The sequence below is a fragment of the Streptomyces spinosus genome, from assembly GCF_020400655.1.
In the GTDB taxonomy this organism is placed as follows: domain Bacteria; phylum Actinomycetota; class Actinomycetes; order Streptomycetales; family Streptomycetaceae; genus Streptomyces; species Streptomyces argyrophylli.
Window position 1 is genome coordinate 56382 of record NZ_JAINRC010000011.1, and the last position, 56588, is coordinate 112969.

At 74.2% G+C, this 56588-nt stretch carries 50 protein-coding genes and 3 pseudogenes (2 of these 53 cut by a window edge); 23 read left to right on the forward strand and 30 right to left on the reverse strand.

Translation table 11 applies throughout. The features are described 5' to 3' along the window. The 3 genes from LG395_RS21150 to LG395_RS21160 form a co-directional block, all read right to left on the reverse strand. Nucleotides 1-30, reverse strand: partial view of a response regulator transcription factor gene (locus LG395_RS21150; RefSeq protein ID WP_171158770.1) — the 5' end (the start) only. 636 nt of this gene lie to the left of the window's left edge; the window shows 30 of its 666 coding nt (coding positions 1-30); it begins with the start codon at nt 28-30; its stop codon lies off the left edge, out of view. Further along, nucleotides 27-1256: a sensor histidine kinase gene (locus LG395_RS21155; protein WP_372463454.1), complete on the reverse strand. Its 1230-nt coding sequence runs from the start codon at nt 1254-1256 to the stop codon at nt 27-29. The genes LG395_RS21150 and LG395_RS21155 overlap by 4 nt, the downstream gene beginning before the upstream one ends. A gap of 614 nt (nt 1257-1870) precedes the next feature. After that, nucleotides 1871-2563, reverse strand: coding sequence for a TetR/AcrR family transcriptional regulator (locus LG395_RS21160; RefSeq protein WP_171158768.1), 693 nt, complete (start codon nt 2561-2563; stop codon nt 1871-1873). A gap of 146 nt (nt 2564-2709) precedes the next feature. On the opposite strand from LG395_RS21160, the gene LG395_RS21165 reads away from it, so the two are divergent. Further along, a complete protein-coding gene (locus tag LG395_RS21165) occupies nt 2710-3159 on the forward strand; it encodes a nitroreductase family deazaflavin-dependent oxidoreductase (protein ID WP_225810849.1) in 450 nt (149 codons plus the stop codon). Here the strand turns inward: LG395_RS21165 and LG395_RS21170 are convergent. Further along, nucleotides 3149-4390 (reverse strand): geranylgeranyl reductase family protein, encoded by a 1242-nt coding sequence (locus LG395_RS21170; RefSeq protein WP_171158766.1) that lies wholly within the window; start codon nt 4388-4390, stop codon nt 3149-3151. The genes LG395_RS21165 and LG395_RS21170 overlap by 11 nt on opposite strands. Before the next feature lie 127 nt (nt 4391-4517). Between LG395_RS21170 and LG395_RS21175 the strand changes: the two genes are divergently transcribed. Together LG395_RS21175 and LG395_RS21180 are read left to right on the forward strand one after the other, a co-directional pair. Beyond that, nucleotides 4518-5873, forward strand: coding sequence for a dipeptidase (locus tag LG395_RS21175; protein ID WP_171158765.1), 1356 nt, complete (start codon nt 4518-4520; stop codon nt 5871-5873). A gap of 62 nt (nt 5874-5935) precedes the next feature. Continuing rightward, on the forward strand, nt 5936-6670 hold the full coding sequence (locus tag LG395_RS21180) for an MBL fold metallo-hydrolase (protein WP_225810850.1): 735 nt from the start codon (nt 5936-5938) through the stop codon (nt 6668-6670). On the opposite strand, the gene LG395_RS21185 is transcribed toward LG395_RS21180, so the two are convergent. Continuing rightward, entirely contained in the window at nt 6640-7683 is a 1044-nt protein-coding gene (locus LG395_RS21185) for an NUDIX hydrolase (RefSeq protein ID WP_225810851.1), read from the reverse strand. The genes LG395_RS21180 and LG395_RS21185 overlap by 31 nt on opposite strands. Nucleotides 7684-7836: 153 nt before the next feature. Then, nucleotides 7837-8028: a hypothetical protein gene (locus LG395_RS21190; RefSeq protein WP_171158762.1), complete on the reverse strand. Its 192-nt coding sequence runs from the start codon at nt 8026-8028 to the stop codon at nt 7837-7839. A 195-nt stretch (nt 8029-8223) separates the two neighbouring features. Between LG395_RS21190 and LG395_RS21195 the strand changes: the two genes are divergently transcribed. Beyond that, nucleotides 8224-10254, forward strand: a complete 2031-nt coding sequence (locus LG395_RS21195; protein WP_225810852.1) for an NPCBM/NEW2 domain-containing protein — start codon at nt 8224-8226, stop codon at nt 10252-10254. Nucleotides 10255-10562: 308 nt separating this feature from the next. Here LG395_RS21195 and LG395_RS21200 read toward each other — a convergent pair whose 3' ends face one another. After that, on the reverse strand, nt 10563-11516 hold the full coding sequence (locus LG395_RS21200; RefSeq protein ID WP_171158760.1) for an ROK family protein: 954 nt from the start codon (nt 11514-11516) through the stop codon (nt 10563-10565). Nucleotides 11517-11728: 212 nt separating this feature from the next. Between LG395_RS21200 and LG395_RS21205 the strand changes: the two genes are divergently transcribed. Further along, nucleotides 11729-12778, forward strand: a complete 1050-nt coding sequence (locus tag LG395_RS21205) for a LacI family DNA-binding transcriptional regulator (RefSeq protein ID WP_225810853.1) — start codon at nt 11729-11731, stop codon at nt 12776-12778. A 187-nt stretch (nt 12779-12965) separates the two neighbouring features. Here the strand turns inward: LG395_RS21205 and LG395_RS21210 are convergent, their stop codons facing one another. The 5 genes from LG395_RS21210 to LG395_RS21230 form a co-directional block, all read right to left on the reverse strand. After that, nucleotides 12966-14264, reverse strand: a complete 1299-nt coding sequence (locus LG395_RS21210; protein WP_225810854.1) for a DUF6986 family protein — start codon at nt 14262-14264, stop codon at nt 12966-12968. 174 nt (nt 14265-14438) lie between these two features. Next, the gene (locus LG395_RS21215) at nt 14439-15401 is read right to left on the reverse strand and encodes an electron transfer flavoprotein subunit alpha/FixB family protein (protein WP_171158757.1); all 963 of its coding nucleotides are present in this window, start codon (nt 15399-15401) and stop codon (nt 14439-14441) included. Between the two features lie 52 nt (nt 15402-15453). Further along, nucleotides 15454-16239: an electron transfer flavoprotein subunit beta/FixA family protein gene (locus tag LG395_RS21220; RefSeq protein WP_171158756.1), complete on the reverse strand. Its 786-nt coding sequence runs from the start codon at nt 16237-16239 to the stop codon at nt 15454-15456. A gap of 231 nt (nt 16240-16470) precedes the next feature. Continuing rightward, nucleotides 16471-16980 (reverse strand): flavin reductase family protein, encoded by a 510-nt coding sequence (locus LG395_RS21225; protein ID WP_171158755.1) that lies wholly within the window; start codon nt 16978-16980, stop codon nt 16471-16473. A gap of 208 nt (nt 16981-17188) precedes the next feature. Further along, nucleotides 17189-17590 carry a thioredoxin family protein gene (locus LG395_RS21230; protein ID WP_225811006.1) on the reverse strand — a complete coding sequence of 134 codons (402 nt, stop codon included), beginning with the start codon at nt 17588-17590 and terminating at the stop codon, nt 17189-17191. A 309-nt stretch (nt 17591-17899) separates the two neighbouring features. On the opposite strand from LG395_RS21230, the gene LG395_RS21235 reads away from it, so the two are divergent. Further along, nucleotides 17900-18628: a lysophospholipid acyltransferase family protein gene (locus tag LG395_RS21235; RefSeq protein WP_171158753.1), complete on the forward strand. Its 729-nt coding sequence runs from the start codon at nt 17900-17902 to the stop codon at nt 18626-18628. Nucleotides 18629-18845: 217 nt separating this feature from the next. On the opposite strand, the gene LG395_RS21240 is transcribed toward LG395_RS21235, so the two are convergent. From LG395_RS21240 to LG395_RS21255, 4 genes are all read right to left on the reverse strand, one after another. Next, nucleotides 18846-19436, reverse strand: a complete 591-nt coding sequence (locus LG395_RS21240) for a transglutaminase-like domain-containing protein (protein ID WP_225810855.1) — start codon at nt 19434-19436, stop codon at nt 18846-18848. 92 nt (nt 19437-19528) lie between these two features. Next, nucleotides 19529-20599 (reverse strand): threonine aldolase family protein, encoded by a 1071-nt coding sequence (locus LG395_RS21245; protein ID WP_171158751.1) that lies wholly within the window; start codon nt 20597-20599, stop codon nt 19529-19531. Next, the gene (locus tag LG395_RS21250; RefSeq protein ID WP_171158750.1) at nt 20596-21351 is read right to left on the reverse strand and encodes an SDR family NAD(P)-dependent oxidoreductase; all 756 of its coding nucleotides are present in this window, start codon (nt 21349-21351) and stop codon (nt 20596-20598) included. The genes LG395_RS21245 and LG395_RS21250 overlap by 4 nt, the downstream gene beginning before the upstream one ends. A gap of 41 nt (nt 21352-21392) precedes the next feature. Then, on the reverse strand, nt 21393-22790 hold the full coding sequence (locus tag LG395_RS21255) for a DUF6421 family protein (protein WP_171158749.1): 1398 nt from the start codon (nt 22788-22790) through the stop codon (nt 21393-21395). A 355-nt stretch (nt 22791-23145) separates the two neighbouring features. Here LG395_RS21255 and LG395_RS21260 point away from each other — a divergent pair, with 355 nt between their 5' ends. Next, nucleotides 23146-23829 carry a glycerophosphodiester phosphodiesterase gene (locus LG395_RS21260; protein WP_171158748.1) on the forward strand — a complete coding sequence of 228 codons (684 nt, stop codon included), beginning with the start codon at nt 23146-23148 and terminating at the stop codon, nt 23827-23829. A 39-nt stretch (nt 23830-23868) separates the two neighbouring features. Here LG395_RS21260 and LG395_RS21265 read toward each other — a convergent pair whose 3' ends face one another. Beyond that, nucleotides 23869-24408, reverse strand: a complete 540-nt coding sequence (locus LG395_RS21265; RefSeq protein ID WP_225810856.1) for a GNAT family N-acetyltransferase — start codon at nt 24406-24408, stop codon at nt 23869-23871. Nucleotides 24409-24479: 71 nt separating this feature from the next. Between LG395_RS21265 and LG395_RS21270 the strand changes: the two genes are divergently transcribed. Next, on the forward strand, nt 24480-24872 hold the full coding sequence (locus LG395_RS21270) for a VOC family protein (RefSeq protein WP_171158746.1): 393 nt from the start codon (nt 24480-24482) through the stop codon (nt 24870-24872). A gap of 386 nt (nt 24873-25258) precedes the next feature. Continuing rightward, nucleotides 25259-26572: a cytochrome P450 gene (locus LG395_RS21275; protein ID WP_225810857.1), complete on the forward strand. Its 1314-nt coding sequence runs from the start codon at nt 25259-25261 to the stop codon at nt 26570-26572. Nucleotides 26573-26584: 12 nt separating this feature from the next. On the opposite strand, the gene LG395_RS21280 is transcribed toward LG395_RS21275, so the two are convergent. The 3 genes from LG395_RS21280 to LG395_RS21290 all read right to left on the reverse strand — a co-directional run bounded on the left by LG395_RS21280 (nt 26585) and on the right by LG395_RS21290 (nt 29504). After that, a complete protein-coding gene (locus tag LG395_RS21280; protein WP_225810858.1) occupies nt 26585-27139 on the reverse strand; it encodes a GNAT family N-acetyltransferase in 555 nt (184 codons plus the stop codon). A gap of 74 nt (nt 27140-27213) precedes the next feature. Then, on the reverse strand, nt 27214-27795 hold the full coding sequence (locus tag LG395_RS21285; RefSeq protein ID WP_171158744.1) for a MarR family winged helix-turn-helix transcriptional regulator: 582 nt from the start codon (nt 27793-27795) through the stop codon (nt 27214-27216). Beyond that, on the reverse strand, nt 27792-29504 hold the full coding sequence (locus tag LG395_RS21290; protein WP_225810859.1) for an FUSC family protein: 1713 nt from the start codon (nt 29502-29504) through the stop codon (nt 27792-27794). Before LG395_RS21290 ends, LG395_RS21285 begins: the two co-directional genes overlap by 4 nt. A 174-nt stretch (nt 29505-29678) precedes the next feature. Here LG395_RS21290 and LG395_RS21295 point away from each other — a divergent pair, with 174 nt between their 5' ends. The 4 genes from LG395_RS21295 (at nt 29679) to LG395_RS21310 (ending at nt 32396) form a co-directional block, all read left to right on the forward strand. After that, nucleotides 29679-30248: a DUF5134 domain-containing protein gene (locus LG395_RS21295; protein WP_225810860.1), complete on the forward strand. Its 570-nt coding sequence runs from the start codon at nt 29679-29681 to the stop codon at nt 30246-30248. 321 nt (nt 30249-30569) lie between these two features. Continuing rightward, a complete protein-coding gene (locus LG395_RS21300) occupies nt 30570-31298 on the forward strand; it encodes a phosphatase PAP2 family protein (protein ID WP_372463455.1) in 729 nt (242 codons plus the stop codon). After that, the gene (locus LG395_RS21305; RefSeq protein WP_225810861.1) at nt 31295-31573 is read left to right on the forward strand and encodes a hypothetical protein; all 279 of its coding nucleotides are present in this window, start codon (nt 31295-31297) and stop codon (nt 31571-31573) included. The genes LG395_RS21300 and LG395_RS21305 overlap by 4 nt, the downstream gene beginning before the upstream one ends. A gap of 154 nt (nt 31574-31727) precedes the next feature. Beyond that, nucleotides 31728-32396 carry a TetR/AcrR family transcriptional regulator gene (locus LG395_RS21310; RefSeq protein ID WP_225810862.1) on the forward strand — a complete coding sequence of 223 codons (669 nt, stop codon included), beginning with the start codon at nt 31728-31730 and terminating at the stop codon, nt 32394-32396. An 18-nt stretch (nt 32397-32414) separates the two neighbouring features. Here the strand turns inward: LG395_RS21310 and LG395_RS41900 are convergent. Together LG395_RS41900 and LG395_RS41685 are read right to left on the reverse strand one after the other, a co-directional pair. After that, nucleotides 32415-32615 (reverse strand): annotated as a pseudogene (locus LG395_RS41900) (DUF6214 family protein); the annotation flags it as partial. A gap of 567 nt (nt 32616-33182) precedes the next feature. Next, a pseudogene (locus LG395_RS41685) lies at nt 33183-33437 on the reverse strand (DUF6214 family protein); the annotation flags it as partial. Between the two features lie 198 nt (nt 33438-33635). Here LG395_RS41685 and LG395_RS21320 point away from each other — a divergent pair. Next, on the forward strand, nt 33636-34976 hold the full coding sequence (locus tag LG395_RS21320) for an FAD-dependent oxidoreductase (protein ID WP_225810864.1): 1341 nt from the start codon (nt 33636-33638) through the stop codon (nt 34974-34976). A gap of 122 nt (nt 34977-35098) precedes the next feature. Then, a complete protein-coding gene (locus LG395_RS21325; RefSeq protein WP_225810865.1) occupies nt 35099-36493 on the forward strand; it encodes a nucleobase:cation symporter-2 family protein in 1395 nt (464 codons plus the stop codon). On the opposite strand, the gene LG395_RS21330 is transcribed toward LG395_RS21325, so the two are convergent. Beyond that, entirely contained in the window at nt 36410-36766 is a 357-nt protein-coding gene (locus LG395_RS21330; protein WP_171158738.1) for an ArsR/SmtB family transcription factor, read from the reverse strand. The two genes, LG395_RS21325 and LG395_RS21330, sit on opposite strands and share 84 nt — an antisense overlap. A 129-nt stretch (nt 36767-36895) precedes the next feature. On the opposite strand from LG395_RS21330, the gene LG395_RS21335 reads away from it, so the two are divergent. Beyond that, entirely contained in the window at nt 36896-37975 is a 1080-nt protein-coding gene (locus LG395_RS21335; RefSeq protein ID WP_225810866.1) for an NADH:flavin oxidoreductase/NADH oxidase, read from the forward strand. Nucleotides 37976-38086: 111 nt separating this feature from the next. On the opposite strand, the gene LG395_RS21340 is transcribed toward LG395_RS21335, so the two are convergent. The 4 genes and pseudogenes from LG395_RS21340 to LG395_RS21355 form a co-directional block, all read right to left on the reverse strand. Continuing rightward, nucleotides 38087-42376, reverse strand: a complete 4290-nt coding sequence (locus LG395_RS21340; RefSeq protein ID WP_225810867.1) for a cation-translocating P-type ATPase — start codon at nt 42374-42376, stop codon at nt 38087-38089. Between the two features lie 9 nt (nt 42377-42385). Beyond that, entirely contained in the window at nt 42386-42934 is a 549-nt protein-coding gene (locus tag LG395_RS21345; protein ID WP_171158735.1) for a hypothetical protein, read from the reverse strand. A gap of 135 nt (nt 42935-43069) precedes the next feature. Further along, nucleotides 43070-43435, reverse strand: a pseudogene (locus LG395_RS21350) (GDSL-type esterase/lipase family protein); the annotation flags it as partial. Nucleotides 43436-43995: 560 nt separating this feature from the next. Further along, complete coding sequence (locus LG395_RS21355; protein ID WP_225810868.1) at nt 43996-44766, reverse strand: PaaX family transcriptional regulator C-terminal domain-containing protein; 771 nt, start codon at nt 44764-44766, stop codon at nt 43996-43998. Between the two features lie 71 nt (nt 44767-44837). On the opposite strand from LG395_RS21355, the gene LG395_RS21360 reads away from it, so the two are divergent. Both LG395_RS21360 and LG395_RS21365 read left to right on the forward strand, forming a co-directional pair. Next, nucleotides 44838-46523 carry an acyl-CoA dehydrogenase family protein gene (locus tag LG395_RS21360; RefSeq protein WP_225810869.1) on the forward strand — a complete coding sequence of 562 codons (1686 nt, stop codon included), beginning with the start codon at nt 44838-44840 and terminating at the stop codon, nt 46521-46523. A gap of 154 nt (nt 46524-46677) precedes the next feature. Then, complete coding sequence (locus LG395_RS21365) at nt 46678-48669, forward strand: HEAT repeat domain-containing protein (protein ID WP_225810870.1); 1992 nt, start codon at nt 46678-46680, stop codon at nt 48667-48669. A 168-nt stretch (nt 48670-48837) separates the two neighbouring features. On the opposite strand, the gene LG395_RS21370 is transcribed toward LG395_RS21365, so the two are convergent. Beyond that, entirely contained in the window at nt 48838-49431 is a 594-nt protein-coding gene (locus LG395_RS21370) for an Rv1733c family protein (RefSeq protein WP_225810871.1), read from the reverse strand. A gap of 272 nt (nt 49432-49703) precedes the next feature. On the opposite strand from LG395_RS21370, the gene LG395_RS21375 reads away from it, so the two are divergent. The 3 genes from LG395_RS21375 to LG395_RS21385 all read left to right on the forward strand — a co-directional run bounded on the left by LG395_RS21375 (nt 49704) and on the right by LG395_RS21385 (nt 52704). Then, nucleotides 49704-50792 (forward strand): WD40/YVTN/BNR-like repeat-containing protein, encoded by a 1089-nt coding sequence (locus LG395_RS21375; protein ID WP_225810872.1) that lies wholly within the window; start codon nt 49704-49706, stop codon nt 50790-50792. A gap of 110 nt (nt 50793-50902) precedes the next feature. Next, nucleotides 50903-51580 carry a uracil-DNA glycosylase gene (locus tag LG395_RS21380; RefSeq protein WP_171158729.1) on the forward strand — a complete coding sequence of 226 codons (678 nt, stop codon included), beginning with the start codon at nt 50903-50905 and terminating at the stop codon, nt 51578-51580. A gap of 197 nt (nt 51581-51777) precedes the next feature. Continuing rightward, a complete protein-coding gene (locus tag LG395_RS21385) occupies nt 51778-52704 on the forward strand; it encodes a sirohydrochlorin chelatase (RefSeq protein WP_171158728.1) in 927 nt (308 codons plus the stop codon). A 154-nt stretch (nt 52705-52858) separates the two neighbouring features. Here LG395_RS21385 and LG395_RS21390 read toward each other — a convergent pair whose 3' ends face one another. Next, nucleotides 52859-53896, reverse strand: coding sequence for a lactonase family protein (locus LG395_RS21390; protein ID WP_225810873.1), 1038 nt, complete (start codon nt 53894-53896; stop codon nt 52859-52861). Between the two features lie 167 nt (nt 53897-54063). Next, complete coding sequence (locus LG395_RS21395) at nt 54064-55554, reverse strand: FUSC family protein (protein ID WP_225810874.1); 1491 nt, start codon at nt 55552-55554, stop codon at nt 54064-54066. A gap of 238 nt (nt 55555-55792) precedes the next feature. Between LG395_RS21395 and LG395_RS21400 the strand changes: the two genes are divergently transcribed. Then, entirely contained in the window at nt 55793-56269 is a 477-nt protein-coding gene (locus tag LG395_RS21400) for an Lrp/AsnC family transcriptional regulator (RefSeq protein ID WP_171158725.1), read from the forward strand. A gap of 20 nt (nt 56270-56289) precedes the next feature. After that, nucleotides 56290-56588, forward strand: the 5' portion of a protein-coding gene (locus LG395_RS21405; protein ID WP_171158724.1) for an HAD family hydrolase. It continues 391 nt past the right edge of the window; 299 of the gene's 690 nt are visible here — the first part of the coding sequence; it begins with the start codon at nt 56290-56292; its stop codon lies beyond the right edge, outside the window.

Here is a 56588-nt window from a genome sequence, read left to right on the forward strand (position 1 = left end):
CTGGTCGTCGGCGAGCAGTACCCGGATCACTCGTCCTCCCCGAGGTGCGACGGCAGGACGGCGAGCACCCGGAAGCCGCCGTCGGGGCGCGTGCCCGCCTCGATGGTGCCACCCAGCGCGGCGGCCCGCTCGCGCATGCCGGCCAGCCCGTTGCCGCCGCCCCCGGCGTCCGCGCCGGTCGCCGGTCCGTCGTCGTCGATCCGCAGCCGCAGGACGCCGTCGGCGTGGGAGAAGCACACGCGCGCGTGCCGCGATCCGGAGTGGCGTACGACGTTGGTGAGGGCCTCCTGCACGATGCGGAAGGCGGCCAGGTCCGCACCGGGCGGCAGCCGGGGCGGGTCGCCCTCGGTCTCGACGGTCAGACCGGCCGCCGCGGCCTGCCCGACCAGTTCCGGCAGCCGGTCCAGGCCGGGAGCGGGAGCGCGCGGCGCGGCGCCCGGGGCGCGCAGCGTGCCGAGGATCTGGCGCACCTCGCCGAGCGCCTCCTTGCTGGTGGCCTTGATGGTGGTGAGCGCGGCCCGCGCCTGCTCGGGATCGCCGTCCAGCAGCGCGAGTCCCGTGCTCGCCTGGACGTTGATGACGGAGATGCTGTGGGCGAGGACGTCGTGCAGTTCGCGGGCGATGCGCAGCCTCTCCTCGTCCGCGCGCCGCCGTGCCGCCTCGGCGCGGTCCGCGCGCTCGCGCGCCCACTGTTCGCGCCGCACCCGGGCCAGTTCGGCGAGGGCGACGACGGCCAGCACCCACGTGGCGACGACGGTCTCCTGGCCGATGCCCGCGCCCCGGTCCCCGGCGGGCGGCAGCCATCGGTACAGCCAGAGCACGACCAGGGCGTGTCCCGCCCACAGCAGGGCCACGGCGGTCCAGGCCGCCCGCCGGTGCCCGGCGACGACCGCGCCGAAGCAGCCGACCGCGACGGTGAGGAGGACCGGCCCGTAGGGGTAGCCGAGGGCCAGATAGGCCAGGGCCGCCGCGGCCGTCCCGTACGCCACCGCCACCGGGTGGCGGTGACGCCACAGCAGCGGGGCCGAGGCGGCGAGCAGCAGCAGGCGCGCGTAACCGTCGAGCGGCACCCGGTCCGGCTGGGCGTGCGCGGCGACGTTGCTGCCGGCCAGCACGAACGCGGTGATGAGCACGGTGGAACGCCAGGGCAGCCGGGAGCGGTGCGCCTCGGCGCGGTCCGGGCGGTTCCACCCCGGCGGCCCGTACCGCCACCGGTGCGGGGGGCCGCCGCCCTGCTGCTCGTCCATACGGGCCACGCTAGACGCCGGCGTGCCGGACGGCGTCGGCCGGGCGAGGTGATCAGGAGTACTCCCCGGGGAGTACGCGGCGCAGGACGCCGGGGCGACGCGGGGCGCGGCCGGACGGAATCCCCCCGGACGCCGGCACGGGGCGAACCCCCGCACCCCCGCCGCCGGCACGAGGCGACCCCCCCGCACCCCCGGCGCCGGCGGACCGCCGCACCGCCGCGCCGCCGCGCCGCCGCGCCGGGCCCCCGTACTCCGCCGGGCCGGGGTGGTACGCGGCGGACGTGGGCCGGCACCGGGCAGCCACACGTCGAGCGTCTCGGCGGTGCGGCCGGACGGCATCCCCCCGGACGCCGGCACGGGTCGAACCTCCGCACCCCCGACGCCGGCACGAGGCGACCCCCGCACCCCGACACCGGCGGACCGCCGCGCCGCCACACCGCCGCACCGCCACGCCGGGCCCCCGTACGTCACCGGGCCGGGGTGGTACGCGGCGGACGCGGGCCGGCACCGGGCAGCCACACGTCGAGCGTCTCGGCGGCAGGGGCAGCCGCAGCCGTAGCCGAACCGTGGCCCGCCCGGCAGGGCATCCCGCTGTGAGCCGTCCCCGGGCAGGCAACGCCCCCTCAGCGCCGCCCCAGTCCCACCCCCTCCGCCAGTCGGCCGGCCGCGTGGCGGAAGAACGTCTCCCGGTCCTCCACCACCCGGTTGAACTGGCCGAACAGCTCGAATCCGATCAGTCCGAACAGCTGGGCCCAGGCCGCCACCAGCGCCACCGCGGCCTCCGGTGGCACGCCGGGGGCGAAGTCGGCGGCCATGCGCGCGCCCTCGGGACGCAGGCCGGCCGGGAGGGAGAGCGGGCCGAGGCCCGCACCTTCGTGGGCGTCCCGCACGATGCCGATGAAGACCATGCCGACGCGGGCCGCGGCCGGGACGGTGGTCTCGGGTGCGGAGTAGCCGGGCACGGGCGAGCCGTAGATCAGCGCGTACTCGTGCGGATGGGCGAGCGCCCAGTCGCGTACCGCCTCGCACACCGCGGTCCAGCGGTCCGGCGGAGGGGCGTCGGCCGCCGCGTCCCGGGCCCGCTCGGCCGCCTCGCCGACGGAGTCGTACGCGTCGATGATCAGGGCGGTCAGCAGCTCGTCCCGGCTGGGGAAGTAGCGGTACAGGGCCGACGAGACCATGCCCAGCTCGCGGGCCACGGCCCGCAGGGAGAGCTTGGCCGCGCCCTCCGCCGCCAGCTGTCTGCGTGCCGCCTCCTTGATGGCCGCGGTGACTTCCTGCCTGGCCCGCGCGCGGGCGCCCTGTGCGGTGGTCATGCCAGCAGTGTGCCATGCGGAGAGAGCGGCGCACACAGACGAGAGCGATGCCCAAAAAGGAGAGCACTGCTCTTGCTCTGGAGCACCCGTCTCCTCCACACTGGAGTCAGCCGAGAGCACCGCTCTCTCAAACCGTGGGGGTCTCCATGTCGACGCATGTCGTCCAGCCGGGCTGGTTCACCGTCAACGTCTTCAACCGGGCCGTCTCCTGGCTCACCCGGCGAGGCATCAGCATCTGGGGCTCCCGGGTCCTCGCGGTGCGGGGGCGCAAGAGCGGGCAGTGGCGCACCACGCCGGTCAACCTGCTGACGGTGGACGGGCAGCAGTACCTGCTCGCCCCGCGCGGCCACGTCCAGTGGACCCGGAACATGCGCGCGGCCGGCGGCGGCGAACTGCGGCTCGGCAAGAACGTGGACGTCTTCACCGCGACCGAGGTCGCCGACGACGACAAGGTCCCGCTGCTGCGGGCCTACCTCAAGCGCTGGAAGGCGGAGGTCGGGGTCTTCTTCAACGGCGTCGGCCCCGACTCCTCCGATGCGGAGCTGCGCCGGATCGCCCCCGACCACCCGGTCTTCCGCATCACCGTCACGAACTGACGGGCTCCTCCGCCGGGGCGGCCTGGTTCCGGTCGAACGCGGCCAGCGCGCGCTGGGCGATCGGGTGGGAGCGGACCAGCTCGCCCAGCGAGGTCGAGCCCTGGGTGATGTCCCGGAACGCCCGCCAGGCGGGGCGGAACCCGGTGAGGGCCGCGTGGAAGAGACCGGGGCGCTTCTCGAACACCGCGAGCATCCGCTTGCCGACGCTCATCTCGACGCCGAGCCCCGCCTTGATGGCGAACGCGTAGTTCAGGGCCTGGCGGCGGGCGTCGACGGCGTCGTGCGCCTCGGCGATCCGGACCGCCCACTCCCCCGCCAGCCGGCCCGAGCGCAGCGCGAAGGAGATACCCTCGCGGGTCCACGGCTCCAGCAGACCGGCCGCGTCGCCGCAGACCAGCACCCGGCCACGGGACAGCGGGGAGTCGTCGGCGCGGCAGCGGGTCAGGTGCCCGGAGGAGATGGCGGGCTCGAAGCCGGCGAGGCCCAGCCGGGCGATGAAGTCCTCCAGGTACCGCTTGGTGGCGGCACCCTGACCGCGCGCGGAGATCACGCCGACCGTCAGCGTGTCGCCCTTCGGGAAGACCCAGCCGTAACTGCCCGGCATCGGGCCCCAGTCGATGAGGACCCGGCCCTTCCAGTCCTCGGCGACCGTCTCCGGGACCGGGATCTCCGCCTCCAGGCCGAGGTCGACCTGGTCGAGCTTCACACCGACGTGGGCTCCTATCCGGCTGGCGCTGCCGTCGGCGCCGACGACCGCGCGGGCCAGCACCGTCTCCCCGCCCTGGAGGACGACGGCGACCGTGCGCCGGTCCGGCACCGCCGAGCCGTGCTGCTCGACCCGCTGCACGGTGACGCCCGTACGCAGCTCGGCGCCCGCCTTCTGGGCGTGTTCGACCAGCTGCTGGTCGAACTCCGGGCGGTTGATCAGCCCGAACAGCATCTGCTTGGAGCGCCGGGTGCGGGTGAAGCGGCCGTTGTTGGAGAAGGTGACCGCGTGCACCCTGTCCTGGAAGGGCAGCTCGAAGCCGGGCGGCAGCGCGTCGCGCGAGGGGCCGATGATGCCGCCGCCGCACGTCTTGTAGCGGGGCAACTCGGCCTTCTCCAGCAACAGCACGCGCCGTCCCGCGACCGCCGCCGCGTAGGCGGCCGAGGCGCCCGCGGGGCCCGCGCCCACCACGACGACGTCCCAGACCCGCTGCACGTCGTCCGCCGAAGAGTTCTCGCCGCTCACGATGGTCTACCGCTCCGATCAAGCCGTTGCCGAGTGTCCTGTCGCATCCTACGGCGGCCGTCCGCGCAGGCCACTGTGGGAGGATCGCTCCATCCCGTACAACGTCGCACCTACGAGGAGCGTGCCCATGCCGTCGAATCCGGTCGCCGAGACCGTTGCCTCGCTGCTGCCCCGGGCGAAGGCGGAGCTGGCCGAACTGGTCGCCTTCAGGTCGGTGGCGGACTTCACGCAGTTCCCGAAGAGCGAGAGCGACGCCGCCGCGGGCTGGATAGCCGACGCCCTGCGCGCCGAGGGCTTCACGGACGTGGCCCTGCTCGACACCCCGGACGGCACGCGGTCCGTCTACGGCCACCTGCCGGGCCCGGAGGGTGCGAAAACGGTTCTTCTGTACGCGCACTACGACGTGCAGCCCCCGCTGGACGAGACCGGCTGGGCCACCCCGCCGTTCGAGCTGACCGAGCGGGACGGCCGCTGGTACGGCCGCGGGACCGCCGACTGCAAGGGCGGCTTCATCATGCACCTGCTCGCGCTGCGCGCCCTCAAGGCGAACGGCGGCGTCCCGGTGCACGTGAAGGTGATCGTGGAGGGCTCGGAGGAGCAGGGCACGGGCGGCCTGGAGCGGTACGCCGAGCAGCACCCCGAGCTGCTCAAGGCGGACACGATCGTCATCGGCGACGCGGGGAACTTCCGGGCCGGCCTGCCGACCGTGACCACCACGCTGCGCGGTATGACCCTGGTCCGGGTGCGGATCGACACCCTGGCCGGCAACCTGCACTCGGGCCAGTTCGGCGGCGCCGCCCCGGACGCGCTGGCCGCGCTGATCCGGGTACTGGACTCGCTGCGCGCCGAGGACGGCTCCACCACCGTGGACGGCCTGGACGCCACGGCCGGGTGGGACGGCCTGGAGTACGCCGAGGAGCAGTTCCGCACGGACGCCAAGGTGCTGGACGGGGTCGAGCTGATCGGTGACGGTTCGGTCGCCGACCGCATCTGGGCTCGCCCGGCGGTCACCGTCCTCGGCATCGACTGCCCGCCGGTCGTGGGCGCCACCCCGTCGGTGCAGTCGAGCGCCCGCGCCCTGGTCAGCCTGCGGGTGCCGCCGGGCGTGGACGCGGCGGAGGCCGGCAAGCTGCTCCAGGCGCACATCGAGGCGCACACCCCGTGGGGCGCCCGGGTCGCCATCGAGCAGATCGGCCAGGGCCAGCCGTTCCGCGCCGACACCTCCAGCCCCGCCTACCAGGCGATGGCCGACGCGATGGCGGTGGCCTACCCCGGCGAGACCATGAGTTACGCGGGCCAGGGCGGCTCCATCCCGCTGTGCAACACGCTCGCCGGTCTCTACCCGGAGGCGGAGATCCTGCTCATCGGGCTGAGCGAGCCGGAGGCGCAGATCCACGCGGTCAACGAGAGCGTGTCCCCCGAGGAGCTGGAGCGGCTGTCGGTCGCGGAGGCGCTGTTCCTGCGCAACTACGCGGCGGGCTGAACCGTTCTGCCCGTGGCAGAGGGCCCTCGCCGGCCGGCGGAGGCCCTCCCTACGGTCGGCGCATGGACGTCGTCGAACTGCTGCCCCGCCTGCACCTGTTGCGCTTTCCGGTCGGTCAGGCCTATCTCTGGCGCGACGGCGGCGACCTGACCCTGATCGACGCGGGCCCGATCGGCTCCGGCCGGACGATCACCGGCGCGATCACCGCTCTGGGGCGCGCCCCGGAGGACGTACGCCGCGTCGTCCTGACCCACTTCCACGAGGACCACGCGGGCGGGGCGGGCGAGTTCGCCGCGCTCAGCGGCGCCGAGGTGCTGGCGCACCTGCTGGACGCCCCCTTCGTGCGGGGCGAGCGGCCCGGTCCGCCACCGCGTTTCGAGGAGTGGGAGCTGCCGGTGCACGCGGAGGCGGCCCGGCACCTGCCCGAGGGCCCGCCGGTGCCCCCGGCCGCCCTCACCGAGGTGACGGACGGAGACGTCCTCGGCTTCGGGGGCGGGGCGCGGGTGGTGCACGTCCCGGGGCACACCGACGGCAGCATCGCGCTGTTCCTGCCCGCGCACGGTGTGCTCTTCACCGGGGACACGGTGGCGGCGGCATCGGACGACGGGACGCCGATGGCGGGGGTGTTCAACCTGGACCGGGCCCGGCTGCTCGCCTCGATCGGGCGCTTGGCGGACCTCGGGGCGGAGGTGGCCTGCTTCGGCCACGGCGATCCGGTGCTGAGCGGCGCCGGCGCCGCGCTCCGCTCGATCGTCGCGGCGCCGGATCAGCCGACCGGTACGCCCGCCTCCAGGTAGAGCGCGCTGCCCCGCTCCCGGGCGCGCAGCGCCCAGCGCAGCCGCTCGTAACGGACGGGTGGCAGCATCAAGGCGGCCTCCTGTTCCGTGGCGAACCGCCAGGCGCGCAGTTCCGGGCCGGGCAGCAGCACCCGGGACGCCTCCCCGGACGCCAGCCGGCCCCCGTCGAACAGCAGCCGCAGCCCGCCGAACCCGGGCGGCACAGGCCGCTCCCAGTCCACGACGAGCAGCCGGGGCACTTCGCGCAGGTGTATCCCGGTCTCCTCGGCGACCTCGCGCATCCCGGCGCGGGCCGGGGCCTCGCCGCGCTCCACCACGCCGCCGGGGAACTCCCAGCCGGGCTTGTACGTGGGGTCGACCAGCAGTACCCGGTCGTGCTCGTCGAAGAGCAGCACGCCGGCGGCGAGCGTCTCGGCGGTCGGCTCGGGGGTCTGGACGATGTCACAGGCGGGCACGGTGCCGCTGCCGACGGCGTCGGCGATGCGGACGGCGGTCTCGTACGGGGTGAGGCCGCTGGTGTCGACCGGGTGGGCGTCGGCGGTGAGCCAGGAGGCGAGGGCGGCGCGGTACGGCTCGATGTGGTCGTGGGACCACTGCCGTACGCGTATCTGGCCGTCGGGCGGGTCGGGCGGGATCTCCCGCCCGGCCATCCGCTCGCGCAGGATCGTTTCGGCCGGGGCCAGCAGCAGATGGTGCACGGTGATCCGGCGGGCGGCGAGACCACCGAAGATCTCGTCCCGGTACTCCTGGCGGAGCAGGGTCATGGGCACGACGAGGGTGCCCCCCAGCTCGGCGAGCATCGCGGCGGCGGTGTCGACCACCAGCCGGCGCCAGATCGGCAGGTCCTGGAAGTCGCCGGCCTCGGCGAGGCGCTTGGGCGGCAGCAGGTGCGTGAGCGCCCCGCCGATGACCTCGGGGTCGAAGAGCGCGCTGTTCGGGATCAGTTCGATCAGTTCGCGTGCCGTGGTGGTCTTCCCCGCACCGAACGCGCCGTTGATCCAGACGACGGTCACGGACTCCCCCTCCTGTGTCGGCCCCCTGAGGCTTGCCCGCTCCACCCTGCCACGGAAACCCCCTCCCGTTGAGGGCGCCTGTCCGCGCGCACACGGGAGTGCCGGCGCCCCCTGCGGCGGGGACGCCGGCACGCACGCCGTAGGCCGTCGGGGTTACTCGTGCCCGAGCGCCCCGTGGTCGACGTCCAGGCTGTCCTGGGCGACGACGTGGCCGGCCGAGTCGAGGGTGTCCGAGACGCCGAGGTTGCCGAGGGGGGCCTCGTCCGCCGCGTGGGACGGGGTGACGGCGGCCACGACGAATCCGGTGGCGAGGGTGGCGAGGGCGAGCATGCTGCGCTTCTTCATGCGCTGATCAACTGCGCGGAGGGGGCGGGAGTCACGCTTCGGCTCGCGCACGCCCCGCCTGGGCTTCGCCAAACAAACAGAGACGAACATCTGACAGCCCCCTTCCAACACAGTCAGACACGTCCTACCGTAAACGCGCACTGATGACGCGTACATGCAGTCATCCCGTTCCCGCGAGTCGGAGGAACGTCAACGATGCGTCACCCTCACACCCGCACGACCCGCACCACACGCCGAAGAGTGGCCGGAGCGCTCACCGCCGGCCTGCTGTGCGCGGCGGGCCTCGCCGCCCCCGCCCTGGCGGCCCCCGCCCGGACCCCCGCCGCGCCCGCCCTCGCCGGCGGGCTCGCCCTCACCCCGCCGATGGGCTTCAACAACTGGAACTCCACCCACTGCCGCGCCGACTTCAACGCGTCCATGGTCGAGGGGATCGCGGACCTCTTCGTGGAGAAGGGCCTGAAGGACGCGGGCTACCAGTACGTCAACCTGGACGACTGCTGGGCCCTGCCGGACCGTGACGCGAACGGCAAGCTGGTGCCCGACCCCGCCCGCTTCCCCGACGGGATCAAGGCGGTCGCCGACTACGTCCACGCCAAGGGCCTCAAACTCGGCATCTACACCAGTGCCGGCACCAAGACCTGCGACAGCACCGGCTTCCCGGGCGCCCTGGGCCACGAGTACAGCGACGCGCGGCAGTTCGCCGACTGGGGCGTGGACTACCTCAAGTACGACAACTGCAACAACCAGGGCGTGGACGCCCAGCAGCGCTACCGGACCATGCGGGACGCGCTGAAGGCGACCGGGCGGCCCATCGTCTACAGTATCTGCGAGTGGGGGCAGAACAAGCCCTGGGAGTGGGCCTCGGACGTCGGCCACCTGTGGCGGACCACCGGCGACATCAGCGACAACTGGGGCTCGATGCTGTCGATCCTGAAGCAGAACCTCCCGCTCGCCCCCTACGCCGGCCCCGGTCACTGGAACGACCCCGACATGCTGGAGGTCGGCAACGGCGGCATGACGGACACCGAGTACCGCTCGCACTTCTCGCTCTGGTCGGTCATGGCCGCGCCCCTGCTCATCGGCACCGACCTGCGCAAGGCGACCCCGGCGACCTACGACATCCTGGGCAACAAGGAGGTCATCGCCGTCGACCAGGACCCGCTCGGCAAGCAGGGCACCGTCGTCTCCTCCGGGGGCGGGCGCTGGGTCGTCGCCAAGGAGATGAAGGACGGCAGCCGCGCGGTGGCCCTCTTCAACGAGTCCGGCACCGCCCAGCGGATCGCCACCAGCGCGCGTGCCGTCGGCCTGCCGGACGCCGACGCCTACGCCCTGCGCGACCTGTGGCAGCACCGCACGTACAACACCGCCGGCACCATCGCCGCCACCGTCCCGGCCCACGGCACGGTCCTGGTGCGCGTCTCGGCCGACCCCCGCTGGGCCGTCCATCCGCCCGCCGTCGAACTCGGCCTGGACGGCGGCACACTGCTGGAGGCGGCCTCCCCCGCCACGTTCACCAGCACCGTCGCCGACCTCGGCCGGACACCCGCGCGGCAGGTCTCCGTGTCGCTGACCGGCCCCGCCGGCTGGACGGTACGGCCCACCTCGGCGACCTCGGCCTCCGCGCTCGCCCCCGGTGGCGCGCTGCGCACCGGCTGGCGGGTGACCGCGCCGTCCGGCACACCGGCCGGCTCCTACGGCCTCACGCTCACGGCGCGGTACCGCTCGCCGTCCGGCACACCGGTCACCAGCGCCCTTCCGCTGACCGCGTCCGTCGTCGTGCCGCCGCCCGCCGGGACGTCGTACCTCGGCGATCTGCCGTGGCTGTCGGCGACCAACGGCTGGGGGCCGGTGGAGCGGAACACCAGCAACGGGGAGAGCGCCGCCGGTGACGGCAATCCGCTCACCATCGGCGGGACGGTGTACGCCAAGGGGCTCGGCGTCCACGCGTCCAGCGACATCTCCTTCTACACCGGCAGGGCCTGCGAGAAGGTCACGGCGGAGGTCGGCGTGGACGACGAGAAGGGCACGAAGGGCACCGTCGCCTTCGAGATCTGGGCGGACGGCACGAAGGCCGCCTCCACCGGCGTCCTCACCAACGCGATGCCCGCCCAGCCGCTGACCGCCGACGTCACCGGCGCCCAGGTGGTACGGCTGGTCGTCACGGACGGGGACGACGGCGTCGACTCGGACCACGCGGACTGGGCGAACGCCCGGCTCACCTGCTGACCCCGCGATCCCCGCTCCGGGACGTGCCGGGCGCCGTCCCGGGAACCGGGCCGGGCCTCCCGAGAAAGCTCGGGGGGCCGGGTTCGGGCCTCCGCCGAAGGCTCGGGGGGGCGGGTCCGGGCCTCCACCGAAGGCTCGGCGGCCGGGCCCCCGGTTCGCCGGAAGCCGGGCCCGGGGCTCGCCGGAAGCCGGGGCCCGGGCTCGTCCGAAGCCGGGCCCGGGGCTCGTCGGAAGCCAGGCCCGCCGAGCCGTCGCCCGGCGACCCCCCGATGCCTCGCCGCCGTGCCGCTGCCGCCAAGCGGCGGCGCCTAGCGGCTCGCCGTCGCCGGGTCCGGGGTGCGGGTCAGGGCCGCCGCGGCCGCCCCGACCAGGCCCGCGTCGGTGCCCATCTGCGCGGGGACGACGGTGAGGCGCCGGACGAAGGACAGGGTCGCGTAGTCGGTCAGGGCCTTGCGCAGGGGCGTGAACAGGACGTCGCCCGCCTTGCCGACGCCACCGCCGATGACCGCGATGTCGATCTCGACCAGGGTCGCGGTGGCCGCGATGCCGGCGGCCAGCGCCTGCGCCGCCCGCTCGAAGGAGGCCACGGCCACCGGGTCGCCCGCGCGGGCGGCGGCGGCCACCGCGGCGGCCGAGGTGTCACCGTCGGGCCCCGGGCGCCAGCCCTGCTCGACGGCCCGGCGGGCGATGTTGGGGCCGCTTGCGATCCGCTCCACGCAGCCGCGCGAGCCGCACGGGCAGAGATCACCGTCGAGGTCCACGCTGATGTGGCCGATGTGCCCGGCGTTGCCGGTCGGACCGGGATGCAGGCGTCCGCCCAGCACCAGGCCACCGCCGACCCCCGTGGAGACCACCATGCACAGCGCGTTGTCGTGGCCGCGTGCGGCGCCCTGCCAGTGCTCGGCCGCGGTGATCGCGACACCGTCGCCGATCAGCTCCACCGGCAGGCCCCCGGTGACCGTACGCACCCGGTCCACCAGCGGGAAGTCGCGCCAGCCCGGCACGTTCACCGGGCTGACGGTGCCCGCGGAGGCGTCGACCGGCCCGGCACTGCCGATGCCGACCGTGCCCGCACGTTCCCACAGGGGGGACCCGGCGAGGTCGCCGAGCACCTCCGTCACGGCCCGCATGACCGTTTCGCCGTCCTGCTGGGCGGGCGTGGCGCGCTGGGTCCTGGCCAGGATCCGGCCGCCGCCGTCCACCAGCGCGCCGGCGATCTTGGTGCCGCCGATGTCCAGGGCCGCCACGAGGTCGGTGTGCATCAGAGTCAGATCTCCCCGTTCAAGCTTGAAAACCAAAGAGAGGCAGGCCGGTCGAGCGGTGGGGGCGCGGGCCGGAGACAGCGGTGGACAGTCTCTCGCGCATCTGACAACGTTGTCCAGGCTCTATGCTCGACGCCACATCCTCATACAAGCCCACGGATCGCGCACCACCCCCCGTGGACGAGTCGGACGAGAGACAGGACAGACGCATCGTGCCCGAGACCACCCGCCGAGCAGACCGACTTCCCGGTAACCGGTACGGCAACCGTCCGACGATGAAGGACGTGGCGGCGCGCGCCGGGGTCGGGCTGAAGACGGTCTCCCGGGTGGTCAACGGCGAGCCCGGGGTCACCCCGGACACCGAGCGCCGGGTACAGGAGGCGATCGAGGCGCTCGGCTTCCGCCGCAACGACAGCGCCCGGGTGCTGCGCAAGGGCCGCACGGCGAGCATCGGCCTGGTGCTGGAGGACCTCGCGGACCCGTTCTACGGTCCGCTCAGCCGCGCCGTCGAGGAGGTGGCCCGCGCGCACGGCGCGCTGTTGATCAACGGTTCCAGCGCCGAGGACCCGGAGCGCGAGCAGGAGCTGGCGCTGGCACTGTGCGCGCGCCGGGTGGACGGTCTGGTGGTGATCCCGGCCGGGGACGACCACCGCTATCTGGAGCCGGAGATCAGGGCGGGCGTGGCGACCGTGTTCGTGGACCGCCCGGCCGGACGGATCGACGCGGACGTCGTGCTGTCCGACAACTACGGCGGCGCCCGCGACGGGGTGGCCCACCTCCTCGCGCACGGACACCGCCGGATCGGGTTCATCGGCGACATGCCCCGCATCCACACCGCGGCGGAGCGGCTGCGCGGCTACCGGGCGGCCATGGAGGACGCGGGCATAACCGTCGACGAGCGCTGGATGTCCCTCGGCGCGACGAACCCGCAGCGGGTGCGCCGGGCCGCGGAGGAGATGCTGTCCGGGACCGACCCGGTCACCGCGATCTTCGCCGGCAACAACCGGGTGACGGTCACCGTGATCCGGGTCCTCGCCGAGCACTCCCGCCCGGTCGCGCTCGTCGGCTTCGACGACATCGAGCTGGCCGATCTGCTCCAGCCCGGCGTCACGGTCGTCGCCCAGGACGCGGCGGCCCTCGGCCGCACCGCCGCCGAACGCCTCTTCCGTCAGCTGGAGGGCACCCTGCTCGCCCCGGAACGCATCGAACTGCCGACCCGCCTGATCACCCGCGGCTCGGGCGAACTGCCCCCGGCGGTGTGAGGGGCCCGCGGCGGGTCTCGCGGGCGCGGGCCGGGCCCCGCACGCCGGCGACGCGGATGGCGCCGCCCTCGTCACCCCGGAGACTTCGGCCCGTGCCGCCGCCCGGCGTCGTGGCCCGGACGCAGGGGCCCGGCCGGCGGACGCGCTCCCGCCGCCGGACGGCCCGTGTCCTCACCAGTGCCCGCGATCACTGCCCGGACGCCGTCAGGCCGCCGCGGCGGGGGGACGCGAAGCCCTCCAGGTCGGTGCGGGTCAGGCCGGTGAGGCGGGCGACCTCGGGGAGGTCGAGGGCGCCGCAGTCGAGGCCGCGGAGCAGGTAGCCGCTGAGGGCCTTGGCGGTGGCGGGCTCGTCCATGACGTCACCGCCGGCCCGGTTGGCGTACCGCGCGAGGCGGGCCGCCGCCTGCTCGAACCCCTCGCGGTAGAAGGCGAAGACCGCCGCGTAGCGGGTGGGGAGGTGACCGGGGTGCATGTCCCAGCCCTGGTAGTAGGCGCGGGCGAGGGCGCGGCGGGTGAGGCCGTAGTGCAGGCGCCAGGCTTCGTGGACCTTGGCCGTCGGGCCGACGGGCAGGACGTTGGTGGAGCCGTCGGACACGCGGACGCCGGTGCCGGCCGCCGCCACCTGCATGACCGCCTTGGCGTGGTCGGCGGCCGGGTGGTCGCTGGCCTGGTGGGCGGCGGAGACGCCGAGGCAGGCGCTGTAGTCGAAGGTGCCGTAGTGCAGTCCGGTGGCGCGGCCCTCGGCGGCCTGGATCATGCGGGCGACGGTGGCGGTGCCGTCGGTGGCGAGGATGGCCTGGCTGGTCTCGATCTGGATCTCGAAGCCCAGGCGGCCGGCGTCCAGGCCGTGCGCCTTCTCGAAGGCCTCCAGGAGCCGGACGAAGGCGCCGACCTGCTCGGGGTAGGTGACCTTGGGCAGGGTGAGCACCAGCCCCTCGGGCAGGCCCCCGGCCGCCATGAGGCCGGTGAGGAAGACGTCGAGGGTGCGGATGCCCCGGTCGCGTACGGCGGCCTCCATGCACTTCACGCGGATGCCCATGTACGGCGCCGCCGTGCCGTTCGCGTACGCCTCGGCGATCAGGCGGGCGGCGCGGGCGGCCGTCTCGTCCTCCTCGGCGTCGGGCCGGGGGCCGTAGCCGTCCTCGAAGTCGACACGCAGGTCCTCGACGGGCTCGCGCTCCAGCTTGGCGCGGACGCGGGAGTGGACCGGCTCGGCCAGTTCGCCGGGCAGACCGAGGACCGCGGCGAAGGAGGCGGCGTCCGGGGCGTGTTCGTCGAGCAGGGCGAGCGCCTGGTCGCCCCAGGAGCGCAGGGTGTCCGCGGTGAAGGCGTCCCCGGGGACGTACACGGTGTGGACGGGCTGCCGGGTGCCGGGGTCCCCGGGGTAGCGGCGCTCCAGCTCCGCGTCGACCGGTGCGAGGGAGGCGCTGATCTGCTCGCTGACGGCACCCGCGAGGCTCGTCGCCACCTTCTCCTGCTGACCCATCCCACACCCTCCAGTTTTCCGCTGTACGGAATCAACAATCCGTAGAACGAAGTTATCTGGGTGATTCCCCCTGGTCAACACCCCGTCCGGACCCCGGCCTGCTGTCACCAGGATGCGGCGAGGCCCCGGTGACCGATCCGGTCACCGGGGCCTCGCCGCGCGCCCTGGGAAGACTCAGCCCTTGCGGGTCTTGATCTCCTCGGTCAGCTGCGGGACGACGTCGAACAGGTCGCCGACCACGCCGAAGTCGACCAGCTCGAAGATCGGGGCCTCGGCGTCCTTGTTGACGGCCACGATCGTCTTCGAGGTCTGCATGCCGGCACGGTGCTGGATCGCACCGGAGATGCCGTTGGCGATGTAGAGCTGGGGCGAGACCGACTTGCCGGTCTGGCCGACCTGGTTGGTGTGCGGGTACCAGCCGGCGTCCACGGCGGCACGCGAGGCGCCGACGGCCGCGCCGAGCTGGTCGGCGAGGGCCTCGATGATCGAGAAGTTCTCGGCGCCGTTGACACCGCGGCCACCGGAGACCACGATCGCGGCCTCGGTCAGCTCCGGGCGGCCCGTCGACTCACGCGGCGTACGGCCGGTGATCTTCGTGCCGGTCGCCTTGTCCGAGAAGGTCACGGACAGGGCCTCGACCGCGCCCGCGGCCGGGGCGGCCTCGACGGTGGCCGAGTTCGGCTTGACCGTGATGACCGGGGTGCCCTTGATGACGCGCGACTTGGTGGTGAAGGACGCGGCGAACACCGACTGGGTGGCCACCGGACCCTCGTCGCCGGCCTCGAGGTCGACGGCGTCGGTGATGATGCCGGAGCCGATGCGCAGCGCGAGGCGGGCGGCGATCTCCTTGCCGTCGGCGGAGGACGGGACCAGCACGGCGGCCGGGGAGACGGCCTCGTAGGCGGCCTGGAGCGCGTCCACCTTCGGCACGACCAGGTACTCGGCGTACTCGGACGCGTCGTGGGTGAGGACCTTCACCGCGCCGTGCTCGGCGAGCGTGGCGGCGGTGTCGGCGGCGCCGTTGCCGAGCGCGACGGCGACGGGCTCGCCGAGGCGGCGGGCCAGGGTCAGCAGCTCCAGGGTGGGCTTGCGGACGGCACCGTCCACGTGGTCGACGTAGACGAGGACTTCAGCCATGGGATTGCTCTCCTGCGAAACGAAGTTGAGGGGCGGTCAGCGGGGGCGAGCCTCAGATGAACTTCTGGCTCGCGAGGAACTCAGCGAGCTGCTTGCCGCCCTCGCCCTCGTCCTTGACGATGGTGCCGGCCGTGCGGGCCGGACGCTCGGTCGCGGCCTCGACCTTGGTGAACGCGCCGTCCAGGCCGACCTCCTCGGCCTCGATGTCGAGGTCCGACAGGTCCCAGGACTCCACCGGCTTCTTCTTGGCCGCCATGATGCCCTTGAAGGACGGGTAGCGGGCCTCGCCCGACTGGTCGGTGACGGAGACGACGGCCGGGAGCTGCGCCTGAAGCTGCTCCGAGGCGGCGTCGCCGTCGCGGCGGCCCTTGACCGTGCCGTCCTCGACGGAGACCTCGGACAGCAGGGTGACCTGCGGGACCCCGAGGCGCTCGGCGACCAGCGCCGGTACGACGCCCATGGTGCCGTCGGTGGAGGCCATGCCGGAGACGACCAGGTCGTAGCCGGCCTTCTCGATGGCCTTGGCCAGGACCAGGGAGGTGCCGATGGCGTCGGTGCCGTGCAGGTCGTCGTCCTCGACGTGGATGGCCTTGTCGGCACCCATCGAGAGGGCCTTGCGGAGCGCGTCCTTGGCGTCCTCGGGGCCGATCGTCAGGACGGTGACCTCGGCGTCGTCCGCGTTCTCCGCGATCTGGAGGGCCTGCTCGACCGCGTACTCGTCCAGCTCGGAGAGCAGACCGTCCACGTCGTCGCGGTCGACGGTCAGGTCATCGGCGAAGTGCCGGTCGCCAGTGGCGTCGGGCACGTACTTCACAGTGACAACGATCCTCAAGCTCACGCCGGCTCTCCTACTGCATCGTCATTTCGGGCTGCCTCTTGCAGGCAGCATAGGCGCCTCAAGCGGCCGATCCCGGTCGGGGCGTCCGCGCGCTCCGAACGAAATATTACTCACCAGTACACCTATTGCCTGCCCGCTAAGCAAGCGCTTTGAACTGTGACCTTCGCAACGCAGCGTAACCGGAGCCCGACGGCCTCGCGGAAGGGGGCGGCGCAGCCGGGAGGGACGTGCTCAGTCCCGCAGGCCGTTGAAGCGGCCCTGGTGGTAGAGGAGCGGGCGGCCGGCGCCCGAGGGGTCGCCGAGGACCACCTCGGCGAGCACGATCCGGTGATCGCCGGCCGGCACCCGCCCGACGATCCGGCACACCAGCCAGGCGAGCACGTCGTCCAGCACGGGGACACCCTCCGGGCCCTCCCGCCAGACGGTGGGCGCACCGAAACGGTCCGCGCCGCTGCGGGCGAAGGTGGCGGCCAGCTCGCTCTGGTGCTCGCCGAGTATGTGCACGCCCACGTGGTCGGCCTCGGCCACCGCGGGCCAGCTGGAGGCGCCGGCGCCGATGCCGAAGGAGACCAGGGGCGGGTCGGCGGAGACGGAGGTCAGGGAGGTGGCGGTGAAGCCGACCGGGCCGGACGCGCCGCGCGCGGTGATCACCGCCACGCCGGCGGCGTGCCGGCGGAAGGTGGAGCGCAGCAGGTCGGAGGAGGCGAGCTGGGCGGTGCCGAGGTCGGGCGTGGCCGTCATGGAACTGTCCTTCTGCGGGAGTCGGGGCGTGGGTCCGTGGCAGCTCAACGGCCCGGACAGCGCGCGCTCGCGGTGCGGGCCAGGTCGACGTGGACCCGGCCGTGGAGAAGGAGTTCGGTCGGCATACGGTCAGGCTGGCGATGGATGGCACGTGCAGTCAAGCCGGCTCCGGGATGTGGAAGCCGCCTCACCGTTCCCTGACACCCGCTCACACGGCCTCCCCCAGTGCGGCGATGACGTCCGCTCTGCGCGGCTGTCCGGTGGCGCGCCGCACCACACGCCCCCCGGCGTCGAGGACGAGGACGGTCGGCGTCTTGAGGATCTCCAGCTCGCGTACGAGGTCCAGGTGCGCCTCGGCGTCGACCTCGACGTGGGTGACACCCGGGACCATTCCGGCGACCTCGGCGAGGACGCGCCGGGTGGCCCGGCAGGGCGCGCAGAAGGCACTGGAGAACTGTACGAGCGTGGCGCGCTCCCCCAGTTCGCCGCCGAGTTCGGCCGCACCGAGCCGCCTGCCGTCGTCGTGCCCGCGCACCCGCGTTCTCCCCTTCCGCCGTCCGTACGGCCCTTCATCGGCGCCCGCCGCCGCGAGCACCGCCCGGCACACCACCGGTCCTTTCCCATACAAGCGTTCCCGCGCCCGCGATGATTCCCGGGGGCCCTGACGCGGCCGCAGCCGTCACGGTCCGGCATGTTCCCCCCTTCACGGGGAACCACGACACGAGTGGAGTAAAGGAACGTGAGGATCCACGGTGGGTTGTAGGCCGACGTGACGAGGATCTCGCCGCCGCGGGGCACCAGGACTGGCTCCCCGTCCGTTCTTCGGGCACGATCTGCGAGACGCCGTAAACCTACGGCTGCGTAACTTTCCCGCCGGGAGCCCCTTTCCCGAGCAGAGCAGAAAGGGTCCACCCCGCCCATGGCAGAGCTGGTCTACCGTCCCGTCATCGGTTTCGCCAAGACGATGTTCAAGGTCTGGGACCTGAAGATCGACTGCAAGGGGTCGGAGAACATCCCGCGCGCGGGCGGCGCGGTTCTGGTGAGCAATCACATCAGCTACCTGGACTTCATCTTCAACGGTCTGGCCGCGCTGCCGCAGAAGCGCCTGGTGCGGTTCATGGCGAAGGAGTCGGTCTTCCGGCACAAGGTCTCCGGGCCGCTGATGCGGGGCATGAAGCACATCCCGGTGGACCGCACGCAGGGCGAGACGGCGTACGCGCACGCGCTGGACTCGCTGCGCTCCGGCGAGGTCATCGGGGTGTTCCCGGAGGCGACGATCTCGGAGTCGTTCACGCTGAAGAGCTTCAAGTCGGGCGCGGCCCGGCTCGCCCAGGAGGCGGGCGTCCCGCTGGTCCCGATGGCGGTGTGGGGCACGCAGCGGCTGTGGACGAAGGGCCACCCCCGCAACTTCAAGCGCGACCACCTGCCCGTCACCGTCCGCGTCGGCGAGCCGGTGGAGGCACCGCGCGACCAGTACGCCGGCGCGATCACCCGCCGCCTGCGCGAACGCGTCCAGGAACTCCTGGACGCCGCCCAGCGCGCTTACCCGGGCCGCCCCAAGGGCCCGGAGGACACCTGGTGGCTCCCCACCCACCTGGGCGGCACCGCGCCGACCACCGAGGAACTGCGCACAGCCGCCGCCCACTGAGCCTGCGGCACGGGCAGGTCGCCGGGTCGGTTCCCGTCACCGATCGTCCGGGCGATGTGTCCGTCCCGGTACAGGGTTGCGCATCTTCAGGAACGACGACGCCAGAGCCCTGAGTTCCGCGGGAGTCCGCTCGCACCAGCCTCGCGCCCAGTCCGGGTCGAGCCGTTCGATGGACACGTTCGTCCTTCCGGGCACGCGCTCAGCTCAACAACTGCGCTCACAGCCTGGCAGGCAGCGTCCTGCCCAGGTGCGGGCGGTCCGGTGCGGCGCGCAGGGCGGCGAGGACGACCGGGTGTGGTGCGGCGTACAGGAGCGGATAGTCCACCTCGTGCGACGAGGGGTCCGGGATCCAGGCCAGCCGCTCGCCGTCCAGCGAGAACCGGGCGTCGACACCCGGCTTGTTGCCGCGGGGGTCCTGCCGGTGCCAGGCGCCACGGAAACGGACGGCGACCAGGCCGTGGACCGCGTGCCCGCCCTCACCGTCCCCCAGCCGCTGGTAGCACAGGGCGGCGGGGATGTCCTCGGCCCGCAACAGGGCGGCCAGGGCATGGGACTTGGCGTAGCAGATGCCCGTACCGAGGGCCAGCACGTCGGAGGCGCGCCAGGTGACGCGGAGGTCGCCCGAGTCCTGGGAGTGCGCGATGGCGTCCCGGACGAACTCATAGGCGACCCGCGCATATTCATACGAGTCGGAGACCTCCGCCGCCAGGCGGGCGGCGGTCTGCCGGACCACCGGATGGTGATGGTCGATGACGTCATCGGCGGCCAGATACGCGGACAGGTCGGCGGTGTCCTGGATGAGCTCCATGCCCGCAGAGCATAGGAACACGGTCACCCGGAGTCAATCATTTTTCAGGTGACCGCATACCTATGCATAACGAGAGGGGGGAGAGCCGGCGGCTAGCGCGCCATCTCCTCCTTCAGCGCCGCCACGAACGTGTCGACGTCGTCCTCCGTGGTGTCGAAGGAGCACATCCAGCGCACCACCCCGGCACCCTCGTCCCAGAAGTAGAACCGGAACCGCTTCTGGAGCCGCTCGCTCACGTCGTGCGGCAGCTTGGCGAAGACACCGTTGGCCTGCACCGGGTAGAGGATCTCCACGCCGTGCACCGCGCGGACGCCCTCGGCGAGCCGCTGGGCCATCTCGTTGGCGTGCCGGGCGTTGCGCAGCCACAGGTCCTTGGCGAGGAGCGCCTCCAACTGCACGGAGACGAAACGCATCTTGGAGGCCAGCTGCATCGACATCTTCCGCAGGTGCTTCATCTGCCGCACCGCGTCCTGGTTGAGCACGACGACCGCCTCGCCGAACACGGCGCCGTTCTTCGTGCCGCCCAGGGAGAGGATGTCGACGCCGACCGCGTTGGTGAACGTCCGCATGGGCACGTCCAGGGAGGCGGCCGCGTTGGCTATCCGGGAGCCGTCCAGGTGCACCTTCATGCCGTGCGCGTGGGCGTGCTCGCAGATCGCGCGGATCTCCTCGGGCGTGTAGAGGGTGCCCAGCTCGGTGCTCTGGGTGATCGACACCACCTGGGGCATCGCCCGGTGCTCGTCCTCCCAGCCCCAGGCCTGCCGGTCGATCAGCTCGGGCGTGAGCTTGCCGTCCGGTGTCGGCACGGTGAGCAGCTTGAGCCCGCCCATGCGCTCGGGCGCACCGCCCTCGTCCACGTTGATGTGCGCGCTCTCGGCACAGATCACCGCGCCCCAGCGGTCCGTGACCGCCTGGAGCGCGACCACGTTCGCGCCCGTGCCGTTGAAGACCGGGAAGGCCTGCGCGGTGGCCCCGAAGTGGCTCCGGATGATCCGCTGCAGGTTCTCGGTGTAGTCGTCCTCGCCGTACGCCACCTGGTGGCCGCCGTTCGCCAGGGCCAGGGCGGCCAGCACCTCGGGGTGCGCTCCGGCGTAGTTGTCACTGGCGAAACCGCGGACCTGCGGGTCGTGGTGGCGACGCGCGTCGGTCTTCGGAGGGTTCACGGCTTCTCGGTCAGCCACAGACGGTTTCCGTTCACTTCCGCGGCGGGCTTGCTCCAGACACCCTCGATGGCCTCGGCCAGGTCCTTGACGTCCGTGAAGCCCGCGAACTTCGCGTTGGGGCGTTCGGCGCGCATGGCGTCGTGCACCAGCGCCTTCACCACCAGGATGGTAGCCGCGGACGTCGGCCCCTCGGCGCCGCCCGCCTTGCGGAAGTAGTCGGCCATGGCGAGCGTCCACGCCTCGGCGGCGGCCTTGGCCGCGGAGTACGCGGCGTTGCCGGCGGTCGGCTTCGACGCACCGGCCGCGCTGATCAGCACGTACCGGCCGCGCTCGCTGCGCTGCAGCGCCTCGTGGAAGGCGAGGGAGGTGTGCTGCACGGTCTTGACGAGCAGCAGCTCCAGGAAGTCCCAGTCGTCCAGGCTGGTCTTGGTGAACGTCTCGCTGCCCCGCCAGCCGCCCACCAGGTGCACGAGCCCGTCGACCCGGCCGAAGTCCTTCTCGATGTGCGCGGCCCAGTCCCGGGTGGACTGCAGGTCGAGCAGGTCCACCGTGTCACCGGTGACGGTCGCGCCACCGGAGGCGTACCGGGCCGCGTCGACGGCCTCGGAGAGCCGCTGCGGGTCGTTGTCCGCCCCGACGACGGTCGCCCCGGCCTCGGCGAGCCGCAGCAGCGCCGCGCGCCCGGCGGGACCGCCCGCACCGGCCACCGCGATCACCGCGCCGCTGAGCGGTCCGTTCGTCCCGTTCCCCATGTTCTTCCCCTCTGAAGCAGTGTTCCGGACGACGCGGTCGCTCACGCGGCGATCCGCTCGGCGGTGTCCGCCGTGATGCCCTTGGTGGAGGCGATCACATTCTTCAGCTTCTTGGACAGGGCCTCATAGAACATGCTCAGCGGAAACTCGTCGGCAAGCACGTCGTCCACGAGCTTGCGCGGGGGCTGGGTCAGGTCCAGGGCGTCCGGGCCCTTGGCCCACTTGGACCCGGGGTGCGGGGCGAGGTAGGTGGACACCAGCTGGTAGCCGGCGAACCAGTGCACCAGCTTCGGGCGGTCGATGCCGTCCCGGTAGAGCTTCTCTATCTCGGCGCACAGCTGGTTGGTGACCTGCGGGGCGCGCTCCCAGTCGATGGAGAGCTTGTTGTCGGTCCAGCGGACGACGTCGTGCTTGTGCAGGTAGGCGAAGAGCAGCTGGCCGCCGAGCCCGTCGTAGTTGCGGTTGCGGTCGCCGGTGACGGGGAAGCGGAACATGCGGTCGAAGAGGACCGCGTACTGCACGTCACGCGCCTGCGGGACGCCGTCCGCCTGGAGCTTCACGGCCTCCTTGAAGGCGGTGAGGTCACAGCGCAGCTCCTCCAGGCCGTACATCCAGAACGGCTGGCGCTGCTTGATCATGAACGGGTCGAACGGCAGGTCGCCGTGGCTGTGGGTGCGGTCGTGGACCATGTCCCAGAGCACGAAGGCCTCTTCGCAGCGCTTCTGGTCGTGGACCATGGCGGCGATGTCCTCGGGCAGTTCGAGGCCCAGGAGGCCGACGGCGGCCTCGGTCACGCGACGGAAGCGGGCGGCCTCGCGGTCACAGAAGATGCCACCCCAGGAGAAACGTTCCGGCGCCTCGCGCACGGCGATCGTCTCCGGGAAGAGCACGGCGGAGTTGGTGTCGTAGCCCGAGGTGAAGTCCTCGAAGGTGATGCCGCAGAAGAGCGGGTTGTCGTACCGGGTGCGCTCCAGCTCGGCCAGCCAGTCCGGCCAGACCATGCGCAGCACGACCGCCTCCAGGTTGCGGTCCGGGTTGCCGTTCTGCGTGTACATCGGGAAGACGACCAGGTGCTGAAGGCCGTCGGCGCGGTTCGCGGCCGGGTTGAAGGCCAGCAGGGAGTCCAGGAAGTCCGGGACCTTAAAGCCGCCCCCGGCCCAGCGGCGCAGGTCCCTCACCAGCGCCTCGTGGTAGGCGGCGTCGTGCGGCAGGAACGGGGAGAGCCGCTCGACCGCGTCGGCGACACGCTCGACGGCCGCCATGGCGTCGGCCCGCTCCGGGGCGCCCTCGGCGTCGAAGTCGATCGATCCGTCCTTCGACTGCCATGGCCGAATCTGCTCCACGGCATCCTTGAGCACGGGCCAGGCCGGGTGCTCCACCACCCTGGTCAGCGGAGAAACCTGATCCTCCACACCCGACTGCACAAGAATTTCCGTCATGTCCCATCCTCCACAGGAGAACCTCGCGTAGAGACACCGTATGCATACCCGGTTTCTCTCAGCAAGAGCAGAATCGGGAGATTATTCTGTCGGACCCCTTGGTCACCGACATTTTTCCTGCGGTAAACCGTGACGACGCTCACTTCCGCGACAACATGCGAGCCGGGGGCGGCCGTGGTCCGATGGGTACCGGCCGGCGGGCGGCCGTCCGGGAGCCGGAAGCCCCGGTGCAGCCACGGGTCCAACGCGCGGCCCGGCCACTAGGCTGCGAGCCTGCCGCGTGGACGACGACGTCCGGTACGGGGGCCGTCGGTCCGCGCGTCGCCGAGCCGCCGTCGACGGAAGCGAGTTGACCTTGAACTTCCTTACCATCGGACATCGCGGTGTCATGGGCGTCGAGCCCGAGAACACCCTCCGTTCCTTCGTCGCCGCGCAGCAGGCCGGCCTGGACCTGATCGCACTCGATCTGCACCTCAGCAAGGACGGCGCCCTGGTCGTCATGCACGACGCGGAGGTGGACCGCACGACCGACGGCTGCGGACCGGTCGCCGAGAAGACCCTCGCGGAGCTGCGCGCCCTGGACGCGGGACGCGGGGAGCGGGTGCCGGTGTTCGAGGAGGTCCTGGAAGCGGTCGGCACCCCGTTGCAGGTCGGGATCGAGGACGTGGCCGCGGCGCGGGCACTGGCCGAGGTGATGCGCGCGCGTGACCTGACCGCGCGGGTCGAGGTGTCGTCGTTCCAGGACGAGGCGGTCGCCGAGATCGCGCGGCTGGTGCCGGGCGTGCGCACCGCGCTGGTCGCGAGCCGGTACGGCACCGACGTGGTGGACCGTGCCGTGGCCGTGGGTGCCGCCACGGTGTGTCTCGACATCCGCCGGCTCACCCTGGAGATCGTCGAGCACGCGCGCGCGTCCGGGCTGCGGATCATCGGCTGGGTGGTCAACACGCAGGACCAGCTGCGGCTGGTCCGTGCCCTGGAGCTGGACGGGGCGACGACCGACTATCCCGAGATCAAGCGAACCGGCAGGTTCACCGCCTGACCAGGCGTACGGGCCCGTGCCCGCACGGCTGCCGTGACCTCACACCAGCGGCTTGACCAGCAGCTCGAACCGCAGGTCGGAGCGGAGCGGGATGCCGAAACGCTCGTCGCCGTACGGGAACGGCTGCGTCCGGCCCGTACGGCGGTAACCGCGGCGCTCGTACCAGGCGATCAGGTCCTCCCGCTGGGAGATCACCGTCATCTGCATCTCGGTGACGCCCCAGGTCTGCCTGGCCAGGCGCTCCGCCTGCGCCATGACGACCTTGCCGAGGCCCGCGCCCTGGAGGGCGGGACTGACCGCGAACATGCCGAAGTAGGCGTGGTCGCCGCGGTGTTCCAGCTGGCAGCAGGCGACGACACGGCCGTCCCGCTCGGCGGTCAGCAGCCGGCTGCCGGGGGCCTTGATCACCTCCTGCACGCCCTGCGGGTCGGTCCGCTGACCCTCCAGCAGGTCCGCCTCGGTGGTCCACCCGGCCCGGCTGTCGTCCCCCCGGTACGCCGACTCGATCAGCGCCACGAGGGCGTCGACGTCGGCGTCGGTGGCGTCCCGGAAGGTGAGTCCGGTGGCGGTGGCGTCCATGGTTGCGGTCTCCGATCTCGGGCGTGGCTGAGCCAGGGACGAGGGTAACCCTGCCGCTAGGCTCCCCCCGCATGGTGCATGTACTCAGCAGCCGGATCCTGCTCCGGCCCACCGACCCCGAGCGCTCCCGCGCCTTCTACGGCGAGCAGCTGGGGTTGTCCGTCTACCGCGAGTTCGGTACCGGCCCCGAGCGCGGCACGGTCTACTTCCTCGGCGGCGGTTTCCTCGAGGTGTCCGGCCGGTCCGAGGGCCCGTCCTCGCCCGCGGCGCGGCTGTGGTTGCAGGTCGGGGACGTCACAGCCGCGGCCGGGGAACTGCGGGCGCGCGGCGTCGAGATCGTCCGGGCCCCGGTGCGGGAGCCGTGGGGCCTGGTCGAGATGTGGATCGCCGACCCGGACGGCACCCCGATCGTGCTGGTGGAGATCCCGCCGGACCACCCCCTGCGGTACCGGCCGGGGATCTAAGGCCTCTCGTTCGGACCAGGCCGGATCCGCACGGGAGGACCCAGCCTCCGGACAGGCCGGGGCACGTGCCGTCCGGATATGACATATACGGCATGTGCTGGAAAGATGGCGATTGCGGCATCTCGTGCTGGTGGGTTCATCGGACTCCCCGGCTGGACGGGCTCAGACAGGCGAGAGGAGCGCATCATGATCGCCAAGTTGCTCGGCAAGCTGTCCTTCACCCGCCGCTACGGTGCGTACGGATCCCACGAATGGGACGCGTACGCCGGCGACTGAGTCTGAGGGCACTCCCGGCGGGCGCCCCGGGCGCCCGCCGGCCGTGAGCCGCGCTGCCGAGGGCGTCGCCCTGGACAGGTACGAAGGTCGGGGACGATCTCATGAGCCGGATGAATGAGCCGCCGCGGCTGCCCGGAGGCGGCTTCGCCGCGTGGAGCCGTGACCGGCTGGCGGAGGCACGGCGTGGCCTGGACGAGTGCGGGGACGTCTGGCAGCTGGAGCCGGGTGTCTACGTGGCCGCCACGGCCGGGCCGTGCGAGGCCGTACTGAGCCGCGCCGAGGACTTCCCCAAGGCACCCTCGCCGCTCTTCCCGCCGTTGAAGGGGTCGAACGGGACGCCGTCGGCTCAGCAGCGTCTGCACGCCCACGCGGCCCGCATGCGCGGACTGCGCGCGCAGGCGGTCGCGGCCCGGGTGGGCGAGATCGCGCCCGGAGCCGCGCTCTTCGCCGACCGGTGGCCCACGGGCCAGGACGTCGAGGTCCTGACCGCGGCCCGGCACGCCCTCGCGGAGATCGGCGTCCGCTACCTCTTCTCCGAGGACGCTCCGGCCCTGCTGCCGTTCGCCGCACGGCTCTTCCTCGCCCGGGAAGTGCTGGTGCGCCCCTCCCGCTGGGAATGGCCGCGGTGGGTCCCCACCCCGGCACGGCGGTTCCGCACCCGGCAACAGGCCGCCTTCACCGACGCCTTGCGGCCCGTCGTCCGCCGGCGCCTCGCGTCGGGCCGGCTCGGCGACGACGTGCTCGGGCAGATGCTCCGGCCCTCCTCGCGCTACGGCCCGCTGCCGGAGGAGGCCGTCCTCGACACCCTCCCCGGAATCACCGTCGCCACCTTCGAGGCACCCACCCGGGCAGCCGGCTGGATCCTGCTCCACCTGGCCCGGCACCCGGGGGCGGCGGACCGTGTCGCGGCCGAGGCCGCCGCGCTGCCCGCCGACCCCGCCGCGACGACCAGCGCCCACCTGGACGAACTGCGCTACACCCAGGCGCTGGTACGCGAGGTGCTCCGGCTCTACCCCCCGAGCTGGCTGCTGACCCGGCGGACCGCACGGCCCACCGAGCTCGCCGGCTACACCCTCGACGCCGGCTCCACCGTTCTCGTCTGCCCCTACACCGCGCACCGGGACGCACGCGAACACGCCGAGCCCGACCGGTTCCGGCCCGAGCGCTGGCTCGACGATCCGGGCTCGCCGGCCGGTCCCGGCGCCTTCCTCTCCTTCGGCACCGGGCCGCACGGCTGCGAGGGAGCCGCCCTGGCCATGGCGATGCTGACCCTCCTGACCGCGCACACGGCCCGCCGCCACCGCTTGAGCGAGCCGCCCGGACCGGAACCCGGCTTCCGGGTCACCACCTTCGAAGGTCTGGCGACCCCCGGCCTGCGCCTGCGGGCCACCTCGCGGGACCCGGTGCGGTCCCGCCCCGGGTGACCGGCTCGCCGGTCACGGTCGGCTCACCGTGTGCCGCCGGCCGAACTCGCCGGCGAGCAGGCCCATCACGACGAGGTCGTGGTGCCGGCCGGCGAAGAAGACGTGCTCCCGCAACCGTCCCTCCTCGGTGAAACCGAGCCGGCGTGTGAGTGCCAGCGACGCCTCGTTGCGGGCGTGGACGACCGCCATGCACTTGTGATAGCGCCGCTCCTCGAACATGAAGCGCAACAGCAGCGTCAGGGCTTCCGCGGCGTAGCCCCTGCGCCGGTGCTCGGCGCCGATCGCGACATCGAACTCGAACCAGCCCGAGTGACGGCCGGTGCGGTGCGAGGCGACCGTGCCGACCACCTCCTGCCCGGCCGTCGTCTCGACCGCCAGCCGGAACCGGTCGCCGTCGCACCCCGCGACGGCCTGCTCCCTCGCCCACGCACGGTGGCTCTCGGCGGACCGGGGCAGGTCCAGCCGGCCCACGCGCCGCCCCTCGTCGGCGAGGCGCGCGAACGCCGTCCAGTCGTCGGGCTCGATGGCGCGCAGGCGTACCCGTTCACCAGTCCAGGACGATGCCATGCCCGATTGGAACACGCCGCGGTACGCCCGGGGCCGCCAGGCACGCCGGGACGGGAACGCGGCGGCAGGTCCCGCTACGCCCCAAGGCTTCCCGTCCGGCCCTCCAAATGGCTGAGCAACTCGCCGAGCAGACCGGCGAGTTCACCCTGCCCGGCCGGGTCGAGCACGGACAGTACGGACGTCTCGTAGGCGAGTTGTCCGGGGAGGATGCCGTCGACCAGGTCACGGCCGGTGTCGGTGAGGCGGACGTGGGCCACGCGGCGGTCGCGGGTGTCACCGCGCCGTTCGACCAGGCCGCGCTCGGTCAGCTGCTTGATCCGCTTGGTGACGGCGGCTCCGGAGGAGAAGGTCTCCCGGGCCAGTTCGCCCGGGGTCAGCTCGTGTCCGGTGCGGCGGAGCGCGCCGAGCAGGTCGAACTCGGCGCGGCTCAGGCCGGCCCGGCGCAGCGGGGCGTCCTCGGCCTGCTGGAGCAGGGCGGCGCAGCGGTTGATCCGGCCGATGATCTGCATCGGCCCGGTGTCCAGCTCGGGGTGGACGGCCCGCCACTGGCGGACGACGGCGGAGACGGTGTCGCCGCGCGCGGGGTCGGTGCCGGTCCGGGGCCGGTTACCGGTCGCGTCGCTCCCGGGCGTCGGTCCGCCGTTCGTCGCCGTCATGGCCGTATGTCCTCCGTCGTCCTGCCCGGGTCCTGGACCCGGTCGCGGTCCTGGTCGGGGCCCGGCGCCTGGTGGCCGTCCGGGTCCTGCGGCACGAGGCCCTGCCGCCGTACCGTCGCCGCGAGCGTACGGTGTCCGGCCTGCTCGGTGAGCACGAGCCGCTCCTCGGGCAGGGCGCGCTGCCACCACTCGCCGGCGGCGGCGTCGGCCGTGGCGCGCAGATCGACGAGGGCGGCGGCGAGGGCACGGCGGGCGGACTCCAGCGCGCGAGGCTCGGCGTGCGGCCCGGAGAGCAGGCGGGCGGCGTGCTCGCGGGCCCGGTCCGCCGCGGTCAGGGCGTGCTCCAGGCGGTCGCCCGCGCGCCGGTTGGTGACGGCGACGGCGGCGAGGAAGCCGACCAGGGCGCCGACGAGGGTGTCCACGATCCGGTCGGTGATCAGCTCGGTCGCGTCCTGGGTGCGGGCGAACTCGGTGATGAGCAGGGCCATCGGGGTGACGCAGACACTGCCCAGCCAGTAGTTGCGGCCGATCAGCGCCTCGGCCCCGAAGTTGAGGGCGAGGCAGCACAGCACCAGGGCGGCGGGGTGCAGATGGGTGAGCGGGGCGAGCGCGGCGAAGAGGAGGACGCCGAGGAGGTTGCCGACGACCCGCTGGACGCCCCGGCTCCAGGTGAGGGTGACGTTGGCCTGGTAGAGCGAGGCCGCGGTGACCAGCGCCCAGTAGGGGCGGCCGACGCCGAGCGCCAGGGCCGCGTATCCGGCGAGGGCGCAGCCGAGCGCGGTGCGCACGGCGAGAGGGGCGAGGGGGGCCAGGCGGTGCCACGGCGAGCGGGCCGGGAGTGCCTGTTCGGCGGCCAGACCGAGGAGTTCGTCGGCGGACTCGCGCGGCGTCTCGACGCGCGGGACGCGGCCGGTGCCGCGCAGGTCGCGGGCCCAGGCGCGCAGCCGGACGGGGTCGGTGTCGGCGGGCGCGGCCAGGGCGACCTCGGCGCGGACGACGAGCTGCTCGAGGGCGCGCCGGGTGCGGTCGGGGTGGGCGCCGGCGGCGAGCAGCGACTGCCAGGCGGCGTGGATCGCGGCGGCGGTCGCGGCACGGGCCCGGGCGTGGCCGTCGGCGGTGCCGCGCGTCTCGGCGTACGCGGCGGCGGCGTTCAGGGCCTGGGCGGTGGCGCGGCGCTCGGGGCCGTGCGGGCGGAGCAGCCCGGGGGCCATGCCGACCAGCCAGGCCCAGGCGCCGGCGGCCAGGGCCAGGCCGACGTGGCCGGGGACCTGGCCGGGGGTCTGCGGAGCGAACAGCGAGGCGGAGCTGATGAAGGTGAGGACCACGTTGCCGGGCGGTCCGATACGGGTGGCGTCGCACACGGTCTTCTGGACCGCCGCGAGGACGGCGCCGACGGTGACGAGGACGACGGCGCTCGTGGTGAGTGCGGCGGCGAGCAGGGAGACGGCGAGGCCGCCGACCATGCCGAGCACGACCCAGAGGAGCGTGCGGGCCCGGGCGGCGTAGGGCCGGTTGTGGCCGTAGAGCGCGCACAGGGAGCCGGCCATCGTGTACATGGCGAGGTCGAGGCGGCCGAGGGCGAGCAGGGTGAGGTTGGGCGGGGCGACCGCGGCCACGACGCTCAGCGCGGGCTTGAACCAGATGTCGGAGGGGCGCCCGAGGCGGAGGGTCGTGGCGAGGGGAAGACGGTGGCGGGTCGCACTGCTCATACCCAACAACTTAGCATGTATTTTACCTGTAAAACAGTTGCGGAGAACCGGGCGGAGAACCTGGTCACCGACCGTGCTCCCCCGCATGCTCCCCGTGTACCCCCTTGCGCTCGCGTGCGCTCCGCCGACGATGGGCATCGCACCCTCGACCGACCGTCGAGCGTGGAGGTGCGCGTGCACGGACCGGTGTCGATCGCCTGGCTGCTGGTCGCGCTGTGCGCGCTGACCGGGGCCTACTGCCTGCTGCGGATGCGCAGCGGTGTCGAGGAGCAGCGCCGGGCCGCGGGCGGCGAGGCGCTGATGGGCTTCGGCATGGCCGCGATGGCCGTCCCGGCGGCGGTGTTCACGCCGCCGAGATGGGCGTGGCCGGTGTACGCGGCCGTGTTCGGCGCGGCGGCCCTGCGCGCGCTGTGGGCCGCGCGCGATGCCCCGCACCATCTGCACCATCTGGTGGGCAGCGCCGCGATGGTCTACATGGCGGTGGCGATGGCCGCGTCCCCGCCCGCCGCCCATCACGGGCACGGCGGCAGCGGCGTGCCGATGCTCACCGGCGCCCTGCTGCTGTACTTCGCGGGCTACGTGCTGTTCTCCGGTGCCCGGCTGGTACCCGCCCCCGCGCCGGCGGGCGGAACAGGCCCCACGGGCGGGGGCGGCCCGGCGCACTGGGGCGACCGCCCCGAACTGGCCCGGGCCTGCCGCCTGTCGATGGGGATCGGCATGATGGCGATGCTGCTGGCGATGTGACGACCGCCGGGCTCCTCGCGGCGGCCTGCGCGCTCCGGCCGTGCCGCCGGGGAGGCCGTACGGGGGCGTCGCGCCGAACCGCTGGTGGGTACACCGCCGCCGCGCACGTCCTTGCCCGTGGCCGGGCAGCCGGGGGCACGCCCAGCCGGGCACCCACCGCACATCGAGTGACGGTCCGTTTCCTCGCCCGGCTGGCGGCTGGCGGCTGGCGGCTGGACGGTGCCGTCCGTCCCGCGGGGCCTACCCTACGGAGACGTGGTCGCGGTGTCCCCGCTCCGCCGGGACTTGGCCACGGCGCCTCGCTTGCACAAGGATCACGGCATGCGCCATCGCCCCTCCGCTCCCCCGTCGCCCCCCGTCGCCGAGCCACCGACGGCGCTCCGCAGAGCCGCCCGCCTGGCCGCCACGCTCGGCGCCTGCTTCCTGGTGCTGCTGGTGCTCGTCGCCCTGCGCTGGCACCCCCTGATCACCGTGGACGGCGGCATCTCCCGCACCACCCACCGCTGGGCGGTCGGCGACCACGCGGTGACGCGGGTCTTCCGGGTCCTGACGGACTGGGTGTGGGACCCGACCACCATGCGTCTGGTCTGCGCGGCGGCTGCGGTGTGGCTCGTCTGGCGGCGCGCGGCCTGGTGGACCGCGCTGTGGCTGGCGATCACCTGCGCGGTGGCCACGCTCGTGCAGCAGGCCGTGAAGTCCGCCGTCGGCCGGCCCCGCCCGGTCTGGCCGGACCCGGTCGACTCCGCGCACTACGCGGCCTTCCCGTCCGGTCACGCGATGACCGCCACCGTCGTCTGCGGCCTGCTGCTGTGGCTGCTGCACCGTCACGGCCCACGCCCCGCCCTGTGGCGGGCCGCGGTGACGGCGGCAGTCGTCTCGGTGCTGGGTGTCGGCGTCACCCGGGTGTGGCTGGGCGTTCACTGGCCCTCGGACGTGCTCGGCGGGTGGCTGGCCGGCGCGGCGCTGGTCGCGGCGGCGGTGACCGTCCACGAGTGGCCGCGCGCCGGCGGGACGCGACCGTCGCGCGGCCGGTGGAGTCCGGGCGCATGACCGCCGTGCGGCGCACCGAGGCGGCCGAGTCGTGGCTGCGCGCGGTGCTGGACGAGACCGGTTACCCGCTGTCCGAGCCCGCACCGACCCGCACCGCGCGGGCTCTGGAGGCGGCCGGCGCACAGCCTGGCGGTGGGGAGCCATTGGAGCTGCCGGCGGACCTCGCGGCGCTGTGGGCGGTGCGGGACGAGACCGCGGAGCTGCAACCTCTTCGGCGTCGGGCGGCGCCTCAGCGCCCCGACGCGATGCTGCCGGTACTGGATCTCGTCGGCTGAGCACCGACCGCGAGCGGACGCACCGCACCGCCCGTCTGAGACGATCCCCCGCGTCGCCCCAGACGGACGGCTGTTCCGGGCGGGCCCCAGGCATGGGGATACCCGCTGCGTTGAGTATAGTTGGCTGGCAGCCAGTCAACGCAGGAGTTACAGGATGTCCCCGCGCAGCGCCTCGGTCAATGAAGAATTGCGGCGGCGTTCCCGGGAACGGCTGCTGCAGGCCGCCGTGGAGCTGGTCGGCGAGCACGGGTTCGAGGCCACGACGCTGGGCGACATCGCGGACCGGGCCGGTTCGGCGCGCGGTCTGGTGTCGTACTACTTCCCCGGCAAGCGCCAGTTGGTGCAGTCCGCCGTGCACCGGCTGATGCACCGGACGCTGGAGGAGGCGCTGGAGCGGGAGCCGCGCACCGAGGACGGCCGGGAACGGCTGGCCCGGGCCATCGACGCGATCCTGGGCCTCGCCCGGGACCGGCCCGTGCTGATGCGGCAGCACATGGCGGGCCTGCTCCAGGCCGAGGGCTTCGTGCAGTGCCCCGAGCAGCGCCGCCTGGCGGAGCTGCTCAGCGACACCGTCGCCCTGTACGGCGCGCAGAACGTCTCGGCCGACTACCCGATGCTGCGGGCCCTGCTGATGGGCGCGGTGTACGCGGCGCTCGTGCCGGGGGTGCCGATGCCCGTGCCGGTGCTGCGGACGGAGCTGTTCCAGCGGTATGGACTCGAGTGGGAGATGGGTGTGCCCCCGGAGAGCGAGGAGGGGCGCGGGGCGGGGCAGGGGGACGTCTCCCGGTTCTTCGCCACGGAGGAGCGGCCCGGCACTGTCTGACGCGGTCCGGCCGCTGTGTCAGCGCCGGGCGTGACGGGGTGCGAGGAGGCCCGCGTCCCGCGCCTGGGCGATCAGCCGCAGGGCGCGCCGGCGACCGCGTCCGGTCGCGTTCATCACAGCGAGCACCGGGTCGGCGCCCGCGTCCTGCGCCGCGCGGTACTCCCGCGCGACGAGTCGGCGGCCCTCGGTGCCACGCGGCCAGGGCGGCCGGGCACGGCCGGCGACCGCCGGGCCGGCGTCCGGCCGGGGTTCCCAGATCCGCGGGCCCCCGGCGTCCGGGTCCACGCCGGCACCCGCTCCGACCACGCCCACCCCGCGTGCCACGCCGGAGGCGGCGCCCACACCCCATGCCACCTCGGCGTCCGCGCCCTCACCGCAGGCCACACCGGCACCGACGTCCACGGCAGACGCCGCACCGTCATCGCCATACGCACCGGACGCGGCACCGTCATCGCCGTACACACCTGAGGCGGCGCCTTCGTCGCGGTACCCACCGGACGCGGCGCCATCATCGCCGTACACACCTGAGGCGGCGCCATCATCGCCATACGCACCGGACGCGGCACCGTCATCGCCGTACACACCTGATGAGGCGGCGCCTTCATCGCGGTACCCACCAGACGCGGCGCCATCATCGCCGTACCCACCAGACGCCGCACCGTCATCGCCGTACCCGCCAGACGCGGCGCCGGCACCGCCGTACCCACCGAACGCCAGGGGGTCATCGGCGTCCCCTTCGCATGCCGCGCCCGTATCCGCGAGCGCGCCGAAGGCCGCGTGAGCCTCAGGCTCCGCGCGGGACGCCGCGCCCGTGCCGGCCTGCACGCCGCACGCCGCGAACAGTGGCCCCTCGATCCAGTCGGCGAGCGCCGTCAGGTCGGCGAGGGACAGGGCAGGCTCGGCCTGGACGTCCTCGATGGAGACCCGCCCCGCGCTCACCACGGCAAGGGCGTCGACCCGGGCCCCGTCGGGGAAGGCCAGCCGGACCTGGAACCAGGACGTGACGCCGTCGTGCTCCCGCACCTGCCACGCGGGCCACACGGAGACCGCGCCATCCTCCGCCTGCCGATCACGAAGATCAAGAAAGGATGCTTCTGGCACCCACGCAACGTAACGTCGTGACCACACCCGTACGCATGGACACGCACCCGGGTCACCCCACCGGCCCCTGCCCCCCGGGCTCCCGCGGTGCGATGCTGGAGCCGTCCGCACACCCTCCTTCGGGCGAGGAGTACCGCTGTGCTGCGTGTCGCCGTCGTCGGTTCCGGGCCGAGTGGGTGTTACACCGCCCAGAGCCTCGTTCAGCGTGATCCGGAGGTCCGGGTCGACGTCCTGGACCGGCTGCCGTGTCCGTACGGCCTGGTCCGCTACGGCGTCGCCCCGGACCACGAGAAGATCAAGTCGCTCCAGGGCAGCCTGCGGACGGTGCTGGAGCACGAACGGGTGCGCTTCCTCGGAGGGGTCCGGGTGGGCGGCCCCGGCGGGCTGCCGCCACAGCGGCTGAGGGAGCTGTACCACGCGGTGGTGTACTGCGTGGGCGCGGCCACCGACCGGCGGCTGGGGATCCCGGGCGAGGACCTGGCGGGCAGCTGGTCGGCGACCGAGTTCGTGTCCTGGTACAGCGCGCACCCGGACGCGGCCGACGCGGGCTTCCTGCGCGGGGTGCGCTCGGCGGTCGTCATCGGGGTGGGCAACGTCGCGGTGGACGTCACCCGGATGCTGGTCAGGGGTGCGGCGGAGCTGCGGCCGACGGACATTCCGCAGGCCGCCCTGGACACGCTGGCGGCGAGTGGGCTCACCGAGGTGCAGATGGTGGGCCGGCGCGGCCCCGCACAGGCCCGTTTCACCACCAAGGAGCTGCGCGAGCTGGGCGGGCTGCCGGACACCGACGTGATCGTGGACAAGGCCGAGCTGGCCCTCGATCCGGCCGATCCCGGCGGGCTGCCGGCGGGGCCGCGCCGCAATGTGGAGGTGCTGCGCGACTGGGCGGCACGGCCTCCCGCGGTGGCCGCCGCGCGGCGGATCCGGCTGCGGTTCTTCCTGCGGCCGGTGGAACTGCTCGCCGACGGCGGCCGGGTGGGTGCCGTGCGCTTCGAGCGGACGGCCCCCGACGGCACGGGCGGCGTGACCGGCACGGGCCGGTACGAGGATGTGCCCGCCCAGTTGGTCCTGCGCTCGGTGGGCTACCGCGGTGTGCCGCTGGAGGGCCTGCCGTTCGACCCGGCGAGCGGCACCGTCCCGCACCAGGAGGGCCGGGTGCTGCGTGACGGCGTCCCCTCCCCCGGCGAGTACGTCGCCGGCTGGATCAAGCGCGGCCCGACCGGGGTCATCGGCACCAACCGGCCCTGCGCCAAGGAGACGGTGACCTCGCTGCTCGCGGACGCTCCCGCGCTCGGCCGCGCGGACCTGCCGCAGGAGCCGGTCGCGGCCCTGCGGGCGGCGGGCGTCGAGCCCGTGCCCTGGGACGGCTGGCTGGCGATCGAGCAGGCGGAGGCCGAGCTCGGGGCGCGGCTGGGGCGGGGCGTGGTCAAGCTCTCCGACTGGGGCGCGCTGCTGGCAGCGGCGCGGGTGCCGTCGTAGCGCGGCTGTCCCCGGGGGCGGACACACAGCGGCAACGCACCGGAAATCAACAAACTGTTCAAGGCGCCTACGGTCTCGTCCTGTCCACATGCCACTCCCCGCCCGCCGCTGATGGAGTTCCCATGGCCACGACCGCAGACGTGCACCCCGTCGACGAGATACCCCCGGTACGACAGCTGGCCGCCTTCGGGCTGCAGCACGTGCTCGCGATGTACGCGGGCGCGGTCGCCGTGCCGTTGATCGTGGGCGGCGCGCTGAAGCTGTCGCCCGCCGACCTGGCGTACCTGATCACCGCCGACCTGCTGGTGTGCGGCGTCGCCACGCTCATCCAGTGCGTCGGCTTCTGGCGGTTCGGGGTCCGGCTGCCGGTCATGCAGGGGTGTACGTTCGCCGCGGTGACACCGATGGTGCTCATCGGGACGACGGGGGGCGGGCTGCCCGCGATCTACGGCTCGGTGATCGTCGCCGGGCTGGCCATCATGCTGCTCGCGCCCCTCTTCGGCCGGCTGCTGCGCTTCTTCCCGCCGCTGGTGACCGGCACGGTGATCCTGATCATCGGGATCTCGCTGCTGCCGGTCGCGGGCAACTGGGCGGCGGGCGGCGCCGGCGCGAAGGACTTCGGGGAGCCGCGCAACCTGGCGCTGGCGGGCTTCGTGCTGGCCGTGGTGCTCGGTGTGCAGCGCTTCGCGCCCGCCTTCCTCTCGCGGATCGCCGTGCTCCTCGGCATCGCGGCCGGCCTGGCGGTCGCCGTGCCGTTCGGCTTCACCGACTTCGGCGGGGTCGGGGACGCCGGCTGGGTGGGCGTCAGCACGCCGTTCCACTTCGGGGCGCCGCAGTTCCGCGCGTCCGCGGTCGTGTCCATGCTGGTCGTCGCGCTGGTCACCATGACCGAGACGACGGGTGACCTGATCGCCGTCGGCGAGCTGACCGGGCGGAAGGCCGCACCGCGCCCCCTCGCCGACGGACTGCGCGCGGACGGCCTGTCCACGGTGCTGGGCGGGGTGTTCAACACCTTCCCGTACACGGCGTACGCGCAGAACGTGGGCCTGGTCGGCATGACCCGGGTGCGCAGCCGCTGGGTGGTGGCGGCGGCCGGCGGAATCCTGGTACTGCTCGGGCTGCTGCCCAAGCTGGGCGCGGTGGTCGCGGCCATCCCGGCACCGGTGCTCGGCGGGGCCGGCCTGGTGATGTTCGGGACGGTCGCGGCGAGCGGACTGCGGACGCTGGCCCGGGTCGACTTCAAGGACAACGACAACCTGACCGTGGTGGCGGTCTCGGTGGCGATCGGCCTGCTGCCGGTGGGCGTTCCCACGGTGTACGCGAAGTTCCCGGACTGGTTCCAGACGGTGATGAACAGCGGCATCAGCGCGGGCTGCCTGTCCGCGATCGTGCTGAACCTGCTCTTCAACCACTTCGCGGTGCGGCGCGGCGGTTCAGCCGCCGGGGCGGAGCGGGCCGGACTGCCGGTCGGCGGCGGCGAGGAGGCTGTCGAGCAGACCGGGGAAGAGGCCGTCTAGATCGTCGCGGCGCAGGCCGTTCATCTTGGCCGTGCCCCGGTAGACCTGCCGGATGACCCCGCTCTCCCGCAGCACCCGGAAGTGGTGGGTACTGGTGGACTTGGTGACCGGCAGGTCGAACTGCGAACACGTCAACTCCGCGTCACGCGCGGCGAGTTCGCGCACGATCTGGAGCCGCATCGGATCGGAGAGCGCGTGCAGCACGAACTCCAGCCGGATCTGCTCCCGTGCCGGATGCGGCAGCGCGCGGCCGGCTGTGGCGGTGTCGGTCACGGCGACTGCCCTTCCTCGCGAGAAGTTCTACTGCCCGCATTGTACGAGAGTCGTCGTAGTTTGACATCTGTCGTAGTACGAGGGGTACCGTACGAAGCGATCAGCGGTCCGTGACGAATGGAGTCCGTCGTGAGTGCGCTCTTCGAGCCCATCACCCTGCGCGAAGTGACCATCCCGAACCGGGTGTGGATGCCCCCGATGTGCCAGTACTCGGCCGACCCGGAGGGACCGCTCACCGGCGCTCCGAACGACTGGCACTTCGCGCACTACGCGGCGCGGGCCGCCGGCGGCACCGGCCTGATCGTGGTGGAGGCCACCGCGGTCTCGCCCGAGGGCCGGATCTCCCCCTACGACCTCGGGCTGTGGAACGACACCCAGGTGGAGTCCTTCCGCCGGATCACCCGTTTCCTCACCGCGCAGGGCACCGTGCCGGCGGTCCAGCTCGGCCACGGCGGCCGCAAGGCGTCCACCGACCGGCCGTGGAAGGGCGGCGCTCCCGTGGGGCCCGAGGCGCACGGCTGGCAGCCGCTCGCCCCGAGCGCGCTGCCGTTCGACGAACGCCACCCGGTGCCGACCGAGCTGACGGCGGACCGGATCGCCGAGATCGTCGGGCAGTTCGCCGCCGCCGCGCGCCGGGCGCTCGCCGCGGGATTCCAGGCCGTCGAGATCCACGGTGCGCACGGGTATCTGATCAACGAGTTCCTCTCCCCGCACTCCAACCACCGCACCGACGCCTACGGCGGCTCCTACGAGAACCGCACCCGGTTCGCCCTTCAGGTCGTGGACGCCGTACGGGAGGTGTGGCCCGCGGACAAGCCGGTGTTCTTCCGCGTCTCGGCCACCGACTGGCTCCAGGACGGCGGCTGGACCCCCGAGGAAACGGTCCGCCTCGCCCGCGACCTGCACGCCCACGGTGTCGACCTGCTCGACGTCTCCACCGGCGGGAACGCCGCCGGCGTCACCATCCCGACCGGGCCGGGCTACCAGGTCCCGTTCGCCGCCCGGGTGAAGGCCGAGACGCCGATGCCGGTCGCCGCGGTGGGCCTGATCACCGAGCCCGGGCAGGCCGCGAAGATCGTGGCGAACGGCGAGGCGGACGCGGTCCTGCTGGGCCGGGAACTCCTGCGCAACCCGTCCTGGGCGCGTCAGGCGGCACGTGAGCTGGACGCACAGGTCCGCGTCCCCGACCAGTACCACCGCTCGGTCTGAGCCGGTGCCGCCGGGCCGGCTCCCCGGCCCGGCGGCACGGGTCAGGCGGTCCGGGTCAGGCGGTCCGGGTCAGGCGGTCCGGGTCCGGCGGTCCGGGTCAGGCGGTAGCGGTCAGTCCGGCAGCAGCCGCCCGACCGCCCGCTCCAGCCCGGGCAGTGCGCGCTGGCCCGCCAGGGCGAGGGCGATCGCGGCCACGACACCCGCCCAGGCCACCGGGCCGAGCGGGGTGCAGCCGAAGACGCGGCTGACGCCCGGGGTCTGGACCACGGCCACCAGGGCCACCGCGGAGCCCAGCGAGGTGATCTGCACCAGGCGGCTGTCACGCCGGTCGAGGAACGTCTGCACGAGCTGGGTGCCCACCACCCCGCACAGGGCCATGGTGCCGGAGCGCCGGGCGGTGCCCGGCGTGAAGCGGCCGATCAGCCAGGCCGTGAGCGCGCCGAGACAGGTGGTCAGGGCCCGGTGCCGGATCTGCCGCAGCAGGGGGTCGCCCAGCACTCCGGCGGCCTCCTCCACGTGCCCCAGGTCCGCCTCGCCCTCCTTCTCCGTCACCGCCACCGCCATCGACGGGAACAGGTCGGTGAAGAGGTTCACCATGAGCATCTGCCGGGTGGACAGCGGCGCCCGGCCGGACAGCAGCGTGCCGAGGATGCCGAACCCGACCTCGCCCGCGTTGCCGCCGATCAGGATGGCGATCGCGTCGGCGACGCTGTGCCACAGCGCGCGTCCCTCGCCGACCGCGTCGATCAGCACCGTCAGGTCGTCGTCGGTCAGCACGATGTCCGCGGCGTTGCGCGCGGCGGCAGATCCGCGCGCGTTGATGCCGACGCCGATGTCGGCGGCGCGGATGGCCGCGGCGTCGTTCGCGCCGTCGCCGACCATGCCGACCACCCGGCCCGCGTCCCGCAGCGCCTCCACGACCTGGAGCTTCTGCTCGGGCGCCACCCGGGCCACCACACCCGCGTCCCGCAGCATCCGGGCCCGGGACGCCCGGTCGGCCGCGGCCAGCTCGTCGCCGGTGACCACCACGGTGTCCTCCGGCCAGCCCAGGTCGGCGGCGATGGCCCGCGCGGTCTGCGGGTGGTCCCCGGTGAGCATGACCGGTCGTACGCCCGCTCCGTTCAGCCCGTTCACCAGCGCCGTGGAGGTCTCGCGGGGTACGTCGGACAGGGCCAGGAGACCGACGAACTCCAGGTCGTGGAGGGGTTGTTCGGGAACGTCCGACTCCTGCTCCGCCGCGTCGAGCCGCCGTTGCGCCACCGCCAGGACCCGCAGCCCGGCCCCGGCCAGCGTGTGCGCGGACTCGGAGGCGTGTGCCGGCAGCCCGGTGCAGGCGGGCAGCACGGTCTCCGGGGCGCCCTTGACCACCAGGACCGCCGGGCCGTCCCCGCTCCGGCCGACGCCGGCGGCGTATCCGCGCGCGGCCTCGAAGGGCAGGTCGGCGAGCTGGATCCAGCCGGGGTCGGGGGGCGCCGCGGCCAGCACGGCCTCGTCGGTGGCGTGCACCGGCCGGTCGGAGCCGCCGTTCAGCCGCGGGCAGGCCCGCGCGGCGACCCGGATCGTCTCCTCGGAGCCGGCGTCGTCCACCGCGTGGACCGTGCCGCCGGCGTCGGAGGTACGCACCAGCCGCAGCCGGTTCTCGGTGAGCGTGCCGGTCTTGTCGAAGCAGATGGTGTCCATCCGGCCCAGCGCCTCCAGGGTGCGCGGGGTGCGCACCAGGACACCGCCCCGGCTCAGCCTCCGGGCGGCGGCGAGCTGCGCGACCGTCGCCACCAGCGGCAGCCCCTCCGGCACGGCCGCCACGGCCACCGCCACCCCGCCGCTGACCGCCTCGCGGATCGGGGTGCCGCGCATCAGCGCCAGCCCGGTCACCGCGGCGCCGCCCGCCAGGGTCAGCGGCAGCGCCTTGCGGGTGAGTTCCTGGAGCCTGGCCTGGACGCCGCCGGACGGGGGCGTGCGGGCGGCGAGGTGGACGGCGCGGGCTGCCTCGGTGCGGTCGCCGGTGTCGACGACGAGGGCCCGGGCCTCGCCCGCCACCACGGTCGTGCCCTCGAAGACCATGCACCGCCGGTCGGCCACGGGGGCGTGCGGAGTGGGGTCCGTCCGCTTCTCCACCGGCAGCGACTCCCCGGTCAGGGCGGACTCGTCCACCTCCAGGCCCTCCTGCCACAGCAGCCGCGCGTCGGCGGGGACCACGTCGTCCGTCTTGAGCTGGATCACGTCGCCCGGCCGGAGCTTGCCCGCGTCCACGGTGCGGGTGCCGCCGGCCGGGGCCTCGGTCTCCGGCGGTACCAGGCGCGCCCTCTGCTTCTGCTCCGCGACCAGCCCGGACAGGGCCCGCTCCGCACGCAGCCGCTGGATGCCGCCGACCAGGGCGTTCAGATCGAGGGCGCCGACGACGAGCAGCGCGTCCATGACGGAGCCGAGGATCGCCGACGCGGCCGAGCCGACGGCCAGGACCGGGGTGAGCGGGTCCTGGAGTTCACTGCGAACGGCGCGGCCGAGGCGGTAGGACCAGCGGGCGGGCGCGGCGGCCGGATGCCGGCCCACGCGCTTGGCCGCCTTGCGCATCCGGGCGGTCAGCGTGTCGGACGGCTCGGGCCCGGCGGCCGGGTCGTGGGCCAGCCGGTCCCGGGCCTGGTCCGGGTCCAGCTCGTGCCAGTGCACCCGGGGGCGCGGGTGCGGGGCGCGGGCCGCCGCCACGCCCAGTGCGGAACACACCCCGGACAGCAGGGCCATGGCGGCGCCGGCGTCGACGGGTGCGTGCCGGAGCCCCGGCAGCACGGACCGGCGGCCGCGCCCGCCGCCGGACTCGCCGACGGCGACGAGCAGCCCGGACAGCGCGGCACCGGAGCGGGCCAGGGTCTGGGCCCGGTGGCCGACCCGGCGGGCGGCCGGGACCGCGGTCAGCACCCGCCACACGTCGGGCAGGCCGTGCAGCGCGAGGATGTCCGCGCCCCAGACCACCGCCCCGTCCCGGTCGGTCAGGGCGAGCGCGACATCGGCGGCCCGCAGGGCGCCCAGGACGTCGTGCTCGTCGGCCGTGCGGACCCGGGCGACCACCAGGACGGCGCCCTCGTCGCCCCGAGCCTCGTACACGACGTCGTCCAGTGGCCGGCGGGCGTCGACGACCTGGTCGGCGAGGCCGGTGAAGTCCTCCAGGGCCGGGTCGTCGACGAGGACCACCCGCAGTCCGGCCCGGCGGGCCGCGTCCAGAACGGGTTCGGCCCACGGGTCGGCCTCACCGTCCGCGGTGCGCAGCGCGCTGGGGTGCAGGACGACGGTGCCGGCCATCTCCAGCAGACGCAGTCGCTCCGGGGCGCGGACCAGCACGCCGGTACGGGCCAGGGCGGCGCTGAGCACGGCATGGAAGGCGGCGGGACCGTAGCGGGCGGCCTTCGGGGAGCCGGCCAGCACCGCTTCGGCCGCCTCTGCGCCGTCGTGCTTGACCAGGAGGGTGGCCGCCGCGCCGAGGAGGCTGCCGGCGGAGGCGTGGGCCGCGTACTCGTGGGCCGGGGAGACGCGCAGCGGCGGGCGCGGCGGGCCCGGCGCGGCGAGGCTGACGCGGTCGGGCGCGCACAGCCGGTCGTGCACCGCGTCGAAGGCGGCGGAGCGGGCCACCGTCTCGGCCACCTGGCAGGCCCGCAGGGCACCGTCGAGCACCAGGGAGGTGGGCGTCTGCCCGGCGCCGTGCACGGCGGCGTTCGCGCAGGTCAGCAGGAGGTCCATGCCGGTGTCGCCGAGCCGGGCGCGCAGCCACGCGCGAAAACGCGGGTTCTCCCGCAGCAGGGTCACGACCGCGGTCGCCACCCGGGGCGAGGGCGGCAGCCGCAGCGCGTACACGGACAGCGCCACCGCGATCCCGGCGCCGTCGACGGCGAGTGTGGCCACCGCGGCGCGCACCCCGGCCGGGTCCGCCGGATGCGTGGTCTCCTCCACGGTTCCGTCCGCCAGCACGAGCCCGTGCCGCTCGGCGAGGCCGGCCGCGTAATCGAGGACGCGGTCGGCGGCCTCCTCACCGGTCGCGGTCACCACCAGGCGGGCGAGTCCCTCGTCCCAGTAGGCGACGAGGACGTCGGGGTGGTCCGCCAGCGCCTCGGCCAGCCGGCGCGCCAGGTGTTCCGTGCCGCCCGCGCGCCGCGCCCGCTCCTGTTCCAGGGGCCGTACCGCCAGGTGGGTGCGGGCGCCGGACCGCCAGTGGTCACCGGAGCCGGGCAGCGCGTTGCGCGCCACGCGGCCCACACGCACGGCGGCGTCAAGGCCGCGCACGCCGGCGCGCGCGGTTCCGGCGGCGGCACCGGCGGCCAGTCCGGCCGCCGGTGCCGCCGCCCGCGCGAGCAGGCGTGGCGCCGCCGACAGCCGGCGGACGGCGGACGACGGCGCTGTCAGCAGACCGGGCACATGCCCTCCTCAGAGCGTGGTGCGATCGGGGCGCGCGGTGGGTCCGAGCGGGCCGGAGGACGTCCTGCCCGCGGACGCCCGGGCTCCGTGCGGGGCCTCCGGGGGGCTCGGTGCCGCCGTGTGGCCGGGTTGCCTGACCGGCCCCGGCGTCGCGGCGCCGGCCGGTGCCGGGGTGTCCGCGGGGGTCCCGGTCCCGGCCGCCTGGCCGGGCTCAGGGCTTGCGCCGCCGGACCTGAGGGCCGCGGTGCCCAGGTCGTGCGCCGGTTCGGCGGCCGGGGCCGTCTCCCCGGTGCCCGCCGGCTGCGGGGGCCGAGGCTGGGTGAGCCAGGCCACCGCCGCGCCGGTGAGGGCCACGGGCCACTCCACCACGCCCGCGGCGCCGAGCACCCCCGCTCCCGCGTAGACCGCCATGCGCCGACCGCGCGGCGAGACCGCCCCGACCTTGTCCAGTGTTCCCTCGGCGGCCCTGGTCACCGTTCCGGCGCCGGGCACCCTGCGCAGTACCGAGGCCGCGCCGCGCAGGGGCGCCGTGAGGGCCGACGACTTCTGCTCAGCCATGACTCTCCTCGGGTGAGATCGTCTTGCGTGCCCACCGAGTGCCCGCGACCATGCTGGTCATCCCCCTATTTGGGAGGGAAACCACCTTTTCCAAGGAAATGCCAGGAATGCCGTGAGCGCCACCCGCCCCGCCCGTCAGGAGGCGTGCCGGAACAGCGCCGCCGGCACGGCCGCGGCGAGGACGCCGTACCCCTCGGGGTTGAGGTGCAACCAGTCCCCGGCGTGCAGCGCGGGCCGGAGCCGGTCCGGCGCGGCGGGGTCCCGTGCCGCCCGGTCGAAGTCGATCACCGCGTCGAAGTGGCCGGAGGTGCGGATCCAGGCGTTGACGCGCTGCCGGGCGGCCTCCCGCTCGCCCGCCGGATCGTCGTAGGGGGTGCTGCCGCCGAACGGGGTGAGGGTCGCGCCGTAGACCCGTATGCCCTGGGCGTGGGCGCGGACGACGATCTGCCGGTAGCCGGCGATCAGGTCGTCGGTGACCGCGCGCTGCGCTTCGACTCCGGCTCGGACATCACCTACAAGTGATCGCCGGCCGCACGCCCGGGGTGCCACCGTCACCCCGGGCGCTCGCGCGGGCCGGACAGCGCGGTGAGCCGATCGCGTGCGCCGACCAGCGCGGCGGTCTGCCGACCATACGCAGACGGGATCCCTGCCGGGCTGCCGACCACGCGCGGCCCTCCAGACCCGGGCAGGCCGATCTCTCCGGGTGGCTCTCTCCGGGTGGCGCGAGGCGGTGAGCCGGACGTTCCGCGCCGACCCCTGGAGCTGTCCCCCACCGGCGCCGGCCAGGGACGGACACGAGCCCCCCGAGCCGTTCCCACGAAGGCCCGCACAGCGCGCTCGGCCGGACGACCGCACCGGCCCGCCCCCGACCCCGCGCCGGCACGAGCTCGGCCTGGCCGTCGCGGGAGGCCGATTCGACAGGGAGACCGTGGCGAGCCGCCCGACGCGCGCGTCGGCTAGCGCCTCGTGGGCCCTCCCCGGCGGAGCCGCTGACCGTGCGAGTCCCGCTCGAAGCGTCCCGGCAGGCTGATCCACCGCCGAGGTCCCGGGGGACCTCGCGGTCAGCGTGCGTCGTCCGGTTCCTGGGTGCCCAGGGTCGTGGCCAGTTGCCGGCGGTAGTCCGCGTACGCAGTGCGCAGGTCCTCCCCCGGCCAGTCGGGGGGCAGCAGCGCGGACGGCAGGACCGGGTCGGTCAGCAGGTGCCGGACGGCCGCAGCGTAGGCGGTGAGCCGTACGGCCGGGTGGTCGGCCCCGGTCGCGCGGGCGAGCAGGGAGCGCCCGGTGGCCGCCCAGTCGGTCAGCGGCCAGAGCCGGGCGGCGAGGTCGCGCGGGGGCTCGTCGGGGCGCGCGGTGCACGTCAGCGCCACCTGTCGCAGATCACCCGGCAGCGGGCGGTCGAGGTTGGCGGGGCGCAGCCAGACGCCCTCGCGGAGTTCGGCCACGCGCAGGGCGGTCAGCCGGGCGCGCAGGTCGGCGCGTTCGGCGGGGCCGCGGCCCGTCGCCGTGACCACCACCATCTCCCAGTCGCCGTCCCACGCGCGCGTGCGGGGCCGCACGGCTTCGTCCTGGCGGCGCTGCCGGGCCAGCAGCCGGTCGCTGAGCCGGTAGACGGCGTCTTCGCGCCGCAGGTCGCCGGCGGCCACCATGCGGCTGAGCGCGGCGCGCAGCGTGGAGCCGCCGACCCCGAACGGCTCCACCAGCCGGACCAGGTCCCTCACCGGCAGCTGGGGCGGATGCACGCCCAGGAGCAGGCTCAGCACGACCGACCGGGCGGACAGCGGCCGCAGACAGGCGGCGTCCGCGTCCGGCTTCGCGGAGACGTTCATGCGCATGGCCCCGTACTGTACGTGCGTTCTTTTGTTGCAACATTGCTACAGCCGCAGGAAGAGTGCAACATGCTGTCATGGTCTCGATTCCCGAGCAGTCGCCGTCACAGTCCCCGTCGCTGTCCCAGCCGTCTCACGCCACGCACGACGTGACCAACCAGCCCCCGCCGCTCGCCCCCTACGACGCCTCCGACGACCCGGCCCTGCTGGAGGGGCTGCGCCGGGAGGGCGCGGGCTGGGCCGAGGAGGACGTCCGGCGGCTGGGGGCGCGCGCCGGCAGCGCGGAGGCGCAGGAGTGGGGCGAGCTCGCGAACCGGTACGAGCCGGTGCTGCGCACCCACGACCGCTACGGCCACCGCGTCGACGAGGTGGAGTTCCACCCCAGCTGGCACCACCTGATGCGGACGGCGGTCGCCGAGGGCCTGGCCGGTGCCCCGTGGGCCGACGACCGGCCGGGCGCGCACGTCGCCCGGACCGCGGGCGGCCTGGTGTGGGGGCACACGGAGGCGGGACACGGCTGCCCCACGTCGATGACGTACGCCGCCGTGCCCGCCCTGCGCGCACAGCCGGATCTCGCCAAGGTGTACGAGCCGCTGCTCACCAGCCGCGAGTACGACCCCCGGCTGCGCGTCCCGACGGAGAAGCCCGGGCTGCTGGCCGGAATGGGCATGACCGAGAAGCAGGGCGGCTCCGACGTCCGGACGAACACCACCACGGCCACGCCCACCGGGGAGGCGGGCGTCTACACACTGCGCGGGCACAAGTGGTTCACGTCGGCGCCGATGTGCGACGTCTTCCTCGTGCTCGCGCAGGCCCCGGGCGGGCTGTCGTGCTTCCTGGTGCCGCGCGTCCTGCCGGACGGCAGCCGCAACACCTTCCGCGTCCAGCGTCTGAAGGACAAGCTCGGCAACCGGTCCAACGCCTCCTCCGAGCCGGAGTTCGACCGGACCGTCGCCTGGCTGGTGGGGCCGGAGGGACGGGGCGTGAAGACCATCATCGAGATGGTCAACTGCACCCGCCTGGACTGCGTGATGTCCTCGGCGACCCTGATGCGCAAGACGCTGGTCGAGGCGGGGCACCACGCCCGGTACCGCAGCGCGTTCGGTGCCCGGCTGATCGACCAGCCGCTGATGCGCAACGTCCTGGCCGATCTCGCGCTGGAGTCGGAGGCGGCGACGACACTCACACTGCGGCTGGCCGGCGCGGCCGACCGCGCGGTGCGCGGGGACGCCGGGGAGCGGGCCTTCCGGCGCATCGCCACCGCCGTCGGCAAGTACTGGGTCACCAAGCGGGGCCCGGCCTTCACCGCCGAGGCCCTGGAGTGCCTGGGCGGGAACGGGTACGTCGAGGACTCCGGGATGCCCCGGCACTACCGGGAGGCTCCGCTGCTGTCGATCTGGGAGGGTTCCGGCAACGTCAACGCGCTCGACGTGCTGCGCGCCCTCGGCCGCGAACCGGACACCGCCGAGGCGCTCTTCGCCGAACTCGCCCTCGCGCGCGGGGCGGACGCCCGGCTCGACGCGGCCGTGGCCGCGCTGCGGCACGACGTGGCCGGAACCGATCAGGTGGGCGCGCGCCGGCTGGTCGAGCGGATGGCGCTGGCGCTCCAGGCCTCCCTGCTCGTCCGGCACGCTCCCCACCCGGTCGCGGACGCCTTCTGCGCGAGCCGGCTGGGCGGCGACTGGGGCCACTCGTTCGGCACGCTGCCCGCGGGAACCGACCTCGACGCCGTCCTGGAGCGGGCCCTGCCCGGCCGGGACTGACCGCCTCACGCGCGCGTGCCGGGCGGTTGCGCCGGATGGCCGGTCACCGACGGCGGATCGCACACAGTCAATGTGTGGTTCCGGTGCGTTGTCAGTGCCGTGGTGCACACTCCCCGTCAGACGTCACTCGTCCGGGGAGGACAGGGAGGACCACGTGTGCACGGGGATCGACGAGGTCGACTGGGCCTCGCTGCGGCACGCGCACGGCAGCGCGGAGGACGTGCCCGGGTGGTTACGGGCCCTGGCGTCCCCGGACACCGTCGAGCGGGCGACCGCGCTCGACGGGCTGTACGACGCGTTGCACCACGAAGGGAGGGTGTACGAGGCGGCGCCGGCCTGCGTGCCCTTCCTGTTCGCGCTGGCGGCCCGCGAGGAGGTACCTGACCGGGGCGGCATCGTGGAGCTGCTGGTCGGCATCGGCGGGGAGGGCGGCGGGAGCGCGGGCGCGGCGGACGCGGCCCGGAAGGCGGTGTGCGCCGGCGCCGAGGCCTTCGTCCCGCTCGCCGGGGATCCGGACCCGGCGGTGCGCCGGGCGGCGGCCGGAGCCCTGGTGCGCTTCCTGGACGACCCCGCGCGGGTCCTGGGGCTGCTGCGGCGGCGGCTCGCGGCCGAGCGCGACGACCACGTCCTGCCGGCCCTGACGGAGGCACTCGCCCTGTTCGCGCACCGGCATCCGGTCCTCGCCGACGGCGCGCTGGACCTCCTGGCCGAACAGAGCGCACCGCCCTACGCGCCGGGCCCGCGGCTCGCCGCACTCGGCCAGCTGGCGCTCCACTCGCCCGTCCGTCTCCCCGCCGACCTGGTGCCCACGGCGGTCCGGCTGCTGCACGAGCGGTCCGCGGAGCACCGGCCGGCCGCGGAGGGCTCCGGCACGGACACCCTGGTGCGTCGGATACGGCGGCTGCGCCCCTCGGACGAACAGGGCGCGGTCCTGCTGCGCACCCTGCACAGCGCGCTCGGAGACCGGGTGGACGACCGGATCGCCCTGCTCACCGGTCAGTTGACGAGTCCGGACCCGGTGGACCGGTGCAACGCCGTATGGATGTCGGCGGGCCTGTTCCGCGGCTGGCGCGGCGACTTCGGCGCGCCCGTCCGGCTGCTGGGCGCCCAGCTGAGCACCGATCAGGACCGCTTGCGGGACGCGGCGGTCTCGGTCCTGGCGGAGCTGTACGCGCTGGCCGCGCCCGCCGCGGACGACCTGTACGCGCTGGTCAGCACCCGGCCCGACCTGTGGACGCACCGCTGGGAGCGCGGCTCCCCCACGCTGGGCGGCCCGCTCAAGGCGCTGGCCAGGACCGGCGACCGGCGCGCGGTCCCGGCCCTGGCCCAGCTGCTGGCCGGTCCCGCGGCGCCCCTCGCGCTGGGCCGCGAGGCGGCGCACCTGGGCCGCGCCGCGGCCCCGCTGGCCCCCGCGTTGAGGATCCGCCTCGGCCGTGTCCCGCTCGCCTCGCCCGCCGCCGCCCGGCTCGCCGCCCCGCTGCTGACGGCGATCAGGGCCATCGGCGACAAGGAGGCCGTCCCCGAACTGGTCCGGCTGCTCTCGGGCGCCCCCGACAACCTGGGCGCGCGGGACGCGGTCGCAGACCAGGTGATCGAAACGCTGGCGGAACTGGGCGCCGCCGGGCAGACGGCACCGCTCCTGCGCCGACTGCTCCACACCCGGCACGCGGCCACCGCGGCGGGCGCGCTGTGGTCGGTCGACGGGGACGCCACCGCCGTACTCCCGGTCCTGCTGCGGGAGTCGGCCCGGGACGATCCGGGTGCCCGGCGCGCCGCCGTCCGGCAGCTCGGCAGGCTGGGCCGGGCCGCGCGCGCCGCGCTGCCCGGGCTGCGCCGCCTCGCCGGGTCCGGGCCGGTGCGGGAACGGATACCGGCCGCGTGCGCGCTGTGGCGCGTCGCCGGGGACCCCGAACCGGTCCTCCCGGTCCTCCGGTCCGCCTGGACGGCGGACCCCCGCACCCGAGGCCCGATCGCCCGGTGCCTGACCACGATGGGCCCGGCCGCCGCGCCGCTGCGCGACCTGATCACCGCCGAACTGACCCACCCGCGCCGGCACACGGCCACCGAGGGCGTGTACGGCGGCCGTGACATCCCCGACGACGAGGAACTGCTGCGAAGGTGCCGGCAGGTGCTGGCGGGGCTGTAGGGCCCGCCGGACGGGTCCGGTGCGCCATGGGGGGTCAACGAGCCCCGTGCCGTTGGCCGATGAGCCGCGCGGAGCACTGCCGCCCGGCCTGCTTCCTTCGGGACGTGGAGCGCGCCGTCGGCGGCGGCCGGAACCCCGCCCTGGCCGGGCCGGCCTGCCCCGGCGGGGTCAGACCATCCGGCCCCACTGCGGGCCCAGCCGGGCCCACTCCGTGTCCCAGGCCTCCATGCGCCGGTGTTCCAGACGACTGCGTACGGCCAGACCGGCGACGCAGGGCACGGCGGCGGTGCTCGCGCCGACCAGAAGCCCTGTCAGGGTCGACCGGAACGCGGCCTCGGAGGCGGTGGTGGGCCGGGAGACCAGGCGGCCCCGCGGGTCGGTCCAGACGGTGACGGGCGTACCGGACCTGCTGCCGGGCTCCGCCCGGATCCGGCCGGTGTGGGCGGAGCCGTCGGCGGCCGTCCAGCGGACCTCGGCCCAGACCCGTTCCCCGGCGGAGGCATGGCTGCCGTGTGCCGGGGACTTCCCCGGGGCCCGCGCGGCGACGCGGGCCACGGTGGGCCGCCAGGTGGCCCGCTCCCGGGCGAGTCCGCGCTCCACCGAGCCGGCCGCGACGAGTCCGGCGAACACTCCGGCCAGGACGGTCAGCAGACAGGTGCCGAGCACCACCCAGGCCTCCACGACGTCGGCCCGGCGTCTGAGCGGGTTGCGCCGCCAGCGCCACAGCCACACCTTCGGACCACGGAACGCCTTCAAAGGCATCCTCCTCACGAGCGCACCGACCGGCCGGACCGCCCTCCCATACGCGGGAGATCGCTCCGTTGCTCACGACGAGCCGTCTCCCCGACGGTCGCACGAGACACCCCTGCCGCGCAGGCGCATGCCGGAACGGAGCGGGCCCGTCTTCGCCGCACCCCCGCGACACAGGCGGTGACCTGGGCCGACACGGATTCCGGAGGGAGTGTCAGTGGCGGGGTGCACACTGGCCGGTATCTACCGGCTATCGGGACAACGGCGTCCCGGAGGTGATCGGCATGACCGAGGTACTGCTCGCGGTGGGCACCCGCAAAGGCCTGTTCATCGCGCGGCGGAGGGGCGAGGGCCCCTGGGAGTTCGACGAGAGCCCGTGTTTCAACGCGCAGGCGGTCTATTCGGTGGCGATCGACACCCGGGGTGCCCGGCCCCGGCTGCTGGCGGGCGGTGACAGCGCGCACTGGGGTCCGTCGGTGTTCCACTCCGACGACCTCGGCCGCACCTGGACCGAACCGGCCCGGCCCGCGGTGAAGTTCCCGAAGGAGACCGGCGCCTCCCTGGAGCGCGTCTGGCAGCTGCACCCGTCCGCCGCCGAGCCCGATGTGGTGTACGCGGGCGCGGAACCGGCCGCGCTGTACCGCTCGGAGGACCGCGGTGAGACGTTCGAGCTGGTCCGGCCGCTGTGGGAGCACCCCTCGCGCCCGCAGTGGGTGCCGGGCGGGGGCGGCCAGTGCCTGCACACGGTGCTCACCGACGCGCGCGACCCCGGGGTCGTGACGGTGGCCGTCTCCGCGGCGGGCGTGTTCCGCACGACGGACGGCGGCGCCAGCTGGTCGCCGTCCAACTCCGGTGTGTCGGCGGTGTTCCTGCCGGATCCGAACCCGGAGTTCGGCCAGTGCGTGCACAAGATCACCAGGGACCCGGCCGCCCCCGACCGTCTCTATCTGCAGAACCACTGGGGGGTGTACCGCAGCGACGACGCGGGCGCGCACTGGACCGACATCGGCGAGGGCCTGCCGTCGACGTTCGGCTTCGCGGCGGCGGCGCACCCGCACCGGGGCGACACGGCGTACGTCTACCCGATCACCGCGGACGCGGACCGGGTGCCCGCCGGGCGCCGCTGCCGCGTCTTCCGCACGACCGACGCGGGCCGCAGCTGGGAGCCGCTGTCCAAGGGGCTGCCGGAGGAGGACCACTACGGGACGGTCCTGCGGGACGCCCTGTGCACGGACGACCGCGACCCCGCCGGGGTGTACTTCGGCAACCGCAACGGCGAGGTGTACGCCTCGGACGACGACGGTGACAGCTGGCAGCCGCTGGCCTCGCACCTGCCGGACGTGCTGTGCGTACGGGCGGCGGTGATCGGCTGACCCCCCCCGTCCGCCCCTGTCCCGGAGGAGGACCGGGGCGGGGCGCCGTCCGCCCCGGGATCCGGCCATCGGTTGATCGCCGACGGGCGTACGGCAGTAGGGTGACGCCCGTGGCACCACGACCCTTGCATGAAATCGTCGAACCGGGCTGGGCGAAGGCCCTGGAACCCGTCGCCGGACGGATCGCCGAGATGGGCGACTTCCTGCGCGCGGAGATCGCCGCGGGGCGCACCTACCTCCCGGCCGGGCCGAACGTCCTGCGGGCCTTCCAGCAACCCTTCGACGAGGTACGGGTCCTGATCGTGGGTCAGGACCCGTATCCCACACCGGGGCACGCGGTGGGCCTGTCGTTCTCCGTGGCACCCGACGTGCGCCCGCTGCCCCCCAGCCTGATCAACATCTTCCGTGAACTGACCGGCGACCTGGGGCTGCCCCAGCCGTCCACCGGGGACCTCACCCCGTGGACCGAGCAGGGCGTGCTGCTGCTGAACAGGGCGCTCACCACCGCGCCGCGCAGCCCGGGCGCGCATCGCGGCAAGGGCTGGGAAGAGGTCACCGAGCAGGCGATCCGGGCCCTCGCGGCACGCGGCAAGCCACTGGTGTCCATCCTGTGGGGCCGTGACGCCCGCAATCTGCGTCCGCTGCTGGGCCGTCTGCCGGCGGTGGAGTCCGCGCACCCCTCGCCGATGTCGGCCGACCGCGGCTTCTTCGGCTCGCGCCCGTTCAGCCGGGCCAACGACCTGCTGATCCAGCAGGGCGGACAACCGGTGGACTGGCGCCTGCCGTAACCGGCTGTCGCACGGCGGACGGTGCCCGCGACCAGCGGCTGCGTGCCGGTTCACCGGCGCCGTCCGGCACACGGGCCGGGTACGTGCCCCCTGCAAGCGTCTTCGGGGCATAACTCATCAGACAAAACAGGACGGATACCGCTCACCTGCACCCTCCCCGAACTGCGGAGACCCGGAAGCCAGTAACATGCGGCGCCATGAGCTCCCCCACTGGACCCGCGTCCGGCCTGCCCGTACGAATGCCGCGACCCCGCCAGCCCGGACGGCACCGCCGTCCGGAACCGCTGGTGGCTCCCGAGGGCGCGCCCGCGCTCGTCCTCGCGGTGCCCGGTGTGCCCAGCACCACCACGCGCAGCCTCGCCGAGGAGGTCGTGAGCATCGCCCGCTCCGAGCTGCCCGGCCTCGACGCCCGGATCGGGTACCTGGACGGCGACGACACCGAGTTCCCCACGCTGCGTTCCGTGCTGGCGCGCGCCGCCGAGGAGCGCACCGCGCGGTACGAGCAGGCCGTCGCCGCCGGGGTCGAGGGGATCAAGGAGCCCGACGGCCCGGTCGCCGTCGTCGTCCCGCTGCTGGCCGGCCCGGACAGCGCGCTGCTGCGTCAGATCCGTCAGGCGGTCATGGACAGCCGGGTCGCCGCCGACCTGACCGACGTCCTCGGCCCGCACCCGCTGCTCGCGGAGGCGCTGCACGTGCGGCTTTCGGAGGCGGGCCTGGCCCGCGCCGACCGCGCCCGGCTGTTCACCGTGGCCACCGCGGCGGACGGCATCATCCTGGCCTCCGTGGGCGGCGAGGAGGCCGTCCAGGCGGCCGGGATCACCGGCATGCTGCTCGCCGCGCGCCTGGCCGTGCCGGTGATGGCGGCGGCCCTGGACCAGGAGGGCTCCATCGCCTCCGTGGCCGAGCAGCTGCGTTCCGCCGGCTCGCAGCAGCTGGCCCTGGCCCCGTACCTGATCGGCCCGGAGATCGACCCGGCGCTGCTGGCCGGGGCCGCCGAGGAGGTGGGCTGCTCCACGGCCGAGGCGCTCGGTGCCTACCCGGCGATCGGCAAGCTCGCGCTCGCCAAGTACACGACGGCGCTGGGCATCGCCCCGCAGCAGCCGCAGAGCGCACCGGCCCGCTGACGCCGCCGGGCGTCCGGTCCGGCCGCACTCGTACGACACAGGGCCCGTTCCCCCCGGGGAGCGGGCCCTTCGCCTCGACCGGGGATGCCCGCGCGCCCGGGGACGCCGCCTCACCGAGCCGGGCGACGGCACTACCGGTCCGACCGCCGCGCGCTCAGCCGAAAACCACGCACGAGGCGGCCGGAACCCGTACGGAGCCGTCGTAGCGGGGGACGCCCGTCATCCTGTCCACGGCGAACCACGTCACGTCGCCGGAGCGCTCGTTCGCGGCGTAGAGGAAGCCGTCGTGTTCGGCCAGCGCGCGCGGCCAGCGCCCGCCGCAGGGCACCGTACGGATCAGCCGGAGCCCGTCCGTCTCCACGGCGAGGACGGACAGGACGTCCTCGCCGCGGGTCGCGACCCACACGAAGCGCCCGTCGGGCGAGACGACGATCCCCGACGGGTAGGCGTCGCCCGCGGGTGCGCCGGGCAGCACGGGCACCTCCGTCAGCGGCTTCAGGGAGCCGCCCGCGGCGTCCCAGCGGCACACCGTGACCGTGGGGGTCAGCTCGTTGACCACGTAGGCGTGCTCGCCGCCGGGGTGGAAGGCGAGGTGGCGCGGCCCGGAGCCGGGGCGCAGGGCGATCTCGCGGTGCACGGCGGGGCTGCCGTCCACGAGGGTGCACACGCGCACCGAGTCGGTGCCGAGATCGACGCTGACCGCCCACCGCCCGCCGGGGTCGGGCTGCACCTGGTGGGCGTGCGGGCCGCGCTGGCGCCGGTCGTGCGGGCCCGAACCGGTGTGCTGGAGCCGTCCGGAGGGTGCCCCGGCGAGCGTGCCGTCCGGGCGCAGGGGGACGGCGGTGACGCTGCCGCAGCCGTAGTTGGCGGTCAGCACGTGTCCGTCGTACAGGCTGAGGTGGGTGGGGCCGCTGCCCGCCACCGGCACCGGGGGGCCGGCGGGTTCCGGCCGCCCCCCGGTGACGCGGTAGGCGGCGACGGCGCCCTCGGCCGTCTCGCTGACCGCGTAGAGCGTGTGGCCGTCCGCCGACAGGGCCAGGTAGGAGGGGTCGGGTACGTCCCGCACCGCGGAGAGGAGGGTGAGTGCCCCGGTGTCCGGTGCGACCTCGGCGGTCACCAGCCCGGGGCCGCCCGCCGCCGTGAACGATCCGATGAACGCCCGGCGCCTGGCCGCCCTGCCGTCCTGTGCCACCGCTGTCCCCTCTCGGTCGAGCCGTCGAGCCGGTCCGGGGCCGACGGTAGCAGCCGATCACGCGAGGTCTAGACCAAGATGCGGGAGTCGCGGCGTGGTTCTTCCGGGAGTCGGCGCACTTCCCTCCGCGGAGGGGGCGCACCCGGTCCTCGTGCGCCCCGCCCCGCTCACGCCCCGGCCAGCCGGGAGCCCGACGGCGTGCGCAGCGGCTCCGCCAGTTCGGCGAGGGCGCGTTCCAGGCCGTGCAGATGCGCCAGGGCGGGTTCGACGGGCGGCTCCGCGGGGCGGTGCGGGGGCTCGTCGCGGCCTTCGGTGAGGGCCTCCACCGCGGCCTCCACACGCCAGCAAGCGGCGGCGAGGCGGGCGTCGTGGGAGGCCTCCGGGTCGGCGGCGACCGTGACCAGGCCCCGGATCTCGCGGGCGCAGTCGTCGAGCAGCGCCAGGACCCGGCGGGCCCGCGCCTTGCGCGCCGGCATCGGGTTCAGCGGGTGCACCAGCGGCGCCACCGAGAGCCGGACCCGGCCGAGCAGCCGCTCCAGTTCGGCCACGCGGGGCGCGGGGTCGGCGGTAGCGGAGCCGGCGAGGCGGGCGGCGGCCTCGGCCGTGCAGGCGTGCACGCAGCGCAGGGCCCGCTGGATCCAGGCGTCGGTGGTGGCGTGCGTGGTGACCGGCAGCACGAACAGGACGGCGAGCGCGGCGCCGAGCGCCCCGACACCGGTCTCGACGAGCCGCAGCGCGAGCAGCCCGGGGCTGAGGACGCCGAGGAGGCCGTACAGGGACTCGGCGAGCAGGGTCACCCAGAGCATCATCCAGGTGTAGGACACGGCGGCCGTGTAGAAGACGCCGAACACGGCGACCGCGACGAGGACGGCCGTCGGCAGCGGTGCGCCGTGCACCGGGGCGACGATCAGGAAGCCCAGGCAGATGCCGATGACCGTGCCGAGGACCCGGCGGAAGCCGCGGACCAGTGTCTCGCCGCGCGAGGTGGTGTTGACGAAGATCCACCACGTGGCGCCGACGGCCCAGTACCAGCGCTGTCCGGACACGAGCTGGCCCACGACGAGCGCGAATCCGGCGCCCGCGGTGGCCTGGACGGCCTGCCGGGTGGTCACCCGGGCCAGCCCGGTTCCGGCGGGCGGGGCCGGTACGACGGCCGGCGGCAGCCGGCGTTCGTAGCACCAGACGCCGAAGCGCACGACGGCCGCGCTGAGCACGGAGAGCAGGACGGCGGCGTACAGCTCGGGCAGTTGTCCCGGGGCGGCGTGCAGGAACTGGGCCACGAAGAACGTCATGAAGGCGAACACGCCGAGGCTGTGCCCGCGCGGTCCCCACCGGCGGGCGTGGACCCCGGCGCCGACGACGGCCAGGAAGGTGAGGGAGCGGGCGACGGGATGGTCGTGCAGCCCGGCCGCGGCGGCGAGCACCGGCACGCCGACGGCGGGCAGCAGCGCGGTGGTGGCCGCCTGTCCGCGCACGGTCGGGTCGGTGACGGTGAACAGCGCGAGCAGCGCGGCGAGGCCGCCGGTGACCGCACCGGCGAGGGAGGACCCGGCGAGTGCGCACACCACCACCGCCAGTCCGATGCCGAGGACGGCCCGCGCGGCGAAGCGCAACCGCGCCCGTCCCGGGTCCGGAGCCACGAACATCCTCTTCAGCACTGCTGCCCTCCCCTGGGTGCATGGGTTCACCGGCACAGAAAAGGCGCCGCGGGGTTCCGCAGCGCCATCGACACGTCCATGAGAGCACCACCGAGATCACTGGCTCAAGTGCGGGGCGAATCGCTGGGCCATTGGCACGGCGCCGAGGCAGCACGAATGCCCACCGGAATGCCAATGTGCCAGGTGGGGCGGCACGCGCGTCACCGGATCACCTGGACCATTGGTACAGTCGTCCATCATGGCCGTGGACGCACTCGACACCCGCATCCTGCGGCTGCTCCTGGAGCAGCCGCGCACCAGCGTGCGCGAGTACGCCCGCATCCTCGGCGTGGCCCGCGGCACGCTCCAGGCCCGGCTGGACCGGATGGAACGGGACGGCGTGATCACCGGCACGGGACCCTCCCTGTCCCCCGCCGCGCTCGGCCACCCGGTGCTGGCCTTCGTGCACATCGAGGTGACCCAGGGCCACCTGGACGACGTGGGGGACGCGCTGGCCGCCGTACCGGAGATCGTGGAGGCCTTCTCGATCACCGGTGGCGGGGACCTGCTCGCGCGCGTGGTGGGCCGGGACAACGCCCACCTGGAGGACGTGATCCAGAAGCTGATCAGCCTTCCCGGCGTGGTGCGCACCCGCACCGAGGTGGCACTGCGCGAGCGCGTCCCGTACCGGCTGCTGCCCCTGGTGGAGTCGGTGGGCCGGGCCGCCCGCGCCTGACGCTTGGCATCCTGGACGCCATGAGCGATCTCGGCGCCCTCTCGGTCATCTTCGATCTCGACGGAACGCTGGTGGACAGCGAGCCGAACTACTACGAGGCGAGCCGGCAGGTCCTGGCCGAGCACGGTGTCCCGGACTTCACCTGGGCGGACCACGAGGGCTACGTCGGCATCAGCACCCGGGAGACGGTGACGATCTGGCGGGAGCGCTACGGCCTGCACGCCTCGGTGGCGGAGCTGCTGGCCGCGACGAACGGCCGCTATCTGGAGCTGGCACGCACCCGCACGCGCGTGTACCCGCAGATGCGCGCGTTCGTGGA

What these genes read in the sequence shown, in the direction of transcription:
- LG395_RS21160 (WP_171158768.1), bottom strand. Translation starts at nt 2,563, where the DNA reads ATGACCACCGCACAGGGCGCCCGCGCGCGGGCCAGGCAGGAAGTCACC.
- LG395_RS21165 (WP_225810849.1), top strand. Translation starts at nt 2,710, where the DNA reads ATGTCGACGCATGTCGTCCAGCCGGGCTGGTTCACCGTCAACGTCTTC.
- LG395_RS21175 (WP_171158765.1), top strand. Translation starts at nt 4,518, where the DNA reads ATGCCGTCGAATCCGGTCGCCGAGACCGTTGCCTCGCTGCTGCCCCGG.
- LG395_RS21180 (WP_225810850.1), top strand. Translation starts at nt 5,936, where the DNA reads ATGGACGTCGTCGAACTGCTGCCCCGCCTGCACCTGTTGCGCTTTCCG.
- LG395_RS21190 (WP_171158762.1), bottom strand. Translation starts at nt 8,028, where the DNA reads ATGAAGAAGCGCAGCATGCTCGCCCTCGCCACCCTCGCCACCGGATTC.
- LG395_RS21195 (WP_225810852.1), top strand. Translation starts at nt 8,224, where the DNA reads ATGCGTCACCCTCACACCCGCACGACCCGCACCACACGCCGAAGAGTG.
- LG395_RS21200 (WP_171158760.1), bottom strand. Translation starts at nt 11,516, where the DNA reads ATGCACACCGACCTCGTGGCGGCCCTGGACATCGGCGGCACCAAGATC.
- LG395_RS21210 (WP_225810854.1), bottom strand. Translation starts at nt 14,264, where the DNA reads ATGGGTCAGCAGGAGAAGGTGGCGACGAGCCTCGCGGGTGCCGTCAGC.
- LG395_RS21215 (WP_171158757.1), bottom strand. Translation starts at nt 15,401, where the DNA reads ATGGCTGAAGTCCTCGTCTACGTCGACCACGTGGACGGTGCCGTCCGC.
- LG395_RS21225 (WP_171158755.1), bottom strand. Translation starts at nt 16,980, where the DNA reads ATGACGGCCACGCCCGACCTCGGCACCGCCCAGCTCGCCTCCTCCGAC.
- LG395_RS21235 (WP_171158753.1), top strand. Translation starts at nt 17,900, where the DNA reads ATGGCAGAGCTGGTCTACCGTCCCGTCATCGGTTTCGCCAAGACGATG.
- LG395_RS21240 (WP_225810855.1), bottom strand. Translation starts at nt 19,436, where the DNA reads ATGGAGCTCATCCAGGACACCGCCGACCTGTCCGCGTATCTGGCCGCC.
- LG395_RS21250 (WP_171158750.1), bottom strand. Translation starts at nt 21,351, where the DNA reads ATGGGGAACGGGACGAACGGACCGCTCAGCGGCGCGGTGATCGCGGTG.
- LG395_RS21255 (WP_171158749.1), bottom strand. Translation starts at nt 22,790, where the DNA reads ATGACGGAAATTCTTGTGCAGTCGGGTGTGGAGGATCAGGTTTCTCCG.
- LG395_RS21265 (WP_225810856.1), bottom strand. Translation starts at nt 24,408, where the DNA reads ATGGACGCCACCGCCACCGGACTCACCTTCCGGGACGCCACCGACGCC.
- LG395_RS21270 (WP_171158746.1), top strand. Translation starts at nt 24,480, where the DNA reads ATGGTGCATGTACTCAGCAGCCGGATCCTGCTCCGGCCCACCGACCCC.
- LG395_RS21275 (WP_225810857.1), top strand. Translation starts at nt 25,259, where the DNA reads ATGAATGAGCCGCCGCGGCTGCCCGGAGGCGGCTTCGCCGCGTGGAGC.
- LG395_RS21280 (WP_225810858.1), bottom strand. Translation starts at nt 27,139, where the DNA reads ATGGCATCGTCCTGGACTGGTGAACGGGTACGCCTGCGCGCCATCGAG.
- LG395_RS21285 (WP_171158744.1), bottom strand. Translation starts at nt 27,795, where the DNA reads ATGACGGCGACGAACGGCGGACCGACGCCCGGGAGCGACGCGACCGGT.
- LG395_RS21290 (WP_225810859.1), bottom strand. Translation starts at nt 29,504, where the DNA reads ATGAGCAGTGCGACCCGCCACCGTCTTCCCCTCGCCACGACCCTCCGC.
- LG395_RS21300 (WP_372463455.1), top strand. Translation starts at nt 30,570, where the DNA reads ATGCGCCATCGCCCCTCCGCTCCCCCGTCGCCCCCCGTCGCCGAGCCA.
- LG395_RS21305 (WP_225810861.1), top strand. Translation starts at nt 31,295, where the DNA reads ATGACCGCCGTGCGGCGCACCGAGGCGGCCGAGTCGTGGCTGCGCGCG.
- LG395_RS21310 (WP_225810862.1), top strand. Translation starts at nt 31,728, where the DNA reads ATGTCCCCGCGCAGCGCCTCGGTCAATGAAGAATTGCGGCGGCGTTCC.
- LG395_RS21325 (WP_225810865.1), top strand. Translation starts at nt 35,099, where the DNA reads ATGGCCACGACCGCAGACGTGCACCCCGTCGACGAGATACCCCCGGTA.
- LG395_RS21345 (WP_171158735.1), bottom strand. Translation starts at nt 42,934, where the DNA reads ATGGCTGAGCAGAAGTCGTCGGCCCTCACGGCGCCCCTGCGCGGCGCG.
- LG395_RS21355 (WP_225810868.1), bottom strand. Translation starts at nt 44,766, where the DNA reads ATGCGCATGAACGTCTCCGCGAAGCCGGACGCGGACGCCGCCTGTCTG.
- LG395_RS21360 (WP_225810869.1), top strand. Translation starts at nt 44,838, where the DNA reads ATGGTCTCGATTCCCGAGCAGTCGCCGTCACAGTCCCCGTCGCTGTCC.
- LG395_RS21370 (WP_225810871.1), bottom strand. Translation starts at nt 49,431, where the DNA reads ATGCCTTTGAAGGCGTTCCGTGGTCCGAAGGTGTGGCTGTGGCGCTGG.
- LG395_RS21375 (WP_225810872.1), top strand. Translation starts at nt 49,704, where the DNA reads ATGACCGAGGTACTGCTCGCGGTGGGCACCCGCAAAGGCCTGTTCATC.
- LG395_RS21385 (WP_171158728.1), top strand. Translation starts at nt 51,778, where the DNA reads ATGAGCTCCCCCACTGGACCCGCGTCCGGCCTGCCCGTACGAATGCCG.
- LG395_RS21400 (WP_171158725.1), top strand. Translation starts at nt 55,793, where the DNA reads ATGGCCGTGGACGCACTCGACACCCGCATCCTGCGGCTGCTCCTGGAG.